A 57,671-nucleotide genomic window follows, 5' to 3' on the forward strand; every position below is an offset into this window, starting at 1 on the left:
CAGATCATGACCTCGTCTAACACCGCATCGGTAATCGTGCTGATCGTATCTGGGCTCATATCCACCCCAAGGGTGGACCCAAGATGGTGCTGAATATCGCGCACCGTCATCCCGCCGGCGTACAGCGAGACGATCATGTCATCGAGCTCTGTGAGCCGACGGGAGCCTTTGGGCACCATCTTTGGAGCAAACGTGCCGGCACGGTCCCTGGGCACGGTCACTTCCACCGCGCCGTAGCCAGAATTAACGGTCTTGGTGTACGAGCCGTTGCGGTGATTACTCTCCTGCGCGGCTTCCACCCGGGCTTTGGACTTGCGGTCGGAGTGGCTATAGCCCAAATGCGCATCCATCTCCGCCTGCAGACCAGCGTTGATCGATGCCTGCAGCAAGCCTTTGACCAGATCACTTGCATCATCAACAGAGGTCGACAGCTCGCTTATCAAGCTGGCCAGCTCAGGATTTTCCATCAGCTTCTCGCTGATCTCGTTGACCCTTGCCGGGTCGTGGCCTTTCTTCGGTGACACCGTAGTCATTATCGGTGAAACTCCTTCTAGATCAGAGCCTCACACACAAACTTCCTGACACCCTCGAAAGACAACCAAGCCCCTGTTACCACATGCTGGAGCCATTCCGGTGGATTGAGCAAGAAACGGGACTGAATAAGGTCTGGAACCCTATTTAAGCCCGTTTTATACGGTCTGACCAGCAGATAAGCTGAAATTCATACACACTTTTTGTCACTTAATCCGCCCCACGCCCGATGGTCGTGTATAGGGGGCTAAGCCTCAGATGCAAGGGAGATCCCTAGGACGCTGAGGAAGGCGATCAGAAGCGCGTCTCAGGCGGTGCGATGGAAAGAGTAATAGCCGCCCCGCTAGTCGTCCTCAGCGTTCCGTACACGGCGTTGGAAGTTTTTGGCTTCGGCCTGGAGCGTTTCGGCGAGCTGCTCCTCACCATCCGCGGCACCCGATGCTCGGGGAGGGGCGAGAATGAGGTCGGTGGAGTCGTAGCCCGCCGCCAGCTCCCGGGCACGTGCGAGCTCAGCGTCCAGCTGCAGGCCAAGAAGCAGCACGTTATTGGCCATGAAAAGGCAGAAGAAACCGCCGATGATGCCGCCGAGGGCCCCGTACATGCCGATGTGTAGGAAGTTGTTGAGATAAGTCCGGAAGCCCACCCCGATCAGCGTGAGGACAAGCAGCGCGCTCAGGGAGCCCGCCGTGAACAGCCGGAAACGCCCCTGCCTGACGTTCGGGGCGACGTGATAGAGCAGCGCGATGAGCATCTGGGAGAGCCCAAAGATCACCGGCCACCGCAGCCACGTCCACAGCGGCAGGAAGTAGTCGAGCATGAAGGTGCGCAGGCCAGCTAGCCCCAAGGGGTCGGCGATATGGGTGAAGAAGGGGGAGAGGAGCTCCTCGCGTAGGAAGAACCCCGCCGCGATCAAAACAAGCCCCGCCACCAACGCGATGGTCAAGCCCCACATCACTAGCCAGGTCCGCAGGATCGACCGACCCTCCTCGCGGCCGTAGAGCGCGTTCGCGCTGCGGGAAAAGGCACGAACATAGGCCGAGGAGGAGAAGAGCGCGAAGAGGACGGCGATGATCAGGGTGATCAGGGAACGCTGCGTGGTGCCGATGATCGCCTCGATGATATTCGACGCCTGAGCCGCGAAGTCTGCCGGGATATTGCGGTTGATGAATTCGCCTGTCACACCGAGCACCTGGTCGCGATTCTGGTCGAGAACCAGCATCACAATCGCGTAGAAGGCCATGAGGGTGGGGATCGCGGTGAAGATGGAGTAGAAGCTCAGCGTCGCGCCCTTATCGGGAAGCCCACGGTAGAAAAACTCCGCGTACAGCCGCTTGGCGATCATGCCCCATGCCCTCGGGCCAGGAAAACGATGTTCGCTGGTGACCTCTGCTGAGTAACGATCCGGAGAAATCGCCTGTCGGCCCGTGCCGCCACCGGCCGGCATCACGAGCGAGTCGGGGGTGTCATTTTCGGAAAGGGTCATTGGCATCCTTGGCGCATCGGCGGCACTACTGCTTTCATGCTAACGCGAGAACTCCCTAAAATCCGGCATTGACCAGCGGATTAGGAGAGTCGCAGCACTGGCCTGTAGGCTTTGTTCTCGATCACAGAGTTGGTCGTTGCCTCACCGGTACGCCGGTAGGGAGCTAGTTTTGTGTGTCCTATGCGCCCCGTTCGTCTAGCGGCCTAGGACGCCGCCCTCTCACGGCGGTAACACGGGTTCAAATCCCGTACGGGGTACAAAAGAAAACTCCCGTCCTCTAAGCCATTGAGAACGGGAGTTTTTGCTGTGATGTGCCTGCCTTTTTAGGCGAGGAACTTCGGCCGCAGCTCCTTGAGCCTGGCCAGCCCGGCGGCGAGCTTGCGGGGGCCCATCATCGCCTTGACCTCCGGGTGCTTATCGAAGACCTCGTCCGAGCGCACCTCCGGCGCGTTGTACTTCGGCGTGCGGAGGAAGCGGTTGGGGAGGGTGAGCTTGAGGATCGTGCGCTGCACCTCGAGGAACTGTCGGGAGAAGCTATCCGTGTTATAGGGCAGGCCAAACTCCGCGGCGATCTTCTCCACCTCCTTGCCGATCTGTGCCAGTCGGTTGCTCGGCATATCGGGGTAGAGGTGGTGCTCGATTTGGTAGTTGAGGTTGCCGGAGAGGATCGTCAGCAGTTTGCCGCCCCGGAAGTTCGCCGAGCCCAGCATTTGCCGCAGGTACCACTCCGCCTTGGATTCTTTCTCGAGGGCGCGCTTGGTGAAGGTTTCCGCGTCATCGGGGAAGTGCCCGCAGAAGATCACGGCGTAGGCCCAGAGGTTGCGGGTGAGGTTGGCGATGAGGGCCACCTGCGCGGCGCTCTTCGCGTGCTTCTTTGCCCGCTCTTTTCTCCGGTTTTTTCCGGACGCCACCGCCCACCGCCTGGCACCGAAAGCATTCTTGGTGGGCAGCAGGTAGCCCACCGCGGCCGCGAGTGCAGGAAAGGCGATGTAATCCTTGGTGGCCTGCGAGCCGATCTTGCGCAAGGTGAGCATGAGGGAGGGCTTGGTCTCCTCCCAGGTCTGCCGACCGGTGAAGAGTCGGCCGAGTTCGACGTCGTAGAAGGCCACTGCGTACTCGAACAGCGCGGCGAGCACGACATTGGTTAGCGGCTGGAGGGCGGTGGTGGGTTTCCATTTGCGGTCGCGGGTGACGCGGATGACCCCGTAGCCCACGTCATTGTCCATGCCGATGATGTTTGTGAAGGTGTGGTGGCTGTAGTTGTGGGAATGCTTCCAGCCCTCGGAGGGGCCAGTGTTGTCCCACTCCCAAGTGGCCGAGTGGATTTCCGGGTCGTTCATCCAGTCCCATTGACCGTGCATGACGTTATGGCCGATCTCGAGATTTTCGAGGATCTTCGATAGTCCCATCGTCGCCGCGGCGGGAATCCTCGCCTGGGGGAGGAAAACGGTGGCGAGGCGGGAGAGCAGATCGATGCCGCGCTGGGTTCGGATGAGGCCGCGGATGTAGGCGGCGTCTTTCTCTCCCAGGGTGTCGCGGTGGCGCTTCTCGATCTCGTCGAAGCGCCGACCGATCTCGGCGATGTCTTCTTCGCTGAGGTGGGCATAGGCGGTGATGTCTTTGATCGCCATTTTCTTCTCCTTGCTGTGGTGCGGGACGGGTGTGCGGTGACGGGCGTGCTGGGCTGTTGGGCTAAGCGTGCTGGGGAGGGACTGGTTCTGGGTGCTAACCCTGGGTGATGCGGACGTCCCCGTCGGGGATGGAGCAGCAGGTGCGAACCCGCTCGCCCTCCCGGTGGGGCTGTCCGGTGCGAGCATCGACGACGAGGCCGTCGAGAACCGTGGCCGTGCACGTGTGGCAGATCCCCATGCGGCACCCGTGGGTCAAAGCCACCCCGGCCCCTTCGGCTGCCTCGAGGATGCTCGTCGAGGAGTCGCAGGCCACTGGGGCTTGCCGATCCGAAAAATAGATGCTGCCGCCGGCTGCAGAGCCTGTGGAATCCCGGGTGGAAAAGCGTTCGACCCTCGTGCCGGGAAAGTGCTTCTTCATGTCATCCAGCAGTGGGCCGGGGCCGCAGGCGAAGCGCTCGCGTTCCGCGATGTCGGGCACGAGGTTTGCCAGCTCGCGGGGGTCGATGCGGCCCTGACTGGAGGAGTCCCAATGCTGCATTTCGTAGCCGGGCAGCTCTGTGTTCAGTGCGCGGAGCTCCGTGGCGAAAGGCTCCGGGGTCAGCGGGCCGCGTTCCGAGTGGATGTGCCGGATGCTGATGCCCTCGCCTGCGTACTCCTGTTTCAACCAGCGCAGCATGGAGATCACGGGGGTGATGCCGGATCCTGCGGTGAGGAAGAACAGCTTGTTCGGCACCGGGTGGCTGAGGTAGAACTCGCCGCCGGGCTGGCTTAAGCGGATGATGTCGCCGACGCGGGCGACGGTGGCGATGTGCGTGCTCACCGCGCCGTCCGGCACCTGCTTGATGCCTAAGGTGACGGAGCCGAGGTTCGGGCGGGGGGCGTTTGTGATGGAGAAGCACCGCCACTGCCACCGGCCGTCGATCTGCACGCCGAGGCCGATAAATTGGCCCGGGCGGAAGCTTAGCGGGGCACCGCGGGAGGGCGTGATCTTCAGGGTGGTGAGTTCCCCGTGCTGGGTGATGGCCTCGACTCGCCCGCGCAGTTCGCGCCCGGCGAGCGGGTCGAAAAGCCCTGCGATGTCCGCCGGAAGCAGGGGAGTGGTCAGTGTTTTCAGGGCGCGGTGGACGGCGCCCCGGATCGCCCTGGAGGCTCGGGGTGGTGGGGGCTGGGAGGGGTTGTCTCCGCGCGGGGCAGAGGCAGCCATGAGCGACACGCTCCTTAGGGGGTTTAGCAGGGGCTAAAAAAAGGGGGGTATAGTTCAGGAAACTAATATAGCACCCCTATCAGGCCTGCCTTCGCCTCAGCGGCGCGGGGTGAGCAAGCTCACCTTCCCCGTGGCGAGTAGCGTTTTAGCGGCGAGCGACGGTCCGGAGGCGGCCGTAGGTCAGCACGCAGAGTCCCGCGAAGGCCAGCACCCCGATCCACTGCGCCGGTCCGGCGAAGCTCTCGCCGACCACGGCCAGGGCGTCGCCGTTGGAGGTCGCGGCGATGATGCCAGCGTTGATGACACCGAAGAGGGACTCGCCGACGATCAGGCCGGTGGCCATGAGGACGCCCATGCGCTTGCTGCGTTGCGGATTGGCCTGCTTGTCAGCCCACTTGTTGTATACGTAGCCCAGGGCTGCGCCGATGGGGATAATCAGCGTGAGAGACGCCGGCAGGTACATGCCCATGCCCACCGCCAGCGGTGGCAGGGAGTAGCGGGAGGACTTGCTCAGTACCTCGTTGATAATGATCACCACGACGCCGATGGCCGCGCCCAGGCCGATGAGTCCCCAGTCCAGGGAGTCGCCGAAGATGCCCTCGGCCACGGAGCTCAGCAGTGCAGCCTGCGGTGCTGCGAGAGCGTCGGGGCCGGCCCCCGGAGCGCCAGCGAAGCCGAAGCCCTTGCGCATGAGCTCCATGATCGGCGGGATAATCGCAGAACCGAAGATAACACCGACGATGAGGGCCACCTGCTGCTTCCACGGGGTGGCACCAACCAGCTGGCCGGTCTTGAGGTCCTGGAGGTTGTCATTGGAAATCGTCGCGATGCCGAAGACCACCGACGCGGTGAACAGGGTGTAGGCGACGAGTGCCGTGGAGTCGGCCTCCCCGCCCACGACGACCTTGATCAGCAAGGCAGCGGATAGCACGACGATGATGCCGACGCCCGAGATGGGGGAGTTCGAGGAGCCGATGAGTCCGGCCATGTAACCGCAGATTGACGCGACGATGAGCCCCACCAGGAGGGTGTAGATAATCGACAGCGCGATGAGGCCGGTCATGTGGTGCGTGATGGTGGTGTCCTTCACGAAGAGCCACAGGAGCAGGCCTACTGGCAGCATCGACGCCAGCGTGACCCCGGCGACGATTGGGAACGGGATGTCCCTCTCGGTGAGGTCCACAGCCTGGCCATCGTGGCGGGCACGAGAGGAGGCGAGAGCCTCCTTGATGCCACGGATGATGGGGCCGATGATCTTCAAGAGGGTCCATACCGCGGCGATGGCCATGGTGCCGGCGCCGATGAAGCGAACTTCGGAGGAGAAGGTGGCCGTGACGATCTCGGAGATGTCACCCTCGGCCGGGATGAGCCCCGACGTGCGCAGTGGCATGAGCACGCCGTAGGAGATGATCAGGCCAACGATCATGGCGGCACCGACGGACATGCCGACGAGGTGACCGACGCCGATGAGAGCCAGCGAGAGCGAGCCACCCATCATCGTGGCGCCGGGGCCGAGGCGGAAGTAGGAGGACACCGAGGATGCTGCGAGTTTCATGGCGGTGATGATGGACATCACCGCAGACGCGATGGAGCCAAGGATGATCAGACGCAGCCCGGTCTTGTTTTCCTCAGCGGAGTCCTGGTTCTGGGTGTCGCCGACCTTGAGCACCTCGGCGGCTGCCACGCCCTCGGGGAAGGGGAGGTCTGAGCCCGTGACGAGCGCCCTGCGCAGCGGAATGGAGAAAGTCACGCCGAGGATGCCGCCGATGGCAACCACGGAGGCGGTGGTCCAGTAGGGGAAGCCCTGCCACCAGCCGACCATGATCAGGCCGGGGAGGACAAAGATGATCGCCGAGAGTGTGCCGGCTGCCGAGGCAATGGTCTGCACGATGTTGTTTTCCTGGATCGTGTGATCCTGGAAATTGCGCAGAATGGCCATGGAGATCACGGCCGCGGGGATCGAGGTGGCGAACGTCAGGCCGACGCGCAGTCCGAGGTAGACGTTGGCGGCCGTGAAGACGAGCGTGATGATGCCGCCGAGGAGGACCGCACGGAAGGTGAACTCTCGGACGGGGGAGCGGCGGGGCGCTGCGGGGTCTGTGCCTACAGCCGCACTGCCGGTGCCTGTTGAGCTGGACATGGGGCGAACTTTCTGGTCAAAACTTCATGTTCTGAGATGATCGTAGACCCCATAAGCCCTAGAGGTGAATCTCGATTTCCTTTGCCGTCTGCCGCAGCGCGTCCCCGAACTTCTCGGCGGGGGAGTCACCCATGCGGGCGACGGGTCCGGAGACGGATAGCGCAGCCACCATCGTGCCGGTCGAGTCGAAGATTGGGACGGAGGCGGAAGCCAGGCTGGCGTCGCGTTCTGCAACGGATTCGGAGATCTGGGTTTGACGCACGCGCTCTAGCTCCGCGGCGCTGTACGCGGCGGTGGGGAGCACCGCCTGCTGCAGCGAGACGGGAGCCCAGGCGACCAGGATGCGTGCAGCGGAGCCGGCGTTGAGCGTCATCCGGGTGTTGCGAGGAACGGTGTCGCGAAGGCCCGTGGCAGGTTCCGCGTTGGCCACACAGAGTCGCTCGAAGCCGGAGAGCTGGTAGACCTGGACGGATTCCTTGGTCTGCTCCACCAGCTTCGGAAGTAGGTGCTCGGCCGCTTCCTCCAGGCGCGGGCTGGTGCGCGGGGCGAGCTCGGCGAGCGCGGGGCCGGCTGTCCACTGGCCGTCGGCCTGACGCTCGATCAGCCGGTGCTTCTCCAGTGCCACGGAGATCCGGTGGGCGGTTGCCCGTGGCAGGCCGGTTTCGTCGCAGACCTCAGACAGGTTGTGCGGGCGGGCTGCGATGATGGAGAGGATGTAGACCGCGCGGTCGAGAACCTGGATGCCGCTGATTGCCGGGATTTCTGGCTTCTCGGCGCCGGCGGGGTGCGCGTACCCGGGGTTGACCCCCAACTGGGGTGGCTGCGGTGCCGAGTTGGTGTTTCGCTCAGATGTATATCCCATGATTTGATACTATACATTCCATCAAGTGGAACTGGCGAACTTTCGGATGACTCCCGAGATTCGCAAGATTCTGGAAATGAGGAGAGCGTAGTGAACACCACAACTAATACCACCCGCGGCGCAACAGAAAAGCCGCTGACGCTCGCCGAGAAGGTCTGGCGCGACCACCTCGTCGCCAGTGGATCGGACGGCGACCCGGACCTGCTGTACATCGACCTCCACCTCGTCCACGAGGTCACCTCGCCGCAGGCCTTCGACGGGCTGCGCCAGGCCGGCCGCCCCGTCCGTCGTCCTGACCTGACCATCGCAACCGAGGACCACAACGTCCCCACGACCGGCGTCGTCGGTGGAAACCTGCTGGACATCGAGGACCAGACCTCCCGCCTTCAGGTCTCGACCCTGCGTAAAAACGCCGAAGAGTTCGGCATCCGCCTGCACTCCATGGGCGACATCGACCAGGGCATCGTCCACACCGTCGGCCCACAGCTCGGCCTGACTCAGCCGGGCATGACGGTGGTGTGCGGTGACTCCCACACTTCCACCCACGGTGCCTTCGGCTCCATCGCCATGGGCATCGGCACCTCCGAGGTCGAGCACGTGCTGGCCACCCAGACCCTGCCGCTGAAGCCCTTCAAGACCATGCGCATCGAGGTCAGTGGCGAGCTGCAGCCGGGGGTCTCCGCCAAGGACCTGATTCTTGCCATCATCGCGAAGATCGGCACCGGCGGCGGCCAGGGCCACATCATTGAATACCGCGGCGAGGCCATTGAGAAGCTGTCGATGGAAGCCCGCATGACCATCTGCAACATGTCCATCGAGGCCGGCGCCCGGGCTGGCATGGTTGCTCCCGACCAGACCACCTTCGACTACCTCGAGGGCCGCCCGCACGCCCCGCAGGGCCAGGACTGGGAGGACGCCGTCGAGTACTGGAAGTCCCTGCGCACCGATGAGGGCGCGGAGTTCGACACGGTCGTCCACATCGATGGCTCCAGCCTCACCCCGTTCATCACCTGGGGAACGAACCCGGGCCAGGGCCTGCCGTTGGGCGCGACCGTGCCTGCGCCGGAGGACTTCACCAACGACACCGACCGCGCCGCCGCCGAGAGCGCCCTGGAGTACATGGACCTGACCCCGGGAACCCCGCTGCGGGACATCCCGGTGGACGTGGTCTTCCTGGGCTCCTGCACCAACGCCCGCATCGAGGACCTGCGCGCAGCCGCCGAGGTTCTGGACGGCCGGAAGGTCGCTGACAGCGTCCAGATGCTCGTCGTCCCGTCGTCCACGCGAGTCAAGCAGCAGGCAGAGGAGGAGGGCCTGGACAAGATCTTCCTCGCCGCGGGCGCTGAGTGGCGCACCGCAGGCTGCTCCATGTGCCTGGGCATGAACCCGGACCAGCTGACCCCCGGCCAGCGCTCCGCCTCGACCTCCAACCGCAACTTCGAGGGCCGCCAGGGCAAGGGTGGCCGCACCCACCTGGTCTCCCCGCAGGTCGCAGCGGCCACCGCCGTCCAGGGCACCTTCGCAAGCCCCGCCGACCTCTAAGCGAACACGTCACCCAGAAGTTCACCCACGGAACCCACGAAGGAAGCCACACCATGGAAAAGTTCCACACCCACACCGGTGTCGCAGCGCCCCTGATGCGCTCCAACGTCGACACCGACCAGATCATCCCCGCCGTGTACCTGAAGCGCGTGACCCGCACCGGCTTCGAGGACGGCCTGTTCGCTGGCTGGCGCCAGAGCCCGGACTTCGTCCTGAACCAGGATGCGTTTAAAGACGCCTCCGTGCTGGTTGCGGGGCCGGACTTCGGCACCGGCTCCTCTCGAGAGCACGCCGTCTGGGCGCTGATGGACTACGGTTTCCGCGTTGTCCTGTCCTCTCGATTCGCGGATATTTTCAAGGGCAACTCCAGCAAGGCCGGGCTGCTGGCCGCTATCGTCGAGCAGTCCGACATCGAGCTGATGTGGAAGCTCATCGAGCAGAACCCCGGCATCGAGATGACCGTGAACCTCGAGGATCGCACCGCGACCCTGGGCAGCCACACCTTCAACATCGAGGTCGATGACTACACCCGCTGGCGCCTGATGGAGGGCCTGGACGACATCGGTCTGACCCTGCGCAAGGAAGAGCAGATCGCCGAGTTCGAGTCCCAGCGCCCGAGCTTCAAGCCGAAGACGCTGCCAGCCCGCACCGCGGACTAAGCGGCAGCAAAGCCGAAAAGACCCCGCCCCGGTCGGCCACAGAGCCGATCAGGAGCGGGGTCTCGCCGTTATAGGGCGGCAGGTCACCGGCAATGGGTGCTAGGTGCCCGGCCAGTCGGGTTACTTCACCGGCAACGCGCTGGCCAGGTAGTCCGCACCCAGCAGCTGATCATCCTTGAAGTGCAGCACCCACACGCTGCCCTTCTTCACGCGCACGTCCTCGACCTCGATGCCGCTCTCGTTAAAGAGATGCTCCAGCATCGCCGGGATCGCCGCACCCTGGGAGGACACGGCGGCGACCTTGCGCTGCTCAACCGTCGCCTTCAGCGCAGCAACAGCCGCCGGGACGTCCGCCACGACCTGATCGTCGGAGAAGGTCGAGGACACTGTCAGCGGAAGGTCGAAAGCCTGGGAGAACGGGGAGACCGTGTCGAAGCAGCGGTCCGGGCGCGCCGAGAACACCGCCGACGGCCCATAGGCCCCCAGCTGGGAGATGAGCATCTCGGACTGGCGACGGCCGCGCTTGTCCAGAATGCGCTTGTCATCATCACCGCTCCACGTCCGCCGTGGCAGCGCGCGGGCATGGCGAGTCAGCAGAACCCGACGGTTTGCCCCCAGGGCCAGCAGCTCCAAAGCAGCATCCAAAACCTGCTGATCGAGCGGGTAAGTCAGCGACTTGCGTGCCTTCTTCGGCGACAACCAACGCAGCTCGTCGACCTCGTCGTCCACATCATTGTTGCCCTCGAAGTAGCCGTCCACGGCCTCCGCAGTCCAGTAATAAACCACCTTCGTGCGCTTGCGGACCGGGTAGTGGACGTAGCCCAGCAACCAGCCGAGCTCCACGCGGTAGCCGGTCTCCTCCAGGATCTCACGGAACGCGGTGCCCGCGAGGTTCTCGCCCGGGTCGACCTTGCCCTTCGGCAGCGTCCAGTCGTCGTAGCGGGGGCGGTGCTCCACCGCGATCTCCAGCTCACCCTGCTCGTTGTGCCGCCACAGCACCGCGCCGGCAGCGAACGTCGGACGCTCGAACTCTTCGGTGGGGTGGGAGCCGATGCGCGCCACGTGGCCACGCCCATTGATTGACTTGGCCAGGGATGTGGATAGGTTGCCGTCGCCGTTGTTCGTGATCACGAGGAAAATCCTCCCGTCGGGGGACTAGAATTGGGAAGCTGACTTAACAACAGTGATCCTATACGAGGCCAAACAGGATCAGATACGTAGGCATACGGGACATAAATTTTAGGCGGTGTTCGCACGATGGTGCAGGTAGCAGTGATGGGGGCTGGTTCGTGGGGGACGACCGTGGCGAAGGTTTTCGCCGACTCCGGCAACCCCGTCACCCTGTGGGCTCGCCGCGATGAGGTCGCCGCCGACGTCAACGACAATCACCGCAATAGCGCCTATCTCGGGGACGTGGATCTTCCCGAAGGACTTTCAGCGACGACGGACCCCGCCACGGCACTTCACGGTGCGGAGATCGTGGTGCTCGGCGTCCCCTCCCAGACGCTGCGCAGCAACCTGAGCAGCTGGCGGGAACACATCGAGCCGAATGCCACGATCGTCAGCCTCGCCAAGGGCATCGAGTACGAGACCGGGATGCGCATGAGCCAGGTCATCGCGGACGTCGCCGGGGTCGCCAGCGACCGGGTCGCCGTGCTCACCGGCCCGAACCTCGCCAAGGAAGTCGCCCAGGGGCAACCCGCCGCCACCCTCATCGCCTGTGAGGACGACGACCGCGCCCGCTTCGTCCAGTCCGCCGTCGCCGCGCCGTATTTCCGCCCCTACACCAGCCAGGACGTCCTGGGGGCCGAGGTTGCTGGTACCTCCAAGAACGTCATCGCGCTGGCCGCGGGCATCGCCGCAGGCTGTGGCTTTGGAGCAAACACTAATGCCACCGTCATCACCCGCGGGCTTGCCGAGACCACCAGGCTGGCCCTCCAGCTCGGTGCGGACGCGCGCACCATGGCCGGGCTCGCGGGCATGGGCGACCTGGTTGCCACGTGTACCTCGCCACTATCTCGCAACCGCAGCTTCGGCCAGCGCCTTGGCGAGGGAGCGGGTCTAGAGGCAGCTGCTGAGGCCACCAAGGGGCAGGTCGCCGAGGGAGTGGTCAGCTGCCGCTCCGTCCAGGCGCTGGCGCGCAAGGCTGGGGTGGAAATGCCCATCACCGATGCGGTGGTGCAAGTCTGCTACGAGGGCGCGACCCCGGAGCAGATCATCAACCAGCTGCTGGGGCGCACCCGCAAGCCCGAGTGACAGCCCGAGTGCCAGGGGCGCGCCGTCCCCGCGGTGGGCTACCGCGATTCGCTGCCCCAAGCGGGTAGGGTTAGCGCTGTGACTGCAGCTGAAAAACTCACCGTCGCCGTCGTTTACGGTGGCCAATCGACCGAGCACTCCGTGTCCTGTATCTCCGCAGGCGCGATCATCGACAACCTGGACTCTGATCGGTTCACGGTCGTCCCCGTTGGCATCACCAGCGGGGGAGCGTGGGTGCCGGGAACCACGGATACCGCACAGCTGCGAGCCGATGGCCGCGAGCTACCCACCGTTGCCGATCACAGTGAGCGGATCCAGCCCATGCTGGGCGCCGCCGGAAAAGCCACCGAGTTCCGTTTCGTCACCGGTGACCGTACCGGGGAGGTCTTCGCCACCGCGGACGTCATCTTCCCCGTCCTGCACGGCGCCAACGGTGAAGATGGCACTATCCAGGGTCTTTTCGACCTGCTGGGCGCCCGCTACGTCGGCAACGGCGTGCTGGCCTCCGCGGCGGGCATGGACAAGGAGTTCACCAAGAAGATCGCCCGGGAAGCCAACATCCCGACCGGCCCGGAGGTCGTTCTGCAGGGCCGCGCCGAGCTAACGGACGAGGAGCGCGAGCTGCTCGGCCTCCCGGTGTTCGTCAAGCCTGCCCGGGGTGGCTCCTCGATCGGCATCTCGAAGGTGGACAGCTGGCAGGACCTGCCCGCAGCCATCGAGGAGGCCGCCTCCCACGACCCGAAGGTCATCATCGAGGCCATGATCATCGGCCCCGAGGTTGAATGTGGCGTGCTGGAGCGCGAGGACGGCACCCTGGTCGCATCCTCCCCAGCCATGCTGCAGGGCACCGACGCCGGCGAGGAGGGCTTTTATGGCTTCGACGCCAAGTACCTTGACGACACCGTCAGTGCCACCATTCCCGCCCCGCTCGACGAGGCCACCACGCGCCGGGTGCAGCAGCTCGCGATCGAGACTTATCGAGCGCTGGGCTGCACCGGCCTGGCACGCGTGGACTTCTTCGTCACCGACACCGGCCCGATCCTCAATGAGATCAACACGATGCCCGGCTTCACCCCGATCAGCATGTACCCGCAGATGTTCCTTGCTGATGGTCTGAGCTACACCGACCTGCTGACCACCCTGGTCGCCGGGGCGCGTCGCCACTCATAGACCCTAAGACAACGGGAAACGCCCGCCACGGTCACCGTGGCGGGCGTTGGTGTGTGCGGGGGATGCCCCGGAATAGCCCGGGACGTTAACCACGCACTGGGAGGGGCTACGAGCGCTCGGCGCGCTTCGACATGCTCTCGGTAATCGCCTTCGTCACCGTGGGCAGCACATCGCCGCTGCTAAACTGCGGCATCGCGACGGCGACGACCTCCTCGTGGCCGATCGCGTACCAGTGACCGATCGTCGAACCCTGCGCGAGGGCAGGGGCGTCGAACCACGGAACGTCGTCGATCTGGGAAAGCCGCTCACCGCGCTCATAGGACTCCGGGAAGGCAACGCCACAGCGGACCACGACCGGCTCGTTGCCCTCCTTCTCGGGCTGGTAGACGACCAGAGAATCCGCCGCGGCGCGCTTCGCCTGCTCGATGAAGCCCGAGAGCTTCGGATCTCGCAGCGCGTCCTCGCCGGCCACGGCCTTGGCGTTGTTCTCCATCAGCTCGCCCAGCTCCTCGCTGCTCAGGCGACGGAAGCCGGCGATCTCCGCAGGCAGGGTCTCGTCGAAGGAACGGCAGGTCTGCTCATTACGATCCTTGGCTACCGGCTCGTCTGCCAGCGGCAGGGCAGCCGGGGTCACGGGGGAATCAGAGGACGCGACCTCGCCGAGAACGGGCGAGATCTCCGCCACCGCGTCCTTGATGAGGTCGCCGTCCGCCTCGGACGTCACCGCAACGGTCGGCTCCCCGGACACGAAGTACCAGGTGGCCAGGGTGGAACCCGGGGTGGCGTCCTGGGCGATGAACCAGCTCGCCCCCTCAGCCGCGGAGACCGGGCTGATGACTGTGTACTGATCTGGCATCGTGACGCCGCAACGGACGGTCAGTTGGGTGCCGTTGGTGTCCCGGTAAGCGACGGTGCCGTCTGGAACCGGATCTAGAATGCCCACCTTCCGGAACTTACCGGCCTTCTCCGGGGCCTTCTCCACCAGCTGAGAGCACTCCGCGGCCTTCGCATCCGGTGCATCAACGGCGCCGACCGAGACGTCCGAATACTTCTGCCGATCCGAAAGAATCTTGGCTCCCCCCAACACCGCGACGGTGAAGACGAGAGCTAGGATCAGACTGATCGTGACGAGTGAACGGGGAGCCCCTGCTCCACGGCCCTGGGCATCAGCCCCCGTAGTCGGGCCCTGCGAGGCGGCCGGGGATGCACCCCGTGGATTACGCTGTGTGCTCATAGGCACACATCTTATAAGGAGGCGGGCGGATGTTCCGATACACCGGGCCTACGGTGCGCGAGGTGGGGGAGGCGGCCACCATCCAGGCGATCCGTCGTGCAGCCCCGAGCGAACTCAACGGCGACGACGCGGCGATCCTGCGGCCCACAGCACCGAACTCGCGCCACGTCAGCTGCACCGACATCCTCGTCCTCGGGCGCCACTTCCGGCCCGAATACTCCACGGCCTACGAGGTCGGCGTGAAAGCCATCACGCAAAACTTCGCCGACATCCAGGCCATGGGAGCCAGGCCCACCGCAGCCCTGCTCGGGCTGGCGGTCCCGGGTGAGACCCCGCTGAGCTGGGTCAGCGAACTCGCCGAGGGGATTGAGGCCGCCGCCGAGCCCTGGGCTGCCGAATTGGTGGGTGGCGACATCGTGCAGGGCAAGGAACTCCTCATCTCCATCACCGCGCTCGGCGAGCTCACCGGCCCCGCGCCCGCCCTGCGGGTCAACCGCGCCGCGCCGGGGCAGCAGGTCATCGCGCACGGCAAGCTCGGGCACTCCGCGGCGGGGCTGGACGTGCTGCGCCACTACGGCAGCCGGGCAGCGGTCCCGGACGATGAGATCCTGCAGGAACTGGCCAGCTGGCACTGCGCACCCAGCCTGGTGGTGGGGCAGGGGACCGTCGCCCGGGCAGCCGGCGTGGCAAGCATGACTGATAACTCCGACGGGCTGATCTCCGACCTCAACCACATCGCGACGTCATCCGGGGTCACCATCGACGTCGAAAAGGCCGGCATCGCCCCCGACGAGATGCTCCAGCACGCGGCAGACGTCCTGCAGGAGGACCCGTGGAAGTGGGTCTTGAGCGGCGGTGAGGACCACAGCCTGCTGGCCACCACCGCAGCCCGCATCCCCACCGGCTTCCGACGTATCGGGAGCACGGGCTCGCAAACCGGTTCGGGACCGAAGGTCACCATCGATGGCGCCACCCCGGTCTACACCGCGGGCTGGTCCTCGCTCTAAGCCGCCCACGACACCCGCTAGGAGGTCCACCATGATTTACGTGCACCCCAATTGGCAGCTGCCCGGGCTGGAGGAAACCCTGCACAAAGCTCAGGCGGCCCACGCGCCGGGCCAACAGGTCCTCCCGCCGGAGGAATACATCCTGCGGGCCTTCGAGGTCGACCCGGCGGACGTGAAGTGCCTCATCGTGGGGCAAGACCCATATCCCACCCCGGGGCATGCGGTGGGGCTCGCGTTCTCCTCTGAAGGTGAGCAGATCCCGAAGTCCCTGCAGAACATCTTCACGGAATACAGCGAGGACCTGGGCCTGCCCCGGCCCACCACCGCGGACCTAAGCCCCTGGCTGGACGAGGGGGTGCTGCTGCTCAACCGGGTGCTCACGGTGCTCGCGGGACAGGCGAATAGCCACCGGGGCCTGGGGTGGGAGGCCATCACGGAGGCCGCGGTTCGCCAGGTCGCAGCCAACGAGCATTTCTGCGCGATCCTCTGGGGCAAACAGGCCCAGCAGCTGGCGGGCATCATCGGGCCCGAGCGCTGCATCATGTCCCCGCACCCATCACCGCTGTCTGCCTACCGCGGATTCTTCGGCTCCCGACCCTTCAGCCGTGCCAATGAAATCCTGCGGGCCCAGGGTGCCGATCCCGTGGATTGGAGCCTCGACCGTTAAGCTGGCAGGCATGTCCGAAACGATTTCCGCGCTTGCCGTCACCAATTGGGTGAACCGGGCAGCGACGCTGCTCGAGGAGTCTCAGGCGGAAATCAACCGCATCAACGTGTTCCCCATCGCGGACTCCGACACCGGGTCGAACATGGCCCACACCGTCCGCGCCGCCTGCGAGGAACTCCAGTCGGCGGTCGACGAGGGCACGCTGCCGGAGCCGGAGGATGCCACCGACGTGAACCTCCCGGCCATCACCGCGCTGCTGGCCACGGGCGCAGTCAAGGGGGCGCGCGGGAACTCCGGAATGGTGCTGAGCCAGGTATTCCGTGCCCTCGCGGATGCCTCCGCCCAGGGGCCGATCGATGCGGCCGCGTTGGTCCGGATGCTCCAGGACGCCGTGGGCTTTGCCGAGTCCACCATCGCCGCTCCCGTGGAGGGCACGATTCTCACCGTCCTGCGCCAGGCAGCTATCGGTGCGCGCGCAGCCCATGAGGCCGGCCAGGGGATGGGCGCGATCGTCGACGCCTCGCTCGACGCCGCCCGCGAGGCGCTATTCGATACCCCCAACCAGCTCGAGGTGCTCGCCGAGGCCGGGGTCTACGATGCCGGCGGGGCAGGGTTCATCCTCATGCTCGAAGCGCTGAAGGACGTCCTGACCGGGAAGTCCGAGGGGACAGCGATGATGGGCTCCAGCACGCGGGAGTACGAGGCGCCCGGGGGCGATAGCGCATCCGGCACGCACGCCGAATCCCACGGTGTTCCTGCCGAGCTGGAGTTGCTCTTCTTTTTCCACGGCGACGTCGACCCGCTGCGCGAGGTACTCGCCTCCCATGGTGACTCAATCGTTATCGCCCCAGTGTCCGAGGAGCAGGCGAAGGTGCACGTCCACACGCTGGAGGCCGGCGCCTTGCTCGAAAAGGCATTCGGCCTGGGGCAGGTGACCGAGTTGCGCATCGAGGTGCTGCCCAGCCAGCCCGGGACGCTGGCAACCGCGACGCGCCGGGCGTCCCGGCCCATCATCGCCCTGGTGCCCGGCCACAACGAGGACGAGAAAGGCGCTGTGGGCGATTCCGGTGAGGGCGATGAGCAAGATATTTTCGCGGCCGTGGGGGCCGTTAGCCTCGACCCGGTAGCCAGCGAAGAGCAGACCCGCACCGCACTCGGGCAGCTGCCCGACGGAGATATCGCCGTGCTCACCAATGGGGCAGACCCCGCCGCCATCCTGGAGGTAGCCCAGCGGGAGGGCAGTGGCCGCCAGCTCAACATCATCGACACCGACTCCCTGGTCGGGGGCCTGGCAGCGCTCGCGGTGTTTGACCCGACGAACGATTGGGAGGACAACACGGCGGACATGCTGGACGCCAGTGTGTCCCAGCGTTGGTGGCAGGGCCCGCCCGAACAGCTGTCGCAGACTGTTGCCGACCTGTTGGCCGATGGTGGGGAACTCGTCACCTTCATCACCTCCGAGCCCGCCGTGGCCGACGCAGTGGAAGCCTTCGTGCATCGCGCTCGCGAACAACACCCCGGCGTAGAGTTCCACGAGCATCACGCCCGAGGCTTGGGCACTGCGGTTCAGGTGGGTGTCGAGTAGATGCTCGGCTGGCAGGACACCCGCCCGCTCACCACGGCGACCACCCCCGACCGGGCGAAGAACCTGGCGGATAAGCCTGGCCTGAAGACCCTTCAGGATGTGCTGCTGACCTTCCCAACCCGCTACGCCAGGCTGGGAACGTCGGACCAGCTGGACATGCTCGTGCCTGGCGAGATGTACACCTGCGTGGCGCAGATCCTGGGAGTCGAGCAGAAGGAGAACTTTTCGGGCCGCGGGCCCCGCACTTTCATCCGCTTCCGCTTCACCGACGGCAGCGTGCAGATGGAGTCCGCGCTCTTCGGTAACCCGAAGATGCACCTGGGGGTGATCCAGCCCGGCGCGATCCTGCTGCTGCACGGCAAGCTGGATACGTTCCGCAACCAGTGGCAGCTGAAGAATCCGAGTTATGTGACGATCGACCCGGGCCCCAGCGCGCGCTTTGGGGCCTATGGCTCCCTGAAGACCATCGTCACGATCGCGGGCAGTCAGGAGGCGGCGGAGGAGCTGCTGCGCATGCCTTACCTGCCTGGCTATCCGCGCAAGCGGGGTACCTCGACCGCGGAGCTGATCGGGGTTGTGGACCAGGTCCTCCGTGGGCCGCTCGCGCCGACTCCAGGGGGCGAGACCATCCCGGAGATGCTCCCGGATCCCACCGTGGCGGGGACGAACGCGCACAGCGCCGGTGGGGAGGTCGCCGCCGGTTCGGTGCCCGCGTGGCCGACCGGTGCCGACGGTGCCCCGCTGATCCGCTTCGACGCAGCCCTGCGCGGCATTCACCAGCCGCCGGAGGAGGGGCCGGGCGCGGCGATCGAGCGGCTGAAGTTTAACGAGGCCCTCGAGCTGCAACTCATCATGGCGCTGCGGGCGGCGGACTCCACGCGGCGCACCTCGCCGCGGGTGGATGCGCTGCACTCCGAGCTGCTGGCCTCCTTCATCCACGGCCTGCCCTACCGGCTGAGCGAGGGGCAGACGAGCGCGTGGGACCGGGTCGCCGAAGCGCTGGACTCCACGGTGCCGGCGAACCTCATGCTGCAAGGAGATGTCGGTAGCGGCAAGACCCTGATCGCCGCACTGGCGATGGTGGCGGCCGCGGATGCCGGGCTGCAGTGTGCCTTCATCGCCCCGACGGAGGTGCTCGCGGTGCAGCACGCGCAGACCCTCACGCGCCTGGTCGAGGGGCTGCCGATCACCATCACGGTGCTCACCGGCAGCCAGAACTCTGAGGTACGTCGCCAAGCCCTGTTAGACATCGTCAGTGGCCAGGCTCATATCGTGGTGGGCACGCACGCGCTGATGCAGGATTCAGTGGAGTTCTTCAACCTGGGTCTCGTGGTCGTCGACGAACAGCACCGCTTCGGCGTGCGGCAGCGCGATTATCTGAAGAACAAGGCCGCGGCAGGCAAGACTCCGCACATGCTGGTCATGACGGCCACCCCGATTCCCCGCAGTGTTGCGATGACGATGTTCGGCGACCTCGAACCCATCGTCCTGCCGGGGCTGCCGAGTGGACGAGGTGAGGTGCGCACCGCCGTCGTCCAAGCCGGTCGCCGCGCGTGGGTGGATCGCATGTGGCAGCGAATCTCCGAGGACGTCGCCGCCGGGCACCAGGCTTTCGTCGTGGTGCCACGCATCGAGGGCGAGGACGGGGTGCTGGCCTGGGCGGAGAAGCTGGCGTCGGGTCCACTGGCGCACTGCACGGTGGACGTGCTGCACGGCAAAATGGCGCCCGAGGAGAAGGCCGCCGCGATGGCGGGTTTCGCAAAGGAGCGGACGGATGTGCTGGTCGCGACCACGGTAATCGAGGTCGGGGTTGACGTCCCGAACGCGACGGTGATGGTGATCATCGATGCCGAAAACTTTGGTGTTTCCCAGCTGCACCAGCTGCGCGGCCGCATCGGCCGTGGCTCGGCCGACGGCTGGTGCATGCTGCACACCACCACGCTGCCGGGGTCTGCCAGCTATGACAGACTTGAGGCGGTCGCGGCGACGACCGACGGCTTCGCGCTGGCCGAGCTGGACCTCGAGCAGCGAACCGAGGGAGATATCCTCGGCGATGATCAGTCTGGGGCCGGCTCCCGCCGAGCGAGCCTGCTGAACCTCGCAAGCGATGGTGAGATCATCATGCGGGCCAAGGATTACGCCCAGGAGCTGGTGGAGAAGCAGGAGGAGCTAGCCCGGCAGCTCGTCGCGGACATTGAGTTGGAAGACCAGGCGTATATCCAGCGCGGCTAGGTTCTACGGGGCCTCGCAACGCGAGCCTTGGGTGGGCGCCCGGTGCGTAACGGAACAGGAGCAGCAAGGACTAATGAGCCGCATCATCGCCGGACAGGCGGGAGGCCGCAGCATCAAGATCCCCAAGCAGGTCACCCGGCCGACCTCCGACCGGGCTCGTGAAGGCCTGTTCTCCTCCCTCGAGGCCCGCTTCGGGCTGGCCGGGGAGGTCGTCCTCGACCTTTACGCCGGCTCTGGGGCCTTGGGTCTCGAGGCCGCCTCCCGGGGCGCGGCGGAGGTCACGCTCGTGGAAGCGCTCGACGGAGCGGTGAGCACCATCAAGCGGAATATCGCGACGGTGGAGCATCCGAAAACCCACGTGGTTCACGCCAAGGTCAAGACTTTCCTGGCGACTGCGCCGAAGCGTCACTACACGATGGTGCTCGCCGATCCGCCCTATGAGCTGGCCGACGACGCGGTGGCGGACATGCTGGCAGCACTGATTCCGGCGCTGGCGCAGGACGCCGTCGTCGTCATCGAAAGAAACAGTAAGAGCCCGGAGACGGCGTGGCCTGAAGGATTCGAGCCGACGGGGCAGAAGGTGAAGAAGCGCACCTTCGGTATTGCGCGCTTCGATACGGCGATCTGGCGGGGCTAAAGCCGCTCGCGTCAAAGGAGAGGGGAGCGCCGGGTGCCCGGCACAGGGGCCGGCGCTACACTTGGACAGCATGCGAGTAGTCTGCCCAGGATCTTTTGACCCGGTGACAAACGGTCACCTCGATATCTTCACGCGTGCTGCGGCCCAGTGGGATGAGGTCATCGTGCTGGTGACCTATAACCCCAACAAGAATGGGCTATTCAACGAGCAGGAGCGCGTGGCGCTCATTGAGGCAGCCATCGCGGACCTGCCCGAGGAACGGCGCCCGAAGAATATCCGGATCGACACGTGGGACCGCCTGCTGGTGGACTACCTCACGGAGAACGACATCACTGCGCTGGTCAAGGGGCTGCGCAGCTCCCTGGATTACGAGTACGAGCTGCCGATGGCCCAGATGAACCAGCGCCTCTCTGGGGCGGATACCTACTTCCTGCTCACGAGCCCGGAGTATGGCTACGTGTCTTCCACGCTGTGCAAGGAGGTCGCGAAGTACGGCGGGGACGTCTCTGGGCTGCTGCCAGAACCCGTGGCTAAGGCAGTGAAGGCGAAGTTCGCCGAGTCTTAAAGCTCCGTGACCACCGGCTCCAGCGGAAGAAAAAATTGTTAATTCCTGTGACCGGTGTGTTTCTCCGCGAGTGATGCCCTGGAACATGGAATAGTGGGGGACATGTACAAAACCTTCCAAGGCATGGACGATCTCCAGCACATGGTGGAGCAGGCTTATAGCGTGCCCATGACATCCAATTGCATGGTGCCGCGCCGCGAGGTGCTCGACATCCTCGACGAGATGCGTAACGCCATTCCCATCGAGATGGACGACGCCCAGGACGTCCTCGACCACCGCGACAAGATTCTTCACGATGCTGAGGATCGCGCCGACGGCATGGTCGCTGATGCTGAGGCGGAGCGCGATCGGATTCTTGAGGAGGCTCACGCCCGTGCGGAGGCGATGGTGCGCGACGCTGAAGAGCGCGCCACCACCACGGTCGCCCAGGCCGAGGACGAGGCTGACCGCCTGGTCACCGAAGCTCGCAACGAATACGACCACGTCATCTCCCGCGCCGCCGCGGAATCCGACCGCCTCATCAAGGCCGGCAACGATTCCTACCAGCGCTCCGTGGACGAAGGCATTGCCGAGCAGCAGCGCCTCGTGTCCGAATCCGAGGTTGTCCGCAATGCGGAGGCCGAGTCCCAGCGCATCGTGCAGTCCGCCCACGCGGACTCCGACCGCCTGCGCAACGAGTGCGACCGCTACGTCGACTCGACCCTCGCGGAGTTCGAGGAGTCCCTCTCCGCAACCCTGCGCAGTGTGGGCCGCGACCGCGCCGCGCTGCGCAAGGGGGCCGGTGTCTCCGGGCTGCGCAGCGACTCCAACTACGGGGACCACAGCTACGAGGGCTAAACCCCGGGCTCAACGCGCGGGATGAAGCGAACAGGGCGTCGTCCCAAATGGCGGCGGGGAGCCTCAAGCGGGTACAAAAGGGGTATGAGCAACCCCTTCATTCTCGATGTTCAGGACATCCTCGGCCAGCAAGGTGGCCCGGAGCATGTTCACACCACCGGCGAGACCCCGCACAACCTCGGCGGGGAAATGTTCGGAATCGCCCCCGGCACCAGCGTTGATATCGACCTGATCCTCACCAACCTCGGCGAGGCCATCATGGCCCAGGGGACGGTCAGCGGCCCGGCCAGCGTCGAGTGCGGCCGCTGCCTCCGCCGCTTCACGACGGACCTCAACATCAAGGTCGACCAGGTCTTCGGCACATCTTCGGACTTCATCACCACCGAGGACGAGGACTCCGACGAGGAGGGCGACGAGCTGCCACCGCTGGTTGAGGGCGACCGCATCGACCTGACGCAGACGGTGCTCAACGAAGCCGGGCTCAACGCCCCGTTCAACCCCGTCTGTGCTGATTACGGCCTCGAGTGCGAGACCAACGTCCCAGAGCCGGACGGCATTTCGGAGGAAGAAGCGGAAGAGGAGAAGGTCGACTCGCGCTGGGCCGGCCTGTCCGCTATTAAGTCCCGCCTCGCCGGGGGTGACGATGGCTCGCAAGCGTAGGCTCACCGGCGAGGCAGCACTCCGCGCCGCATACTCCAAGCACGACCACACCCCACTGCTTCAGGCCTGGGGTATCGAGCTGTCCGACGAGATGCTGCGGCTGGCGCTCACACACCGTTCCTTCGCGCACGAGAACGACAATGTGCCGAATAACGAGCGCCTCGAGTTCCTCGGCGACGCCGTGCTCGGGCTCTCGGTCGCCGAGCAGCTGTACACGCAGTTCCCCCAGCGCAGCGAGTCCGACATTTCCAAGATGCGCGCGGGCGTGGTGAATATGTACGCGCTCGCGGGACTGGCCCGCAGCCTCGGGCTGGGGGAGTACATCCTGCTCGGCCGCGGCGAGATGAAGACCGACGGGCAGGACAAGGACTCGATCCTCGCGGACACCGTCGAGGCGATCCTCGGCGCGGTCTACCTGGAGCACGGCTTCGCGGTTGCGAAGGCGACCGTTTTGCGGCTGTTTAAGTCCATGATCGATAAGGCTCCGACCGTGGGGTTGACCATGGACTGGAAGACCACCGTGCAGGAGCGCCTGCGCGAACACGATCTGCCGATGCCGGAGTACAAGGTCACCTCCTCCGGCCCGGAGCACGACAAGGCCTTCTTCGCCACGCTCCTGCTGGATGGCAAGGAGCACACCCGCGGCCAGGGCCGCACGAAGAAGGAAGCGGAACACCAGGCGGCCCGCGCCATGGTGGAGGAACTCAGCAAGCGTGCCTGAACTGCCTGAGGTGGAGGTCGTCCGCCGCGGGTTGGAAGAACACCTCCGCGGCGGGATCATCCACGACGTCGACGTCCGCCACCCCCGCGCCGTTCGCGCCCAGCCCGGCGGGGCAGCGGAACTCGTCGCGCTTCTGGACGGCGCCCGCATCCAGTCCATCGAGCGCCGGGGCAAGTACATGTGGCTCGTGCTGGATAGTGGCCACGCGCTGTTTGTCCACCTCGGGATGAGCGGGCAGATGCTGATCCATGAAGCTGCCGATACGGCTCTGCCCACCACGCACGTCCGGATTTCCGCGCGGGTCGCTGCGGGGGAGCGGGACCTGGTGCTGAGCTTTGTGGACCAGCGCACCTTCGGCCAGTGGCAGGTCACACAGATGGTGGCCGATCCGCACGGGGGCTTCGCGGGGGTGCCGGTTCCGGTTGCGCACATCGCCCCTGACCCCTTCGAAGAGGTCTTCGACCCGGTGGCCGTGGCCCGGCGCCTCCGGGCGAAGAAGACCGACGTGAAGCGCGCGCTCCTGGACCAAACGCTGGTCTCGGGGATCGGCAACATATACGCCGATGAGGCGCTATGGGCGGCAGGTGTTGCCCCCGGTCGCCGTACCCGGGGCATGCGCCAGCGCGACGCCGTGGCCGTGCTGGAGCAGGCCGAGGCGGTGATGCGGCGCGCGCTAGCCCAGGGCGGGACCAGCTTCGACTCGCTCTACGTCAACGTCAACGGTGCCAGCGGCTATTTTTTCCGATCGCTCAATGCTTACGGCAGGGCCGGGAAGCCGTGCCCCCGCTGCGGGACGCCGATCGTTCGGGTGCAGTGGACGAACCGCTCCTCGCACTTCTGTCCGCAGTGTCAACCCAGCTAGCGTCCAGAGCGGGGTTGGGTTACGGGCAGGCTATTCCAAGAATGGGTAGTGGAATTCTACAATGCCCCTATGGAAAAACTTACTGAGCTCGTTGATGGCTCGATCAACGGTGTCATCTGGAACATCATCCCGTGGCTGTTGATCGCCGCGGGCATCTACTTCGGCTTGCGGACCCTCTTTGTCCAGGTTCGCCTGCTGCCCGCGATGCTGAAGGCGGTCGCGGAGAAGCCACCGGTCGCCCGCGACGAGCAGGGCAACGAGATCGAGGATGGCGAGCGCGTTGGCATCTCGGCGTTCAAGGCCTTCACGATCTCTGCCGCCTCCCGCGTGGGAACCGGCAACATCACCGGCGTGGCGCTGGCGATCTCCATTGGTGGGCCGGGTGCGGTCTTCTGGATGTGGATGATCGCCATCGTCGGTGGCGCTACCGCCTTCGTTGAGTCCACGCTGGCTCAGCTCTGGAAGTCCCGCGACGTCAACGGTCACTACCACGGTGGTCCGGCCTTCTACATGACCCGCGGCCTCGGCTGGAAGCCGCTCGCCGTCATCTTCGCCGTGGCGCTCTCCTTCACCTATGGCTTCGTCTACAACGCGATCCAGACGAACTCCATCGTCGACGCGGTGGGTGGGTCCCTCAACAGCGATTCCACGACCCTGAAGCTCATCGTCGCGGTTGGCGTCGCCTCCTTGACCGCGCTCGTCATCTTCGGTGGTGTCACCCGCATCGCCAGCGTGACTCAGATCATCGTGCCGCTGATGGCCGTGGCTTACATCATCGTTGGCATCATCGTCGTTCTCATGAACCTCAGCGAGGTGCCGGGCATGATTGGGCTCATCGTCGGTCATGCACTGGGGCTGAAGCAGATCGCCGGCGCGGGTGTCGGTGCCGCCTTCGGAATCGGCCTGCGCCGCGGCCTGTTCTCCAACGAGGCAGGTCAGGGCTCCGCGCCGAACGCCGCCGCAACCGCGACCGTCTCCCATCCAGTTAAGCAGGGCCTCGTCCAGACCCTCGGCGTATATTTCGACACCCTAGTTGTGTGTAGCATCACCGCTTTCGTGGTGCTGCTGGGTCCTGCGGTGACCTACGGACGCGAGGACATCCAGGGCGTGTCCTTGACTCAGACCGCGCTGGCTGACACGGTTGGCCCGTGGGGCGCGCACTTCATCACCATCATCCTCTTCTTCCTCGCCTTCTCCTCGGTCATCGGCAACTTCTACTTGGCTCAGGCCAATATCGAGTACCTCTCCGAGTCGAAGACGGTCATGACGATCTTCCGCCTTGGCGTTATCGCTTTCGTCTTCTTCGGTGCGTTCGGTTCCCTCCCGCTGGTGTGGGCTCTGGGCGACACGATGGCTGGAACCATGGCGATCATCAACATCATCGCGATCGTCCCGCTAGGCGGCATCGCCTTCAAGCTGCTGAAGAACTTCAACGAGCAGCGCAAGAAGGGTCTGGACCCGGTCTTCCACCGGGATATGCTGCCGGAGGCGAAGAACGTGGAGGTCTGGGACGGCTCCGACCCGGCGACCCGCCGCGGCTGGCTCGAGCGCCGCTCCCTGCGCGAGTTCACCTAAAGACTGTGCCCGGAATACGGCGAGCTAAGGAGAAACGGAAGTGACTGAGCAACCACAGGTCCGGCTCACCGCCTGGTGCCACGGCCGCGTTCAGGGCGTGGGCTTTCGCTGGTGGGTCGCTGGCCAAGCCAAGGCGCTGGGGCTGACCGGCTCGGCCACGAACTATCCAGATGGGCGGGTGCTCGTTGTCGCGGAGGGGGCGCGACACTTGGCCGAAGAATTGCTCGACCGGCTCCAGCCCGGTGCGTTGACGAACCCGCAACGCCCGGGTCAGGTCACCACCGTCGTGGAGCTGTGGGGCGAGCCCAAGGGCGCGGAGGGCTTCGAGCGCCGCTAGTGCGTGGGAAGCCTGCGCTTAGAGCTTGTCCGCGCGCACCGTTAAGATAACGGCATGCACTTAAAGTCGTTGACTCTCAAAGGATTCAAGTCCTTTGCATCTTCAACGACCCTGAAACTCGAGCCGGGGATCTGCGCCGTCGTCGGCCCCAATGGCTCGGGCAAGTCCAATGTCGTCGACGCCCTGGCATGGGTGATGGGGGAGCAGGGGGCGAAGACCCTGCGCGGCGGCAAGATGGAGGACGTCATCTTCGCCGGTGCCGGTGACCGCAAACCGCTGGGGCGCGCGGAGGTTACCCTCGTCATCGACAACTCCGACGGCAAGCTGCCGATCGAGTACTCCGAGGTCGCGGTCACCCGCCGCATGTTCCGCGACGGGGCCAGCGAATACGAGATCAACGGCGCCAAAGCCCGGCTCATGGATATCCAAGAGCTGCTGAGCGACTCGGGCATCGGCCGCGAAATGCACGTCATCGTCGGTCAGGGAAGGCTCTCCCAAATCCTGGAGTCCAAGCCCGAGGAGCGCCGCGCCTTCATCGAGGAGGCCGCTGGCGTGCTGAAGCACCGGCGTCGCAAGGAGAAGGCGCAGCGCAAGCTGGTCGGCATGCAGGCCAACCTGGACCGCCTCCAGGACCTCACCGATGAGCTGCACTGCCAGCTGGGGCCGCTGGCCCGGCAGGCCGACGCCGCGCAGCGGGCGTCCACCGTGCAGGCCACCATCCGGGACCGTCGCACGGTGCTGGCCGCCCACCACGTCCGCACCTTGTCGGAGAACCTCCACGAGGCCAATGCCGAGGCCGAACGGCTCATCGAGGAGCGCGAATACCTCACCGAGCAGCTCGAAGAGCACTCCGGCGAGCTCGCCGAGGTGGAAGAAGAGCTGCGCACCGCGTTGGAAGACGCGGAGTGCGCCCGCACCCTCTGGTACCGGCTCTCGGCGGTCGCGGAAAAGAACTCCGCCTCCCTGCGCATCGCGGCCGATCGCGCACAAGCCAGCGAGGAGACCGCCTGGCTGGGGCCCGACCCTGCTCACTTGCTGGAGCGCGCCGAGCGGGCCGATGCCGAGCAGGAGGAACTCGACGAGGCCGTCGAGATCGCCCAAGAAAAGCTCGAGGGCATCCGGGAGACCGTCGCCGAGGCTCAGGACGCCGCCCGGCAGGCGGAGAACGAGCACCTCGCCCAGGTCCGGGCCATCGCGGACCGGCGTGAGGGCGTGGTAAGGCTGCTCTCCCGCCAGGAGGCAGCCAGCGAGCGGTTGGCTAATGCTCAGGCCGAGGTGGAGCGCAGCGAAGAGGCCGTGAGCGAGCACACCGAGGAGCTGGACAACCTCAGCGAAGAACTCGCGGAAGCCGCCGACGCGTTGGCGGATATCGAGGGTGGGGGCGAGGAACTGCAAGCCACTGCAGAGCAGCTCGCCCGCGAGGTGCAGACCGTCGAGCAGCGCGCGGAGGAGCTGCGCAACCAGGAACGCGCGCTGGAGCGAGAAATCGCTGGCTTGGAAGCCACCATCACCGGCTGGCAGGAGCGGCTGCGCCCCACCGACGGTGCTGCCCGCGCGACTACCGCCGCCGAGGAGCAGGGGCATGCGGTGAGCACTCTGGCGGAGAACCTCACGGTCACCGGCGACTGGTCCGCCGCCGTCGCCGCCGTGTTGGGCGCCATCGCGCCCACCGGGGTGGTGACTGCATCAGACGATGCCGTCCTCAGTGCGCTCGAGGGCAGCGACGAGGGCCGCGCCCTCGTCATCGAATCCGGAGCCGAGGCCGAGGGCAAGGCCGGCTGGCGCTTGGACGCGACCCTGCCCGCGGGGCAGTGGCTGCTGGACGTCATCGAGCCCAGCCCGGAGGTAGCCGCCCCGCTAAACGCGATGCTCGTCGACGTCGTCGCCGTGGCAGACGCCGCTGAAGCTCGCCGCGTCGTGACCGCCGACACCAGGCTGCGGGCAGTGACCAAGGTCGGCAGCCTCTTCGGCCCCGGTTGGTTCGCGGCCGGCCGCGGGGGAGCCACCCCAGCGGTGGAGCTTGCTGCGAAGATTGACCAGGCCACCGCGGACGTCGCCGAAAAGAAGGAACAGCTCGCAGACCTGAAGGCGAGCCTCGACGCCGCGCTGGAAACCACTGCGGAGTGCCGCGCCGCAGCCAGCAGCGCGAAGGCCTCCGTCCAGGAACAACGGGCACGCGTCCAGGCGGCCCAGCACCGCTTCAAGGCGGCGGAGAACGCAGAGGAGTCGGCCCGCCGTAGCCTCGAGCGCGCCACCACCCAACGCAACCAGGCAGAGGAGCGGGCCCGGCAAGCTGATGAGGAACTCGCCGAGGTGCGGGATCGTCTCTCGCGCGTGCAGGAGCCCGCGGAGCAGGAGGAACCCTCCACTGCGCAGCGCGACCGCACGGCTCAAGAGCTCACCCAGGCAAAGGCCATGGAGATGGATGTGCGCCTGCAACTGCGCACGGCAGAGGAGCGCGCCGCCGCCACTCGCGGCAAGGCGGAAAACCTGCGGCGCCAGGCCCGCCAGGAGGAGGCCTCTCGCAAACAGCACGAGATCGCGAGGGCCCGTCGTGAAGCGAAGCGCCAGGCCGCGCTCATCGTGCAGGAACAGGCCGAACGCGTCGGCCAGCGCATCGCCGATGCGCTCCACCGGGCACAGGAGTCCCGCACCCTGACCGAGCAGGCGCACCGCCAATGGCAGGAACGGATGCGCCAGCAAAAGGCTGAGGTCAATAAGTACAACAGCCAGCTCGGGGCGGTTACCCAGCGGGCCCATGAGGCGGAGCTGAAGCGCAACCAGGCACAGCTCAAGCTCGAGCAGGCCGCAGAATCCGCGATGGAGCAGCTCACCATGACTCCCGAGCAGCTGCTGGCTGTTGAACTCCCGGAGGATTTCGACCAGGCCACAGCCCGTAAGGAGCTCAAGCAGGCGGAGAAGGACCTGAACTCCCTCGGCAAGGTCAACCCCTTGGCTCTGGAGGAGTACAAGGCGCTGGAGGAACGCTATTCCTTCCTCGCCAGCCAGCTGGACGACGTTCAGCGAGCCCGTGAGGACCTCAACGGGGTCATCAAGGATGTGGATAACACCATCCTCACCCTCTTCGTGGAAGCTTGGCACGACGTGGAGGAGCAGTTCCCCAAGGTCTTCGAGACCCTCTTCCCGGGTGGGTCCGGCCGACTGGTGCTCACTGACCCGGAGGACATGCTTACCACCGGCATCGAGGTGGAGGCACGCCCGCCGGGCAAGAAGGTCAAGCGGCTTAGCCTGCTCTCCGGCGGTGAGAAGTCGCTGACCGCGCTGGCCCTGCTCGTCGCCATCTTCCGTGCGCGCCCCAGCCCCTTCTACGTCATGGACGAGGTCGAGGCCGCACTGGACGACGTCAACCTGCGCCGCCTGATCGCGCTGTTCGAGGAGCTGCGTAAGGACTCCCAGCTGATCGTGATCACGCACCAGAAACCGACGATGGATGTGGCCAATGTTCTCTACGGCGTGACCATGCGCGGGGACGGCGTGACGCGCGTTATTTCGCAGCGCATGAAGCCACTGGAAGCCGGTTAGCCCAGGCCATCCCGCACACAGGGGGAGCGGGCTGGGGCGCGCGGAATCATCGCGGGGGCAAAGGCTAGGATTGGCGGACGTGACTACCAGCCCGATTACAGACCTGAATGACACGCTCCTTGCCTGGGCCTCCAGCGCCGAGGCGGAACTCGCGACGAAACTCAAGGACGTGCAGCTTTTTGTTGAGCTGGACATCAATGGTGATGAGCTCGAGCGGCTCACCCGCTTCTATGGCACCTTCCTAGGCCGCCAGATCACCGCGGGGGCAGACGATGCCGCGCTACTGCAGACCTGCCCGGCGTTGACCGCCGCGGTGCTGATCTCGCGCGCCGCGAAGCTCAACGAGGTTCCCCAGGTGGCCGCCGAATTCTGGGCCGGGCTCGGCCTGGAGGCCACCGAGGACCGGGTGGCACTCATCGAAGGCCACTTCGCGGAGATTCTGCAGGCGGCTGGGCTGGACCCGATGGACGACCTCGCCGGCGGTCCGGACGGTGAGATGGGGCGGCTCTTCGGGCACGTGGGCATCGCCAGCGACTGGACGCCGGAGCTCATTGAGCTCATCGACACTCGTCGCAAGTCGGGAGAGGCTGCCGAGGACCTCAGCGAGGAAGCGGCCGCGGTCGTCGCAGAGCTGGCCACACAGCGCCTGCAGCTAGGGCCGCTGTGCGCGACCTCCCCGGAACTGGCCCAAAAGCTGACCGAGCCGGTCGTCCGGGTGGTGCACCAGGGGGCCGAGGAAGGGCAGTGGCACCGGGCACTGCAGAAGAACTCCGTCTTCCCGCTGGTCGCCGAGGAGATCGCGGCGGAGCTGCGGGAGCGCCCCATCGGCACCGTGGATCGCCGCTACACGGTGGGCGTGGCCCACGCGGAGGATCGGCCGCGCCTGCGCCTCGATGTGCTGCGCCGCAGGGTGCTGTTGCGCCTGCCGGAGCAGGAGCTGGCAGATAGCCACTTCACCAACCCCGATGAGGTGCGGTGGCGACTGGACTTCGACGGCAGCCCGTCCGCATTCATCACCAGTAAGGCGGACCGCCCGGGCGCGAAGACCAGCGAGATTTTCGACATTCCGGTGCGCCGGCCCCTGCGTGAGATTTGGGTGCGCAACGTTGCCTCCCGAGAGCAGTGGCAGGTCTCCATGGTCAGCACGGATGATCCCAGCCTGATCTTCACCGAGCGCGGCGGCGACCTGACGGAGATGGCCACCCTGCACCACGCCACGGTGTGGGTGGTCTGCCCCACCGACGCCCGCGCGGTGGACCCGGTGAGCGACCAGGAGATCCCGGTACTCGAGGAGCATGAGGTCAAGGCCTGGGAAGGCTGGACGATCCGCCTGCTGGATCTCTCCGAAGCTCTCTCGTTGCATATCGAGCGCCCGGGGGAGCGCCGCCCGTCGATCGGGAGCGTGCGCGCCGTCGACCCGCGGCAGCGTGTGCGGTTTGTTGAGCCGGGTCAGCACGTCCCGGGGCTGCGCACCCAGTCTGGTCGCCCGATTCTCTCCGAGTCCCTGCTCGTGGAGTTCCCGCCGACCCAGTCGGGAGCGGTCGAGACCTGGTTCTTGACGATCGGCGCCTACGCAGGCCCGGGCGAGTACGGCGACACGGTCGCCGATGAGGAACCCCTGGAGGTTCCGCCAGAGGGCGGGTCCTTCGAGGTCTTCGACCCGGAGGCTTATGACAGCCCATGGGCGGGCGAGTACCTGGTGCGCTTGCGCGGGCCACGCAACGAGTCCTTCCGGCACGAGTACGCCCTGGTTGAGGGGCTCAGCACGGAGGTCGAGATCGATGGCCCCTCCGCACTAACCCGGCTGCCGCAGGCCGGAGGCCTCAGCCCAACCACGGTGAAGCTGCTCGCCGGTGATAAGCCCTTCTCCCGCCGGGTGAAGGCCACCGTCGGGCCTGATCAGAAGTACGTCACCACGGTTGTGGAAACCGATGCCGGCGACGCGCTGCCGGTCGTCGTGCACCCACCACGGCTGCGCTACCAGCTCACGCTGCGTGGCGAGGAGCCGATGTGGCGCACGGAAGCCGTGCGCACCAGCTCCTCCTGGCTGGACCAGGACACCAAGTTCCGCGTCCGCCCCGGCAGCCCCCTGGACCAGCCGCTCGAACGCCCTAGCCTCGTCATCCGCGACCGCCACGGCGCCCCGGTGCGCACGCTGAAGCTGGAGACCGAGGACAACATCACCTGGTCTGCGGAGCTTTCCGCCGCAGCGTCCTCCCTCGCCGTGATGTCGCAGGGCAGCTTCGAGCTGGAGTTCATCGACTCGGTGGCCCGCCGCCGCGTCTCCGTCCGACTGGCGAACATCATCCCGGCACCGACCTGGAATGTGTCCTACGCCGACGGTTCGCTCGTCTTCGACACGGGCGCGGATGCCGACGCCCCCGACCTCGGCTGCTGGAGCGCGTGGGTCTGGCCCGTCACGGCACCGTGGCAGCCCGCCCGCACCGTCACCATCGGCGCGACGGGTGAGCCTGTCGAGCTTCCCGCCGAGCTGCAGGACGCCGGACCGCTCGCCGTTCAGCTGTTCGCGCCGGATCGTTTCTCCTTCCTCCGTCCGCCCTCCGGCCCGGGCGAGCGCGCGCAGACCGTCGAGGCCGAAGGCTACTTCGGGCGAGGGGAGGACACCCCGTGGTCGCACCTGTCCGCCTTCCTCGTCGGGGAGGCCGAGCAGGCCCCGTCCGACCCAGAAATCCTGCCGACCCTGTGGGACGTGCAGGCCGGTTGGCTGCAGAAGCGCGCCCAGGTGCCGCCTGCGCTCTCTCAGCGGGTGCGCGAGGCGCTGACCCACGATGCGCGCGCGTCGGTGCACGCGATGGGACGCTCGCTGGTCGCCACCGCGGATCGGCCGGCGCAGTTCATCGCCTCCGGCCTGGTGCATTCCTCCTTCGACGTCACCCAGGAGGAGCTGATGAGCCCCGCGGAGCAGAAGCGGGACGAGATCGGCACCCCGTGGATCCATGCCCTGGATATCCTGGGCGCGATCGCTCGACTGGATGAGGATGACGCCGAGCAGCTGCCGAGTATCAAGGCGCTGAAGAAGCAGCTGGCAGCCACCGCCGGTGAGGGGGCCGTCAAGACCCTGGAGATGGGGCACGACCGCTCCCTGGAGAACTCCTGCATCGACGCCACCACCGTCCAGATCGCGCACATGAACGAAGATCAGCAGAAGGCGGTGCTCGCCATGTTCTTCGGCGACGCCGGTCTGGTCCCGGGTGCGATTTCGGATGAGAACAGCCGACTCATCGCCGTGTTCGATACCTTCACCCACCGTGTGGCGCTCTCCGAGCTTCTCGGGGACCCGACGTTGATGACGACGGCGGTGGCGGTGCTGCGCCGGATCAAGTCCGCGAACCGTCAGCTGTACCTGTCCGCGCGGGTGCGTTTCGAACGCCTCGACGGGGTGGATACCGATGATCCGCAGAACCGCTGGGCACTGGCGCCGGTGATCTCCATGGTCTTCGCGCTGGCCACGCGCATGTACGCGCACGGCCACCTGCCGACCCTGGGCAAGCTGCCGCAGGCCTATGAGGGCTGGGCGAAGATGGCCCAGCTGGTTCCCGACCTCGTGACCGGCGATGTGGTCCTCGCCGATGCGATGGTTCTCGGTGTGTTCGGGCCAAATCTGAAAGACTAGGGATTATGAACGTTTTCATCTGGGTACTCATTGGCCTGGTGGTGCTGGCCGCCATCGTGGCGATCGTCATCGTGGCGGGCCTGCGCCGCAAAAAGTCCAAGCAGATCTCCTTCGAGAAGAGTCCGGAGATCGAGAAGAAACCGTCTTCGGGCGACTACCAGGCCAAGGGTGGGTTTAACTTCACCTCTGGCGGGGAATCCCCCGCGCCGACCTCGGAGGATGCAGGCCGCCCGACGATGGATATCGGCGGGGTGAGCGTCCCGGCTCCCTTCGAGAAGGAGAAGAAGGCTCAGCCGCGAGGGGAGGCTCCTGCGGAGTCTTCTGAGAAGCCGCCACCGGCGAAGGCTGAGCCAGAGCAGCCTGCGGCTGAGAAGGGCGAAGCGGAAAAGGTCGAGGCGGAAGAGCCGGCATCCGTCGCATCCGAGGAAAAGAAGCCGGTTCCACCAGCAGCGCCCGCTGCCCCGGCAGCCCCTGCCACCGAGCAGGAGAAGCCGGCCGCGGAGAAGGCAGCCGACGAGCCGCAGGGGGAGCAAGCTGGAAGCGAGAAGCCGGTCACGGCCGAGCCTGCCCCGAAACAGGAGACCACCGCGTCGGCTGATGTCCCGGCTGCGCCGGCCGCGACCCCGGGAGCGCCTGCCGCGGAGAAGGAGACCGGACAAGACGACGGGACCGCCGCTGCGGCAACGGCTGAGGACGAGCCCGTAGACGCGGTTGAGGACGCCGCCACCCCGGCAGAGAAGCAGGAGGCCGCCCGCACCCAGGAGATCGCGCCAGTTGAGGGGCGCCTGGGCAAGCTGCGTGGCCGCATGGCGAAGTCCCAGAACGTCATCGGTCGCGGCGTGCTCGGCATTCTCAGCGCAGGCGATCTGGATGAGGATGCCTGGGAGGAAATCGAGGACACGCTGCTCATGGCGGACCTCGGTGCCGACACCACGATGAAGGTCGTGGACTCCCTGCGCGAGCGCATCGCCTCCCAAGGTGTGGAGAGCGAGGAGCAGGCGCGCGCGATGCTGCGCGAGGTGCTCATCGAGGCCGGCAAGCCGGAGCTGGACCGCTCCATCAAGGCGATGCCTTATGAGGGTAAGCCGGGCGTGATCATGGTTGTCGGCGTGAACGGTACAGGCAAGACCACCACCACCGGCAAGCTCTCCCGCGTGCTCGTCGGCATGGGCAAGCACGTAGTGCTGGGCGCTGCCGATACCTTCCGCGCGGCCGCTGCCGACCAGCTGGAGACCTGGGGCAACCGGGTGGGCGCCCGCACCGTCCGCGGCAAGGAGGGCGCGGATCCGGCGTCCGTGGCCTTCGACTCGGTGAGCCAGGGCATGGACGAGCAGGCGGACGTCGTCCTCGTGGATACCGCAGGTCGACTGCACACCTCCGTGGGCCTGATGGATCAGCTCGGCAAGGTCAAGCGCGTCGTGGAGAAGCGCGCCCGCGTGGACGAGGTGCTGCTCGTGTTGGATGCCACGGTGGGGCAGAACGGGCTGATGCAGGCCCGCGTATTCCGCGATGTCGTGGACATCACCGGCGTGGTACTGACCAAGCTGGACGGCACGGCCAAGGGCGGCATCGTCTTCCAGGTCCAGGAGGAGCTCGGCGTGCCGGTCAAGCTGGTCGGCCTCGGCGAGGGAGCGGACGACCTCGCGCCCTTTGAGGTGGAGAGCTTCGTGGACGCGCTCCTGGGCTAAAAAGAGCTTTTCAGCCAGGATTTTCTGGCTCGAGCGGCGGAACCTAGCAACGGGTTCTGCCGCTTTTTCGTTAATTTTTCCTGTTCTAGAGCTCCGCGATAATGATAAATTTATTTTTCGTAATCACGCTCAACTGATTACAAGAACACTTTCCAACTGGTTTGTCGATTGAAAGAAATGGACGCCTGATCGTATCGACTGTTAAGGATTCCCAACCATGGCTTCTCAAGAAATGGCCACCTCACCAGGCAATATAGCCTGGATGCTCATCAGTGCGGCCCTCGTGCTGCTGATGACCCCGGCACTCGCGATGTTCTACGGCGGCATGTCCCGCCAGAAGTCCGCGATCAACATGATGATGATGTCCTTCGGGGCAATGGCCGTCGCAGGCGTGATGTTCGTGATCTGCGGCTGGTCCATGGCCTACGGCACCCACTCCATCGCCGGAATCTTCGCTAACCCGACCGAGTTCTTCGGTCTCGCCCACAGCATCCTCGACGCCTCCGGGAATCCTCTCATCGACGCCCACGGCATGCCGAACGCCGTCAACGTCCTGTTTCAGATGACCTTTGCCATGATCGCCACCGCGATCATCTCCGGCTCGCTGGCCAACCGGGTGAAGATCCACACCTGGCTGATCTTCACCGCAGTATGGGTCGTCCTGGTGTATGCGCCGATGGCCCACATGGTCTGGGGTGGCGGACTCCTCGGCGAGGGTGCCAACAGCCTGTCCGCGTGGCTCTTCGGAACCCACCAGGAAGGCGCCGAGACTGTCGCGAACATTGTCCCCATCGACTTCGCGGGAGGCACGGTCATTCACATCAACGCCGGTGTGGCCGGTCTCGTGCTAGCGCTCATCATCGGCAAGTCCCAGAGCTTCATGAAGGAGCCCGATACTCCGCACAACCTGCCACTGGTGATGCTCGGCGCAGCGCTGCTCTGGTTCGGCTGGTTCGGCTTTAACGGCGGCTCCGCCATGGCTGCCGACGGCAGTGCCGCCCTGGCCTGCCTGAATACCTGTGTTGCGGTTTGTGCCGCGATGCTGGGATGGATGGTCAGCGAGCGGATCCGCACCGGCTACGTCACCTCCCTGGGCACGGCCTCCGGCGTGGTCGCCGGTCTGGTCGTCATCACCCCGGGGGCGGGGGATATGTCCCCACTGACCTCGATGCTCGCCGGTCTCGTCGGCGGCGTGCTGGCTTCCTACAGCATCTCGCTGAAGTACCGCCTCGGCTTCGACGACTCCCTGGACGTCGTTGGTCTGCACCTGGTCGCAGGGCTATGGGGCACCATCGCCCCGGGACTGTTCGCCACCGACCGCGGCCTGCTCACCGGTGGCGGCGCGGATGGCGCCAAGCTGCTCGCTGTTCAGGTGCTCATCGCCATCATCGCCGCTGCCTTTGGTGCCGTGGTCACCGCGGTGATCGCGCTGATCCTCAAGCGGACCCTCGGCTGGCGCATCAGCGCCGAGGAGGAGACCACGGGCATCGACGTCACGCACCACCGTGAGCGCGCCTACCACACCGTCGTCGATGCGGAGGCTGCTCCGCGGGAATAGTTCCCACAACTGGCTCTCACACGCCCGGCCGTTCCCGGACAACGCCCCCGCCGCGCTAAGGTGGCAGGGATAACTACTTAACGTTGTTCGCCCCGGCCGGGCGTTGAGACGTTTTCAGCGATCGTATTAAGGGAGACACGAGAACGTGTTTGAGTCACTTTCAGACCGGCTATCAGGTGCCCTCAAGGGGCTGCGTGGCAAGGGCCGCCTCACTGAGCAGGACATCAACACCACCGCGCGCGAAATTCGCCTCGCACTGCTCGAGGCGGACGTCTCCCTGCCGGTCGTGCGGGCCTTCATCAAGCGCATCAAGGAGCGCGCCAACGGCGTCATCGTCTCCGAGGCCCTGAACCCAGCCCAGCAGGTCATCAAGATCGTCGACGAGGAGCTCAAGGAGATCCTTGGTGGCGAGACCCGCCGCCTGACTCTGGCCAAGCATCCGCCGACCGTCATCATGCTCGCCGGTTTGCAGGGTGCAGGTAAGACCACCCTGGCCGGTAAGCTCGCCCGCTACCTCTCCAAGCAGGGGCACACCCCGATGCTGGTGGCCTGTGACCTCCAGCGTCCGGGCGCGGTGCAGCAGCTGCAGATCGTTGGTGAGCGTGCCGGTGTGACCACTTTCGCCCCGGATCCGGGCACCAGCCTGGAGTCCCACGACCATGAGATGGGCACCTCCACGGGTGACCCGGTCGAGGTCGCCGAGAAGGGTATTGAGGAGGCCTACCGCACCCAGCACGACATCGTCATCATCGATACGGCGGGTCGCCTCGGTATCGACGAGACGCTGATGACGCAGGCGCGTAACATCCGCGACGCCGTCGAACCCGACGAGGTGCTCTTCGTCATCGATGCCATGACCGGTCAGGACGCCGTGACGACCGCCGAGGCCTTCCGCGACGGCGTCGACTTCACCGGCGTGGTCCTGACCAAGCTGGACGGCGACGCCCGTGGTGGTGCGGCCCTGTCCATTCGTGAGGTCACTGGTAAGCCGATTCTGTTCGCCTCCACGGGTGAGAAGCTCGAGGACTTCGATGTCTTCCACCCGGACCGTATGGCCTCCCGCATCCTGGGCATGGGTGACGTCCTCACCCTGATCGAGCAGGCCGAGCAGGTCGTGGACCAGGAGAAGGCCATGAGCTCCGCCGAGCGCATGGCGTCCGGCGAGCTGACGCTGGAGGACTTCCTCGAGCAGATGATGATGATCCGCAAGATGGGTCCGCTCGGCAATATCCTGAAGATGCTGCCTGGCGGCTCCCAGATGTCCCAGCTCGCGGACATGGTCGACGAGAAGCAGCTGGACCGTATCCAGGCCATCATCCGAGGTATGACCCCGGCGGAGCGCAATGACCCGAAGATCCTGAACGCTTCCCGCCGCAAGCGCATCGCGGCCGGTTCCGGCGTGCAGGTCTCCGAGGTCAACCAGCTGGTCGAGCGCTTCTTCGAGGCGAAGAAGATGATGGGCCGTATGGCCGGCCAGTTCGGCATGCCCGGTGGGCGTTCTGCGACGAAGAAGCAGAAGAACCACCGCAAGGGCAAGGGGAAGAAGGGCCGCAACAAGAACCGTCGTTCCCCGAAGCGCATGAACCGTCAGGGCATGCCGGGAATGCCAGGCATGGGTGGCGGCATGCCGTCGATGAAGGAGCTCAAGGCGTTGCAGGATCAGCTGCCACCGGGCATGGAGGGCATCGATGTGGAGAAGATGTTCGGCGGAGGAAAGAAATAACCTCCACCCGCTCCGTGTCACGGCTCCGCGGCTGTGCCGTGCCGCCAGTGTTTCCTCCTGGCGGCTAGGTGCCGCACACGGTTCGGAAACCCGATGGGGAGGGGGTGGGCTTCTCCCAGCGCTCCAGGCCCACGCGGCGGGCGAAGGGGGCACGCAGGGCGTCCCACAGCTGCTTGAAGGGGGCGTGGTCGCCGCCGAGGGCCGCTGCCAGCGCCTCCTCGACGTGGGCGTTGCGGGGGTAATACACCGGGTTGGTGCGGGCCATGAGCTCTCTATCGGGCTGTGCACCCGACCACTGTTCGCACCAGCGCGAGAGATCGCGCAGTGCAGCGCTGTTATCGCCCAGCGCGCCGTTGGCTGACCACGTGTCGTGCGACGCTTGGCTGCCGAGCCCTGCCGGGTTGGCATCGGTGTCGGTGAGCTGGCGCAGGACCTGCGCCACATCGAGCTGATGCTCCTCGGCCAACACCTGGAACTCGCTCAGCACGTGCTGGTGGGAAGGCTGCTGCGCGTCGAGGCCGAGCGCGTCGGCGAACTCCGCATCCAGCGCGAGCCGGTAGGTCGCCGAATACTCATCCAGCACCTCTTGCGCTGTGGCTACCGCGCTGCGATTCGCTTCGGCCGAGTTCACGCCCGGCGTTGGGGTGAGCAGCGGCAGCATCGCCTCGGCCAGGCGCGCCAGGTTCCAGCCGCCGATCGCAGGCTGGTTGCCGAAGGCGTAGCGGCCGTGGGTGTCGATCGAGCTGAAAACTGCCTGCGGGTCGAAGCGATCCACGAAGGCCGCGGGGCCGTAGTCCAGCGTGAAGCCGCCGATGGCGGTGTTATCTGTATTCATCACCCCGTGGATGAATCCGAGTCGCATCCACTGCGCGATCAGCCGGGCCTGTGCTGTCGCGACATGCCGGTACAGCTCCAGGTAGCGCTCCGGGGCGGTGAGCTCGGCGAGGGCAGGGAAGTGGCGCTGAATGGCCATGTCTGCCACCCGACCCATAAGACCCGAGGCGCTCTCCGGGTCCCGCATACGCGCTGCCTGAAAGGTCCCGACCCGTAGGTGGCTGGTGGCGACCCGGACGATGGCCGCTGCTGGCTCGGTGCGGTGCCGACGCACCTCCTCGCCGGTGCTGAGCACCGCCAGGCTGCGAGCGGTAGGGACACCTGCGGCATGCATAAACTCACTGAGTAGGAACTCGCGCAAGGCTGCCGTAAGTGGGGTCTTGCCGTCGGAGCCGAGACGCGAGTACGCGGTGGTGCCCGCCCCCTTGACGTGCAGGTCCAGCAGTTCGTCGGTGTCGGGGGTGCGACGCTCGCCCAGCAGGACGGCGCGACCGTCGCCCATCAGCGGATTGAAGCTGCCGAACTGGTGGCCGGCGTAGAACTGGGCGACCGGGCGGGCGTCGGAATCAGTTCCGCGGCCGAGCAGAAACCGCACGCCAGCGGGGGAGCGAAGCCAGTCCACATCCAGCCCAAGCTCGGCTGCCAGGGGCTCATTCAGCACCAAAAGCCGTGCCCCAGGCAGTGGCGCGTCAGGCTCGTATGCGGCCGTGAGCTCCGGAAGCTGGCGGGCGAAGTTGTATTCGAGCGTCGGCGCCCCCGCGGCGTCCTTTTGGGGAGGCTGCGAGCCGAACACCTCGGACTGGCTGGAGTTTCGGAAACACATAGTGTCCACGGTATCGGCTTATGATGTCCGGGTGATTCGTGAAACGTTAAAGATCGCCTTCGCCTTCGTCGGTGTGATCGTGGGCGCCGGCTTCGCCTCTGGTCAGGAGGTCATGCAGTACTTCGTGGGCTTCGGTCTCGACGGCCTGTGGGGCGTGGGGCTATCCGCCCTGGTGGTCTGCTCGATGGCGCTGATCATCCTGCAGCTGGCCTCCTACTTCCAGGCCAAGGAGCACGGGGAGGTCTTCGACCGCGTCTCCCACCCGGTGCTCGCGAGGGTGCTCGACATCGGCGTGAGCCTGACCCTGTTTGCCACCGGCTTCATCATGTTCGCCGGGGCCGGGTCCAACCTGAACCAGCAGTGGGGCCTGCAAACCTGGATCGGCGGGGTCCTCATGGTGCTGCTGATCCTCGGCGCAGGCCGGTTGGACGTCGACCGGGTGACCACAATGATCGGGGCTGCAACTCCCTTCATCTTCGGTTTCATCGGCCTGGCCAGCCTTTACGTCATCTTCTTCGTCGACCATCCGCCGCTCGCGGAGCTGGACGCTGAGGCGCTGGCTATCGGCTCGCCGCTGCCGCACTGGTCTATCGCTGCGGTGAACTACGTGGGCTTCAACCTGATGGTCGCGGTGTCCATGGCGGTCGTGATCGGCGGGCAGATGTTCAATCCAAGGCTCGCGGGCCGAGGTGGCTTCTTGGGCGGGGTGATCCTTTCGCTGATGATGGCGATCAGCACCATCACGCTGTTCCTCGCGGTCCGCGAGGTGGGGCACGACGACCTGCCGATGCTGAGCCTCATCGTGCATATCCACCCGGTCCTGGGGCACATCATGGCGGTCGTCATCTACGCGATGATTTTCAATACGGCGCTGGGAATGTTTTATGCGTTGGCCCGCAGGTTGAGCGCTTCGAAGCCGGAGTATTTCTATCGCTATTACGTGGGAACCGTGGCGGTGGGGTTCGTGCTCTCCTTCGCGGGGTTTAAGAACCTGATCGGCTGGATTTACCCGCTGCTGGGGTACATGGGTCTGCTGCTTATCGCGGTGATGACCTTTGCCTGGGTGCGCCGCTATAAGCGGATCGCCGAGGAATCTGACCGCCGTCTGCGTCTGGTGGACCTGTGGCGCGTCGGCCGGGAGGGGGAACCCCTCGATGATGCGCAGTAGCGCTGCAGCTTAAGTGATAGCAGTGCTGGGTTTGGGTTTCCCGGCGCTGATGGCTATGCTGGTTAAGGTTATGGCTACGGCGGTTGTGCCGTGGTCATGCCATGCGAACGCTCTGCGGTATACCGATCCCGACCACGGCCGGCCGGTAGTCACCCGCAGGATAAACATCAAGGGTTGAACCGGTTTCCCAATCAAGGGGAAGCGACAAGAACTGCCCAGTGACCAGAAAAGGAGCCACATCATGGCTGTCAAGATCAAGCTTCAGCGCGTTGGTAAGATCCGCACCCCGCAGTACCGCGTGGTCGTCCAGGACGCTCGTGCCCGCCGCGGCGGTGCCGTCATCGAGAACCTGGGTATCTACCAGCCGGCAAACCAGCCTTCCGTCATCGACATCAACTCCGAGCGTGCTCAGTACTGGATCGGCGTTGGCGCTCAGCCGACCGACACCGCACTGGCACTGCTGAAGCTGACCGGTGACTGGCAGAAGGCTAAGGGCCTCGAGGGTGGCGAGAACACCGTGAAGCCGCAGCCGGAAAAGAAGTCCAAGCTAGACATCTTCAACGAGGCGCTGGCTGAGGCTGCCGAGGGCCCGACCGCTGAGGCAATCACCGAGAAGCGTCGCAAGGCGAAGGAAGAGGCCGAGGCTAAGGCCGCTGCTGAGGCAGAGGCCGCCGAGAAGGCAGAGGCTGAGGCTGCAGAGGAGTCCGAGGAGGCTTCCGCCGAGTAAACACTACCCCATTTGGGTGTGATTATCCAGATAACGGGGAGTCGCTGCGCACAAGCGTGGTGGCTCCCCGTTGTTCTTTATCTGATCGTTGGCCGGCGGGGGCACCCGAGGTGAGGGGTGCCCCCAGCGGGGTGGTTCCGCGTTCCGATTGACGAAAAAGGCGTCCCGAGTGGTGTAATCAAGATCTCACAAAACCTTGGGCAATTAAATAATTATTGTTCAACAAGTTCTTGTGGGATCGGGTGCATCGTGACCAGCGTTGTTTAGCTCCGCCCCAGTGCTCGGGCTGACCACGCAGTGGAATATGATGTACATCACGTGAGATTTAGCATCCGTAGAGGAGAAACCGGTGGACGTTGATAAGACCGTCAATCAGTACTACGAACAGATCCTGAAGCGAAATGCAGGCGAACCGGAGTTCCATCAGGCCGTCGCAGAAGTTCTGCAGTCGCTGAAGTGTGTTCTGCAAAAGGACGAGCACTACGCGCAGGATGGGCTCATCGAGCGCATGTGCGAGCCAGAGCGCCAGATCATCTTCCGCGTGCCCTGGATCGACGACAACGGCAAGGTGCAGGTCAACCGCGGCTTCCGCGTGCAGTTCAACTCGGTGCTGGGCCCTTACAAGGGCGGTCTGCGTTTCCACCCTTCCGTGAACCTGGGCATCATCAAGTTCCTCGGTTTCGAGCAGATCTTTAAGAACTCCCTAACCGGCCTGCCAATCGGTGGCGGCAAGGGCGGCTCCGACTTCGATCCGAAGGGGCGCTCCGATCACGAGATCATGCGCTTCTGCCAGTCCTTCATGACCGAGCTGCACCGCCACATCGGTAAGGACACGGACGTCCCAGCCGGCGACATCGGCGTCGGTGGCCGTGAGATCGGTTACCTCTTCGGCCAGTTCCGCCGCATGAATAACCGCCACGAGTCCGGCGTGCTGACCGGCAAGGGCCTGAACTGGGGTGGTTCCCTGGTCCGCACGGAGGCGACTGGCTACGGTGCGGTCTACTTCGTGCAGGAAATGATGATGGCCGAGAAGGAACGCCTCAACGGCGCCCGCGTCATCGTCTCCGGCTCCGGCAACGTCGCGATCTACGCGATGGAGAAGGCCCAGGAGCTCGGCGCTACCGTCGTGGCGTTCTCCGACTCCTCCGGCTACGTCTCCACCCCGGACGGCGTGGACCTCGAGCTGCTGCACCAGATCAAGGAGGTCGAGCGCGGCCGCGTGTCCGACTACGCCAAGCGCATCGACGGCGTGACCTTTCACGAGAAGGGCAACATCTGGGAGGTCGAGGCCGACGTCGCTCTGCCTTGTGCCACCCAGAACGAGCTCGACGGCGACTCTGCAGTCATCCTGGCCGATAACGGTTGCCGCTACGTTGCAGAGGGCGCGAACATGCCGAGTACCCCGGAGGCAATCACCGTCTTCCGCAAGCGCGGCATCCACTTCGGCCCGGGCAAGGCCGCCAATGCCGGTGGTGTGGCGACCTCCGCCCTGGAGATGCAGCAGAACGCCTCCCGTGACTCCTGGTCCTTCGAGTACACGGACAAGCGCCTCCGCGACATCATGCACCGCATCTTCCGCACCGCTCAGCGTGCTGCTGCCGAGTTCGACAAGGAGGGCGATTACGTCATCGGAGCGAACATTGCGGGCTTCCGCAAGGTGGCAGATGCAATGCTGGCGCAGGGAGTGATTTAATAGCCTGCATGCCAGATTTGCAGATTGGTCGAGTCATCAAGCCCCACGGCGTGAAGGGGGAGGTCGTGGTGGATCCGTCGACCGACCACGTGACGGAGCGCTTCGCCATCGGCGAGGCGCTTCGCGCAGTTCAAACGGGTAAAGAACGCCAGCTCACGGTCGCCGGCCTGCGTCGCCACCAGAACCGTCTTCTCCTCACTTTCGATGAGGTTCGGGACCGCGACGAGGCCGAGTCCCTGCGCGGGGCGCGGTTTATGGCCGCGCCGCTGCAGGATGATTCTGACGACGGCTACTACGACCACGAGCTCATCGGTCTGCGGGTACTCAACGTCGGGGCCGTGGACGCCGATACGGCTCACCGCCGTTCCTACGAGGGGGAGCAGCCCGAGCCCGTGGACATCGGCGAGGTCACCGGGGTCAGCCACGGCCCGGCCGGAGCGACCCTCGAGGTCGCCGTCGACGAAGATGCGGACCTGCCCACCGCGGGCTCCACGATCCTCATTCCCTTCAAGCTGGCGATCGTGCCCATCGTGGATCTCGACAACGAGGCTCTCGTCGTTACCCCACCGGAAGGGCTGCTGGAGCTGGCATGAGACTCGACGTCCTGACGATCTTCCCCGAGTACCTCGACCCGCTGCGCCACGCGCTGCTGGGTAAGGCCATCGAATCCGGGCGCCTCCAGGTTGGTGTTCACGACCTGCGGCAGTGGGCCACCGATCGCCACAAGTCCGTCGACGACACCCCCTATGGCGGCGGGCCTGGCATGGTGATGAAGCCCAGCGTATGGGGACCCGCCCTGGACGACGTCATCGCGGGCACCGGTCCCGCAGCCACCGCACGCGACCTCGAGACCTCCCTGGCCCACAAGAAGCTCGCACCCCTCGATGACCCTGATTCGGCAGGCGGGGGAGAAGGAGCGAACGACGGCGACGGAGACGGTACCACCGCACCGCGTGGCCCCGTGGTCGTCGTCCCCACGCCCGCGGGCAAACCCTTCACTCAGGAGATGGCGGCCCGGTGGTCCAAGGAGGAGCACCTCGTCTTCGCCTGTGGCCGCTATGAGGGCATCGACCAGCGAGTTGTCGACGACGCCGCCCGCAACTACCGCGTCGAGGAGGTCAGCATCGGCGACTATGTGCTCATCGGCGGCGAGGTCGCCGTCCTCGTCATGGCAGAGGCCGTCGTCCGGTTGATCCCCGGGGTTCTGGGCAATCAGGCTAGCCATGAGGAGGACAGCTTCCAGGACGGGCTGCTCGAAGGCCCCAGCTACACGAAGCCGCGGCAGTGGCGGGGGCTGGACGTCCCGGAGGTCCTCTTCAGCGGCAACCACGGCCTCGTCGACCGCTGGCGCCGCGAGCAGGCCTTGCGGCGGACACAACAACGCCGCCCGGAGCTCATTGAGAAGCTCCGAGCGGCGGGTGGGCTGAGCGCGGCGGACGAGCAAGTGCTCGACGCTCACCGCGAAGCCTAAGCGGCTGTTCACCGCGGGGCACCGGGCGGGCGGTTGGCCGCGCCCGGTGGTGGTATTTACCAGTCCGCGCCGTCGATGGCCTTGGTGTGATCACGGACCTGCTCACCCTCAGCGTAGAGCGGCATGTCCTTCTTCGCCTGGTAGAACGGAACGTTGATCGGTGCCTCCGGCTTACGACCACGGATCAGGTCCGCAGCCTTCTCGGCCAGCATCAGGACCGGGGAGTAGATGTTGCCGTTGGTGACGATCGGCATGGCCGAAGCGTCGACGACGTACAGGCCCTCCACGCCGTGGACCTGCATGCTCTCCGGGTCCACGACGGCCATCTCATCGTCCGCGGAGCCCATCTTGGCGGTGCAGGACGGGTGCAGCGCGGTCTCAGCGTCGTTGCGGACCCACTCCAGGATCTCCTCGTCGGTCTGCACAGCAGCACCCGGGGAGATCTCGCCGTCGGTGAACTCGCGCATCGCGTCGGTATCCAGCAGCTCGCGGGACACCTTGATGGCCTCGACCCACTCGCGGCGATCCTGCTCGGTCTTCAGGTAGTTGAAGAGGATCTCCGGCTTCTCGTGCGGGTCGGTGCTCTTGATCTTCACGTGGCCGGAGGTATCGGAGTACATCGGGCCGACGTGGAACTGAAAGCCATGCTCGCCCTCCGGCTGGCTACCGTCGTAGCGGATGGCCATCGGGAGGAAGTGGAACATGAGGTTCGGGTAGTCCTCGTTCTCATTGGAGCGAGCGAAGCCGCCGGCCTCGAAGTGGGAGCTAGCAACCGGGCCACGGCGGGTCAGCAGCCACTGCAGACCGATGATCGGGCGCATCCACATCTTGTAGTACGGCTGGGAGCTGACCGGCTGGGTGCAGTTGTACTGGACATAAACCTCCAGGTGGTCCTGCAGATTCTGGCCCACGCCCGGCAGGTGCTTGCGCACGTCAATGCCCAGGGAGCTCAGGTGCTCCTTATCGCCGATTCCGGAGAGCTGCAGCAGCTGCGGGGTGTTGAAGGCACCGCCACACAGGATCACCTTGTCCGCGTACACGCGACGGGTCTTGCCCTTCCAGGTGTACTCCGCGCCGATGGCCTTCGGTGCGGAGCCGTCGGCCGGCGCATCCTCGAAGAGAACCTTGGTCGTGAACGCCCGGGTGCGGATGTCCAGGTTCTTCCGGTTCATGATCGGGTGCAGGTACGCGCGAGCTGCAGAGTGGCGCTTACCGTGGAAGATGGTGCGGTCGAAGGGAGCGAAGCCCTCCTGGCGGTAACCGTTGACGTCGTTGGTCAGGTTGTAGCCTGCCTCCTGCACGGAGCGGAAGAAGGCCTGGAACAACGGGCTGGTGGCCGGGCCGCGGGTCAGCTTCAGCGGGCCGTCGTGGCCACGGCGTGGGTCGTTCGGGTCGGCCGCCAGCGCGGTCTCCAGCTTGTTGAAGTAGGGGAGGACGTGGGCGTAGTCCCAGTTCTCCATGCCTGGCAGCTTGCCCCACTTCTCGTAGTCCATCGGGTTACCGCGCTGGTAGATCATGCCGTTGACAGAGCCGGAACCGCCCAGCACCTTGCCACGGGCGTGGTAGATGCGGCGGCCGTTCATCTCCGGCTCTGGCTCGGACTCGTAGGCCCAGTCGTAGAACTTATTGCCGATGGGGAAGGCGAAGGCGGCAGGCATGTGGATGAACAGGTCCCAGAAGGAGTCCATGCGGCCGGCCTCCAGCACCATGACCTTCGTGTCCTTGTCCTCGGTCAGGCGGTTGGCCAGGACGGAACCCGCCGAGCCACCACCGACGATGACGACGTCGCGGTGCGAGTCCTCGATGACCTCGCCTGCGGTGTCGTTTTTCGCGAAGGGTGCCCGAATTTTATTCCAGAGCGACAAGAGAGAAACCTCACCTTTCCTAAGGCATAACCGGGGTGTCGTTGCGGGCTGCGCCCCAAGGGGGAAACGAGCCTCCCGGACATTGATTTGACCCCGAAAATGCAACTAAAAAACATTGAGCACGATCCAGTATGCCAGCGGATTAAAGGCCAATGCCACCCGGGAAATCGCTATCCCAAGGGGAACATGGCATAAATCACAGATTTAGCTGCTGTGTCTAAAAGTCTGTGAGATGACTGAAATATGCAGTTAGAGCGCACCGTGATGTGGCTGAGGCTTTCAGGGAATTGCCAGGCTCAGGTGCGGGAATGGCAAAAGGTTTGCTATGCATGAGTAGTTGGCTCGCTTTATAAAAAGCAGCCAAAGCTATTGCAGAATTAACGTAGGAGGGTCGAAACGCCGTGAGTGATGGTCCGCCAAAAGATACCGGAAATGAGATAAAGAACACAGATTTAGCGAAAGGGAACGAGGCGTCGGCAGGCGCGTCGAGCACCCCTGGTGCCGTCGACACGACCGAAAAGGGCACCGGTGCGACCGCTGAACCGCAGATCGTTCCCGAGGTTGTCGTAGGCCACGGCGACGAGCGGGAATCCGAGCCGTACACCCCAGGCGAAATCGTGGAACCGAAGGCCAACTGGCCGGTGTTCCTTCTCTCGGCGTTGGGGATCGCGATCATCGTGGCCTGGGCGACCATCGCGCCCGATAACGCATACGACACCCTGGGCTCCACCACTGGGTGGATCGCCAATAACCTCGGCTGGTTCTACATCCTCACAGCCACGATCTGCGTCGTCTTCGTGCTGGGTGTCGCGCTCTCGCGGGCAGGGGCGATCCGCCTCGGCCCGGACCACGCCCGTCCCGAATATCGTTTGTTCTCCTGGTCCGCGATGCTCTTCGCCGCCGGCATTGGCGTGGACCTCATGTTCTTCGCTGTTGCCGAGCCGGTGACGCAGTACTACGCCCCACCAGTTGGGGCAGGGGAGACGCGCGAGGCTGCGGAGAACGCCGTCGTCTACGCGCTCTTCCACTACGGCGTGACCGGCTGGGCCATGTATGCCCTGATGGGCATGGCCTTCGGCTACTACGCCTACCGCCTCAACATGCCGCTGGCGATCCGCAGCGCTCTCTACCCGCTGATCGGTAAGCGCATCCACGGCCCCGTCGGCAATGCGGTGGATATCGCCGCGATGCTAGGCACCGTCTTCGGCATCGCGACCTCCCTGGGCATCGGCGTGGTTCAGCTGAATTACGGCCTCAAGCTGCTCTTCGGCTGGGAGGAAGGCCCGACCGTGCAGATGGCTCTTGTTATCGCCGCCGTCGGAGTGGCCACACTGTCAGCTGTCTCCGGCGTGGATAAGGGCATCAAGCGCCTCTCCGAGTTCAACGTCATCCTCGCCATCGCGCTGGCTGCCTACATCGTGATCTCCGGGCAGACTTCCTTCCTCTTCGACGCGCTCATCATGAACGTCGGCGACTACGTCACTCAGCTGCCGAGCATGTCCATGGACACCTACGCCTTCAGTGAAACTCCTGAGGAGACCAAGGAATGGCTGGGCGCCTGGACCCTGTTCTTCTGGGCATGGTGGGTGGCCTGGGCGCCGTTCGTCGGCCTGTTCCTGGCTCGCATTTCCCGCGGCCGCACCCTGCGTCAGTTCGTGTTCGGTGTCCTGACCGTGCCGTTCCTGTTCATCCTTGGCTGGATGAGCTTCTTCGGAAACACCGCACTCAGCCGCGTCATCGGTGGCGACTCCGCCTTTGGTGAGGCAGCAGTCGCCGAGCCACAGCGCGGCTTCTACGACCTGCTGGCATCCTCCCCGGGGGGGACCTTCCTGATTGGCCTGTCCACGATGGTTGGTCTGCTGCTGTACATCACCTCGGCGGACTCCGGTGCGCTCGTGATGTCCAACTTCACTTCCAAGGTGACCGACTCCCGCCAGGACGGACCCATTTGGTCCCGCATCTTCTGGGCCGTGCTGGTCGGCGTTCTGACCATCGTTCTCTTGCAGATCAATGGCGTGGAGACCGTCCAGAATGCCACGGTGGTCATGGGTCTGCCCTTCGCCATCGTCATGTACTTCATCATGCTGGGCCTCATCCGCTCCCTGAAGCTGGAAACGATCCACAACGAGGCCCGGAGCGTGTCCATTCACGCAGCCATGTCCGGCCGCAGCTCCGGGGAGAAGGAGAAGGGCAACTGGCTGCGTCGCCTCTCCCGCGCGTCCACGTGGCCGGCGGCGAAGGACGCCCAGAAATTCATGTCCGAGACCGCACGCCCTGCTCTGCAGGAAGTCGCCGAGCAATTCAACAGTCGCGGTCTCAACGCCACCCTCGTCTCTGCGAAGGTGCCGGGTATCGACGTCAAGCAGCTGGATCTCACCGTCACCTTCGACGAAGAGCAGAGCTTCCGCTACCAGATCTACCCAGTCGAGCTTCCGGTCCCGACGTTCACCCGCTCCACCAGCGACGGCAATGTCTACTACCGCCTCGAAGTCTTCGACCTGATGGGATCCATGGGATTCGATGTCTACGGCTATACGCAGGAACAGATCAAGGACAACATCATGGATCTGTACGAGCGTCACCTGGAATTCATCCACATCCAGCGCAACCTGCCGGGTACCTCTGACCACTCCGACGGCGCTGAGCCTGTGCGAGCATGGACTGACGACCCGGGCCTGGCAGTAGAAGCAGAAGAGAAATAAGTCGATCACCACCCACGTGATCCAAGAAAGGAAACGTCATGAGCACTGAGAAGCTGTTCGACCCAGCCGCCTCGCCCCTGCTGAAGGGCGTCCACAACAACGACGATGCTGTGGCGTCGCTGTTCATCGATGGCCAGTGGCAGTCTGCCGCCGACGGCGAGACCCGCACCATTATCAACCCGGCGGACGGCTCGGAGGTCGGTATCGTCTCCGAGGCGAGCGAGAAGGACACGGTCCGCGCGATCGAGGTCGCCCGCCGCACCTTCGACGCCGGTGAGTGGCGCGCCGTTCCAGCCGTGGAGCGGGGCAAGATCCTGGTCAAGGTCGCTGGCTTGATCCGCGAGAATAAGGACGAGTTCGCCCGCGCTGAGGCCGCCGACACCGGTAAGCGCCTCCCCGAGGCCGAGGCCGATATGGACGACATCGCGGCCTCCTTCGACTACTTCGGCACCCTCGCCGGCCACGCCGCCGGACGCGTGGTCGACGCCGGTGATCCGGGCGTCCGCTCGCGCATCGACGCCGAGCCTGTCGGTGTGTGTGGCCTGATCACCCCGTGGAACTACCCGCTGCTGCAGGTGGCCTGGAAGGTCGCCCCGGCGCTCGCCGCGGGCAACACCTTCGTCCTCAAGCAGGCAGAGCTCACTCCGCACACCGCGATGATGCTCATGACCGTGCTGACCGAGGCTGGCGTGCCGGCCGGCGTGGCGAACCTCATCACCGGCGCTGGTGCTACTGCCGGCAACCCGCTGTCCACCCACCCGGACGTGGACATGGTCTCCTTCACCGGTGGCCTCGTGACCGGAAAGCTCGTCGCCAAGCAGGCGGCGGAGACCGTCAAGCGTGTGGCCCTCGAGCTGGGCGGCAAGAACCCGAACGTCATCTTCGCCGACGCAGACTTCGACGCCGCGGTGGACAACGCCCTTAACGGTGGCTTCGTCCACTCCGGGCAGGTCTGCTCCGCGGGCGCCCGCATCATCGTCGAGGAATCTATCCACGAGAAGTTCGTCGACGAGCTCGTGCGCCGTACGGAGGCCATCAAGCTGGGCGGGCCACTCGACGAGGCCGCTGAGACCGGCGCCCTCATCTCTGCCGAGCACCGCGACAAGGTGGCAGCCTACGTCGATCGCGCCCGTGAGCAGGGCGCGGATATCCGCACCGGCGGCAAGATCGCCGATGAGGCGGATAACGACGGACCGCACGGCACCGGTAACACCGACCTGTCGAAGGGCTACTTCTACCTGCCGACCGTCATCGACGGCGCCACCCGGGAGATGGACTGCGTGTACGACGAGGCCTTCGGTCCGGTCGTCACGGTGGAAACCTTCCGCACCGAGGATGAAGCGGTCGAGATCGCCAATGACACGGAGTATGGCCTCGCCGGCGCCGTGTGGACCAGCGACGCCGGTAAGGCAGAGCGAGTCACCGCGCGCCTGCGCCACGGCACAATCTGGATCAACGACTTCCACCCATACCTGCCGCAGGCAGAGTGGGGCGGCATGAAGCAGTCGGGTAATGGCCGCGAGCTGGGACCGACCGGCCTTGCTGAGTACCAGGAGCAGAAGCACGTTTACCACAACATCGCGCCTGCGGTGACCGGCTGGTTCCAGGGCTAAGGCTCTGCTCAGAACCTCAAAGACTCCTGCGGAAAACCTGAGACTCCACTACGGTGGAGGAGTGGTATAGCGCACATTTGCGCGGACCTAAGGATTTCTCCAAGGAGTCAGGAATGGCAGATTCTGCACGCACAGCGGCGGGGAGCGAGTCTTCAGCCAAGCAAACGGGTGCCTCGCGTATCCGAACTTTGCTGGGTAAGCCCACCCCTGCCGCGGCAAAAATGAAGAAAGATGACCAGGCCAACTGGCCCGTCATCATCATCACCCTGGTGGTCACGGTCGCCGTCGCAATCTGGGCGGCCGCCGGGGCCGAGAGCTTCGACAAGATCGTCGGCGGCACGGCCAGCTGGCTGACCGGAAACCTCGGGTGGTTGTACGTCGCCGTCGTGGCGATCACCCTGATCTTCATGATCTGGCTTGCCGCCTCCAAGGCCGGCAACATCCGTCTGGGGCCCGATCACTCGCGCCCGCAATACTCCCTCTTCTCCTGGTCCGCGATGCTCTTTGCCGCGGGTATCGGCATCGGAATCCTGTTCTACTCCGTCGCCGAGCCGCTGGCCCAGTACGCCAACCCGCCGGTCGGCCCGGGCGAGACCGAGGAGGCCATGAAGGAGGCCGTGCTGTGGACCCTATTCCACTACGGCATCTCCGGCTGGGGGCTCTACGCCCTGATGGGACTGGCCTTCGGCTACTACGCCTACCGCCTCAACATGCCGCTGGCGATCCGCAGCGCCCTGTACCCGCTGATCGGGAAGCGAATCCACGGGCCCATCGGCGATGCGGTCGATATCGCCGCCCTGCTGGGCACCGTCTTCGGCGTCGCCGCCTCGCTGGGTATCGGCGTGGTGCAGCTGAACTTCGGCCTGAACCTCGTCTTCGACCTGCCCGAGGGCAAGGCCATGCAAATCGCGCTGGTGGTGCTGGCCGTCGCCGCGGCCACCCTTTCCGCCGTGTCGGGCGTGGATAAGGGCATTAAGCGCCTCTCGGAGTGGAACGTCTACCTCGCCGTCGCGCTGCTCGTCATCGTCGTCGCTGGTGGCCGCACCGGCTGGCTCTTCGACTCCCTCGTGAAGAACATGGGTGACTACCTGACCACCCTGCCGCGCTGGACCTTCGAGACCTTCTCCTACACGACCACCCCGGCCTCCACCCAGGAGTGGATGGCCAACTGGACCCTGTTCTTCTGGGCCTGGTGGGTTGCCTGGGCTCCGTTCGTTGGCCTGTTCCTGGCCCGCATTTCCCGCGGCCGCACCTTCCGCCAGTTCATCGTCGGCACCCTGCTGGTCCCATTCCTGTTCCTGGCGCTGTGGGCGTCCTTCCTGGGCAATATGGCCCTCGACCGCGTCGTCAACAACGGCGACCGCGACCTGCTGGAACAGACCGTCAACTCGCCTGAGCGTGGCTTCTACATGGTGCTGCAAGGCCTGCCGTGGCCGACGCTGGCGCTGGTGCTGGCGATGATTGTCGGCCTGCTGTTCTTCGTTACTTCCGCGGACTCCGGTGCGCTGGTTATGGCGAAATTCTCCTCCCGATCCACCGACCCGGCGGCCGACGGCGCGGTGTGGCTCCGTGTGCTGTGGTCTGTTGCCGTTGCTGTGCTGACTGTCGCGATGCTGCAGGTCGACGGCATCGGCACCCTGCAGATGGCAACCCTGATCATGGGCTTGCCGTTCATGATCGTGGTCTTCCTCATCATGGCTGGGTTGGTGCTCTCAGTCAGACAAGAGGTCCTGCAGATGGACTCCCGTGCAGTCGCCCTCCACGGCGCGATCTCCGGGCGCACGGATAGCCAGCATGGCGATTGGCGTACCCGCGTGGAACGCGTCGGTACTTGGCCGACCGCTGAGCAGTCGCAGTCCTTCATCATGGAGGTCGCCAAGCCGGCTCTGAAGGACGTCACCGAGGAGCTGATGAACAATGGCCACGAGGCAACGCTGACCACGGTGGCCGACGAGCACACCGGCATCAACCAGCTCGACCTGTTCGTCACCTTCAAGGGCGACCCGGACTTCCGCTACCAGCTCTACCCAATCGAGGAGCGCCTGCCGAAGTTCGCCCGGCGCGGCAGCCACGGCGCGAATTACTACCGCGTCGAGGTTTTCGGGATCAACGGCTCCCTGGGCTATGACGTCTTCGGCTACACCCGCGAGCAGATCATCGCGAACGTGCTGGACCTGTTCGAACGCCACATGGAGTACCTGCACATGCAGCGGAACCAGCCAGGCGAGACCGACCTCTCGGCCTACAACACTGAGATCCCGGAGTGGCAGGAGGACTTCGGCGAGAACCACGCCGACTAAAAAGCGCCTCGCACCAGTCCCGGCTCGATCCGGGTGATCCTGGTGCAAGCCGGTACAGCCCGGCACCTACAATGGCTTAAATGATCGCAGAGATTCTAGCCGAGGAACTAGGTGCCGGGCTGTCGCACGTCCAGGCCACCATCGCCCTGCTCGACGAGGGCAACACGGTTCCCTTCATCGCCCGCTACCGCAAAGAGATCACCGGCGGGATGGATGATTCCCAGATCCGCCAGCTGGAAACCCGCCTCAACTACCTGCGGGAGCTGGGGGAGCGCAAGGAGACCATCCTCAAGGCCATCAAGGAGCAGGGCAAACTCACCGAAGAGCTCGCCGCCGAGATCCGCGCCGTGCAGACGAAGTCCCGCCTCGAGGACCTGTACCTGCCATATAAGAAGACCCGCAAGACCAAGGCCACCATCGCTCGGGATGCTGGGCTGGAGCCACTCGCAGATACGCTGCTGGCGCCCGGGGTCGCCGAGGACCCGGCGAGCATCGCCGAGAGCTACCTCTGCGAGGGATTCGAAGACACCAAAGCAGCACTGGCCGGGGCACGCGCCATCGTCGTCGAGCGAATCGCCACGGATGCGGACCTGGTTGGCGAAGTCCGCGAGGAGTTCTTCAACCGAGGCGTCGCCGAGGTCGGCGTCGTCGATGGGAAGGAAGCGGAAGGGGCGAAGTACCGGGACTACTTCGACTTCTCCGAGCCACTCGACAAGCTCCCCAGCCACCGGATCCTCGCCATCCTGCGCGGCGAGAGCGAGGGTGTGCTACGCGTGAACCTCACGGGAGGGGAGGAGGACGAGTTCTACCAGGGGATCATCGCCGACCGGCTGGACCTTGAGCCACAGGGGGATGCGGCCGATAAGTTCCGCGCCGAGTGCGTCCGCTTCGGCTGGCGCACCAAGCTCGCCGTCAGCTCCGCCGTGGACGCCCGGGTGAAGCTCAAGGAGAGGGCCGACGCCTCCGCCGTGGACGTCTTCGCGAAGAACCTGCGCGACCTCCTGCTCGCCGCACCCGCCGGCCAGCGAGCCACCCTGGGCCTGGACCCCGGATACCGCAACGGCGTGAAGTGCGCGGTGGTGGATGCCACCGGCAAGGTCGTGGACACCATCATCGTCTACCCGCACTCCGGGGCCGCGAAGTGGGAGCAGGCCCGCACCCAACTTGCGGGTCTGGTCGCCGAGCACGGCGTCGAACTGCTCGCGGTGGGTAACGGGACGGCCAGCCGCGAGACCGAGAAGCTCGCCCGCGAGATTGCCGATCTCATCGCCGAGGCCGGCGGGAAGCGCCCGACCTCGGTCATCGTCAGCGAGGCAGGGGCCTCCGTCTACTCGGCCTCCGAAGTCGCGTCGCGGGAGTTCCCGGACATGGACGTCTCCCTGCGCGGCGCGGTCTCGATCGCCCGGCGCCTGCAGGATCCGCTGGCCGAGCTGGTGAAGATCGACCCGAAGTCCATCGGGGTGGGGCAGTACCAGCACGACGTCAACCAGAGCTGGCTGACCCACTCCCTGGACTCTGTGGTCGAGGATGCCGTGAACTCGGTGGGTGTGGACGTTAACTCCGCCAGTGCCGAGCTACTCGAGCGGGTCGCGGGGATCACCAAGACGGTGGCGGAGAACATCGTCACGCACAGGCACGACAACGGCGCCTTCCGCTCCCGCAAGGAGCTGCTGACGGTGCCGCGCCTGGGCCCACGCGCCTTCGAGCAGTCCGCGGGCTTCCTCCGCATCCACGACGGGGAGGATCCGTTGGACGCCTCCGCGGTTCACCCGGAGGCCTACAGCCTGGTGCGCTCCATCACGGAGGACACCGGTGTGGCGGTGCCGCAGCTGATCGGCAACTCCGCGGTGCTGACGAAGCTGCGTCCGGCGGATTACGCGAACGAGACTTTCGGTGTGCCGACGGTGCGCGATGTGCTGGCAGAGCTGGATAAGCCAGGCCGCGACCCACGCCCGAGCTTCAAGACCGCGAGCCTGGCCGAGGGCGTGGAGAAGGTCTCCGACGTGCGCCCCGGCATGGTGCTGGAGGGCACGGTGACTAATGTGGCCGCCTTCGGCGCCTTCGTCGACATCGGCGTGCACCAGGACGGCCTCGTCCACGTCTCCGCGATGGCCGACCGATTCGTCAAGGACCCCCACGAGGTGGTCCACTCCGGTCAGGTGGTCAAGGTGAAGGTGATGGACGTCGACGTCGACCGGCAGCGCATCGGCCTGAGCCTGCGCCTGAACGACGAGCCAGGTGGCGAGCAGGGCCCCGGGTCCGGTCGCGCAGGTCGCCGCGAGGAGGCAGGAGAGAGGGGTGCCCGCGACGGTCGGGGCCGCAAGCGCGGCGGACAGCGCGGCGACAATCGCGGTGGCCAGCGTGGCAAGCGGGGCGGCCAGCGCGGTGGCGGATCGCCCTCCGGTGGCGCGATGGCCGCTGCTCTCAAGCAGGCCGGCTTCTAGCTGGTTTGGTTTCTGCCGAATCGGCTGGCATACTATCCGAGTTAACTATGTTCCGGGTACGAACCCGTAGGCGCGATGAGCATCGAAAAGCCGCGAGGATCCTCTATCCAGGCAAGCAAAGGATTAATCCATGCATATTCTTGACAAGGTCGATGCAGCACAGCTGCGCGACGATATCCCAGAGTTCCGCGCAGGTGACACCGTCGACGTGCACCTGAAGGTCATCGAGGGCAGCAAGTCCCGCGTGCAGGTCTTCCGTGGCGTCGTGATCAAGCGCCAGGGCTCCGGCATCCGCGAGACCTTCACCGTCCGCAAGGTCTCCTTCGGCATCGGCGTGGAGCGCACCATCCCAGTGCACTCCCCGAACATCGACAAGCTCGAGGTTCTGTCCCGCGGTAAGGTCCGTCGCGCGAAGCTGTACTACCTGCGCGATCGCCACGGCAAGGCAGCCAAGATCAAGGAGAAGCGCTAATCTGCGCCAGCGCACGATGTGCGCGTGAGAGGGGAACGGAAGTCACTTCCGTTCCCCTTTTTCTTGCCCGGATGAGGCGGTGACCCCGGGAAGGGAACGTCCCAGTGTCGCAGGTGGCCGCCTGGTAGTCTGAACCCTTGTGACTACCGATCCCAAGAAGCACCAGCCCAACCCCGACGCAGCAGCCCCGCATGCAGGCGGCGCTGCACCTCAGCAGGCGGCAGGTCAAACCGCTGCGCAGCCGGGGGATGGGACAGCACGTGCGGGGAAGGGCACGGCAACCGAGAATCACAAGGCCACCGGCAAGTCGCAAGATAAGGCCAAGGAGAAGAAGACCTACCCGTGGTGGGTGGAGATGCCCATCATCCTGGTTGCCACCATGCTGATTCTTGGCATGTTCAATATCTTCGTCGGCAGGCTCTACCTGATCCCGTCCGAATCCATGGAGCCCACCCTGCACGGCTGCGAGGGGTGCACGAATGACCGGATCTTCGTCAATAAGCTCGCCTACATCGGCGGAAAAGAGCCGAAGCCGGGTGACGTCGTCGTCTTCGTCGGTGAGGACTCCTGGAACACGACCTACGTCTCCCAGCGTTCGGACAATGGGCTGATCAAGGGCCTGCAGAACGCCGGCAGCATGATCGGGATCATCGCCCCGGATGAAAACGCCCTGGTCAAGCGAGTCATCGCCACCGGTGGGCAGACTGTCCAGTGCCGCCCCGGCGACCCCGGTGTAATGGTCGACGGCAAGAAGGTGGACGATTCCTACACGATGAGCCCGTTGGTGAACGCGGTGGACCCGGCAACCGGCTCCGATGCCTGCCAGGGCGAGTACTTCGGCCCCATCACCGTGCCGGATGACCACCTGTGGCTGATGGGCGACAACCGCACCAACTCGCTGGACTCCCGCGGCCACGTGGGCGACGAGCACCAGGGCACCATCCCGGTGGAGAACGTGGTGGGTAAGGTCTCCGCGCGCGTGCTGCCGATCGATCGCATCGGCGGGGTCGCGCACC

Annotated in this window: 42 protein-coding genes and 1 tRNA gene (1 of these 43 running past the window's edge); 33 read left to right on the forward strand and 10 right to left on the reverse strand. The window is 65.3% G+C overall.

All coding sequences use genetic code 11. From position 1 onward, the window contains the following. Positions 1-533: transposase (locus tag Q1V78_RS01460; RefSeq protein ID WP_300610846.1), on the reverse strand; the 533-nt coding region annotated here is incomplete at its 3' end. Positions 534-874: 341 nt separating this feature from the next. Beyond that, a complete protein-coding gene (locus Q1V78_RS01465; RefSeq protein WP_300610848.1) occupies positions 875-2,014 on the reverse strand; it encodes a YihY/virulence factor BrkB family protein in 1,140 nt (379 codons plus the stop codon). Positions 2,015-2,198: 184 nt separating this feature from the next. Here Q1V78_RS01465 and Q1V78_RS01470 point away from each other — a divergent pair. Further along, a tRNA-Glu gene (locus tag Q1V78_RS01470) sits at positions 2,199-2,271 on the forward strand. Positions 2,272-2,337: 66 nt separating this feature from the next. Here Q1V78_RS01470 and Q1V78_RS01475 read toward each other — a convergent pair. From Q1V78_RS01475 to Q1V78_RS01490, 4 genes are all read right to left on the reverse strand, one after another. Then, positions 2,338-3,645: an acyl-CoA desaturase gene (locus Q1V78_RS01475; RefSeq protein WP_300610850.1), complete on the reverse strand. Its 1,308-nt coding sequence runs from the start codon at positions 3,643-3,645 to the stop codon at positions 2,338-2,340. A gap of 94 nt (positions 3,646-3,739) precedes the next feature. Then, a complete protein-coding gene (locus Q1V78_RS01480; RefSeq protein ID WP_300610852.1) occupies positions 3,740-4,849 on the reverse strand; it encodes an iron-sulfur cluster-binding domain-containing protein in 1,110 nt (369 codons plus the stop codon). A gap of 145 nt (positions 4,850-4,994) precedes the next feature. Further along, the gene (locus Q1V78_RS01485; protein ID WP_300610854.1) at positions 4,995-6,989 is read right to left on the reverse strand and encodes an OPT family oligopeptide transporter; all 1,995 of its coding nucleotides are present in this window, start codon (positions 6,987-6,989) and stop codon (positions 4,995-4,997) included. Positions 6,990-7,047: 58 nt separating this feature from the next. Next, the gene (locus Q1V78_RS01490) at positions 7,048-7,851 is read right to left on the reverse strand and encodes an IclR family transcriptional regulator (RefSeq protein ID WP_300610856.1); all 804 of its coding nucleotides are present in this window, start codon (positions 7,849-7,851) and stop codon (positions 7,048-7,050) included. 90 nt (positions 7,852-7,941) lie between these two features. On the opposite strand from Q1V78_RS01490, the gene leuC reads away from it, so the two are divergent. Beyond that, positions 7,942-9,393 (forward strand): 3-isopropylmalate dehydratase large subunit, encoded by a 1,452-nt coding sequence (leuC, locus tag Q1V78_RS01495; protein ID WP_300610858.1) that lies wholly within the window; start codon positions 7,942-7,944, stop codon positions 9,391-9,393. Positions 9,394-9,446: 53 nt separating this feature from the next. Next, positions 9,447-10,052, forward strand: coding sequence for a 3-isopropylmalate dehydratase small subunit (leuD, locus tag Q1V78_RS01500; RefSeq protein ID WP_300610860.1), 606 nt, complete (start codon positions 9,447-9,449; stop codon positions 10,050-10,052). A 120-nt stretch (positions 10,053-10,172) separates the two neighbouring features. On the opposite strand, the gene Q1V78_RS01505 is transcribed toward leuD, so the two are convergent. Next, positions 10,173-11,183 (reverse strand): NUDIX hydrolase, encoded by a 1,011-nt coding sequence (locus Q1V78_RS01505; RefSeq protein ID WP_300610862.1) that lies wholly within the window; start codon positions 11,181-11,183, stop codon positions 10,173-10,175. Between the two features lie 126 nt (positions 11,184-11,309). Between Q1V78_RS01505 and Q1V78_RS01510 the strand changes: the two genes are divergently transcribed. Both Q1V78_RS01510 and Q1V78_RS01515 read left to right on the forward strand, forming a co-directional pair. Then, positions 11,310-12,308: an NAD(P)H-dependent glycerol-3-phosphate dehydrogenase gene (locus tag Q1V78_RS01510; protein WP_300610864.1), complete on the forward strand. Its 999-nt coding sequence runs from the start codon at positions 11,310-11,312 to the stop codon at positions 12,306-12,308. A gap of 78 nt (positions 12,309-12,386) precedes the next feature. After that, positions 12,387-13,478: a D-alanine--D-alanine ligase family protein gene (locus Q1V78_RS01515; RefSeq protein ID WP_300610866.1), complete on the forward strand. Its 1,092-nt coding sequence runs from the start codon at positions 12,387-12,389 to the stop codon at positions 13,476-13,478. 106 nt (positions 13,479-13,584) lie between these two features. Here the strand turns inward: Q1V78_RS01515 and Q1V78_RS01520 are convergent, their stop codons facing one another. Next, positions 13,585-14,712: a DUF3515 domain-containing protein gene (locus Q1V78_RS01520; RefSeq protein WP_300610868.1), complete on the reverse strand. Its 1,128-nt coding sequence runs from the start codon at positions 14,710-14,712 to the stop codon at positions 13,585-13,587. A 29-nt stretch (positions 14,713-14,741) separates the two neighbouring features. On the opposite strand from Q1V78_RS01520, the gene Q1V78_RS01525 reads away from it, so the two are divergent. The 17 genes from Q1V78_RS01525 (at position 14,742) to ffh (ending at position 38,543) form a co-directional block, all read left to right on the forward strand. After that, a complete protein-coding gene (locus Q1V78_RS01525; protein WP_300610870.1) occupies positions 14,742-15,719 on the forward strand; it encodes a thiamine-phosphate kinase in 978 nt (325 codons plus the stop codon). Between the two features lie 31 nt (positions 15,720-15,750). Next, positions 15,751-16,386, forward strand: a complete 636-nt coding sequence (locus Q1V78_RS01530; protein WP_284845999.1) for a uracil-DNA glycosylase — start codon at positions 15,751-15,753, stop codon at positions 16,384-16,386. A 10-nt stretch (positions 16,387-16,396) separates the two neighbouring features. Then, complete coding sequence (locus Q1V78_RS01535; RefSeq protein WP_300610874.1) at positions 16,397-17,971, forward strand: DAK2 domain-containing protein; 1,575 nt, start codon at positions 16,397-16,399, stop codon at positions 17,969-17,971. After that, entirely contained in the window at positions 17,972-20,203 is a 2,232-nt protein-coding gene (locus tag Q1V78_RS01540) for an ATP-dependent DNA helicase RecG (protein ID WP_300610876.1), read from the forward strand. A 73-nt stretch (positions 20,204-20,276) separates the two neighbouring features. After that, positions 20,277-20,840 (forward strand): RsmD family RNA methyltransferase, encoded by a 564-nt coding sequence (locus tag Q1V78_RS01545; protein WP_300610878.1) that lies wholly within the window; start codon positions 20,277-20,279, stop codon positions 20,838-20,840. Between the two features lie 70 nt (positions 20,841-20,910). Further along, positions 20,911-21,405 (forward strand): pantetheine-phosphate adenylyltransferase, encoded by a 495-nt coding sequence (gene coaD / locus Q1V78_RS01550; protein WP_300610881.1) that lies wholly within the window; start codon positions 20,911-20,913, stop codon positions 21,403-21,405. 102 nt (positions 21,406-21,507) lie between these two features. Further along, the gene (locus Q1V78_RS01555; RefSeq protein WP_300610884.1) at positions 21,508-22,242 is read left to right on the forward strand and encodes an ATP synthase F0 subunit B; all 735 of its coding nucleotides are present in this window, start codon (positions 21,508-21,510) and stop codon (positions 22,240-22,242) included. Positions 22,243-22,326: 84 nt separating this feature from the next. Continuing rightward, positions 22,327-22,902: a DUF177 domain-containing protein gene (locus Q1V78_RS01560; RefSeq protein ID WP_300610886.1), complete on the forward strand. Its 576-nt coding sequence runs from the start codon at positions 22,327-22,329 to the stop codon at positions 22,900-22,902. Continuing rightward, positions 22,886-23,623, forward strand: a complete 738-nt coding sequence (rnc, locus tag Q1V78_RS01565) for a ribonuclease III (RefSeq protein ID WP_300610888.1) — start codon at positions 22,886-22,888, stop codon at positions 23,621-23,623. Before Q1V78_RS01560 ends, rnc begins: the two co-directional genes overlap by 17 nt. Then, a complete protein-coding gene (mutM, locus tag Q1V78_RS01570) occupies positions 23,616-24,485 on the forward strand; it encodes a bifunctional DNA-formamidopyrimidine glycosylase/DNA-(apurinic or apyrimidinic site) lyase (protein ID WP_300610890.1) in 870 nt (289 codons plus the stop codon). Before rnc ends, mutM begins: the two co-directional genes overlap by 8 nt. 69 nt (positions 24,486-24,554) lie before the next feature. Then, the gene (locus tag Q1V78_RS01575) at positions 24,555-26,060 is read left to right on the forward strand and encodes a sodium:alanine symporter family protein (RefSeq protein ID WP_300610892.1); all 1,506 of its coding nucleotides are present in this window, start codon (positions 24,555-24,557) and stop codon (positions 26,058-26,060) included. Between the two features lie 40 nt (positions 26,061-26,100). Then, entirely contained in the window at positions 26,101-26,397 is a 297-nt protein-coding gene (locus tag Q1V78_RS01580; RefSeq protein ID WP_300610894.1) for an acylphosphatase, read from the forward strand. A gap of 54 nt (positions 26,398-26,451) precedes the next feature. Beyond that, positions 26,452-29,940, forward strand: coding sequence for a chromosome segregation protein SMC (smc, locus tag Q1V78_RS01585; protein WP_300610896.1), 3,489 nt, complete (start codon positions 26,452-26,454; stop codon positions 29,938-29,940). Positions 29,941-30,019: 79 nt separating this feature from the next. Then, positions 30,020-33,574, forward strand: a complete 3,555-nt coding sequence (locus Q1V78_RS01590) for a hypothetical protein (RefSeq protein ID WP_300610899.1) — start codon at positions 30,020-30,022, stop codon at positions 33,572-33,574. 5 nt (positions 33,575-33,579) lie between these two features. Then, positions 33,580-35,262 (forward strand): signal recognition particle-docking protein FtsY, encoded by a 1,683-nt coding sequence (ftsY, locus tag Q1V78_RS01595; protein WP_300610901.1) that lies wholly within the window; start codon positions 33,580-33,582, stop codon positions 35,260-35,262. A gap of 217 nt (positions 35,263-35,479) precedes the next feature. Continuing rightward, the gene (locus tag Q1V78_RS01600; protein WP_300610903.1) at positions 35,480-36,820 is read left to right on the forward strand and encodes an ammonium transporter; all 1,341 of its coding nucleotides are present in this window, start codon (positions 35,480-35,482) and stop codon (positions 36,818-36,820) included. A 145-nt stretch (positions 36,821-36,965) separates the two neighbouring features. Then, positions 36,966-38,543 carry a signal recognition particle protein gene (gene ffh, locus Q1V78_RS01605; RefSeq protein ID WP_300610905.1) on the forward strand — a complete coding sequence of 526 codons (1,578 nt, stop codon included), beginning with the start codon at positions 36,966-36,968 and terminating at the stop codon, positions 38,541-38,543. Between the two features lie 64 nt (positions 38,544-38,607). On the opposite strand, the gene Q1V78_RS01610 is transcribed toward ffh, so the two are convergent. Continuing rightward, the gene (locus Q1V78_RS01610) at positions 38,608-40,200 is read right to left on the reverse strand and encodes a protein adenylyltransferase SelO family protein (RefSeq protein WP_300610907.1); all 1,593 of its coding nucleotides are present in this window, start codon (positions 40,198-40,200) and stop codon (positions 38,608-38,610) included. A 31-nt stretch (positions 40,201-40,231) separates the two neighbouring features. Between Q1V78_RS01610 and Q1V78_RS01615 the strand changes: the two genes are divergently transcribed. The 5 genes from Q1V78_RS01615 (at position 40,232) to trmD (ending at position 45,259) form a co-directional block, all read left to right on the forward strand. Beyond that, entirely contained in the window at positions 40,232-41,368 is a 1,137-nt protein-coding gene (locus Q1V78_RS01615; RefSeq protein WP_300610909.1) for a hypothetical protein, read from the forward strand. A 241-nt stretch (positions 41,369-41,609) separates the two neighbouring features. Further along, the gene (rpsP, locus tag Q1V78_RS01620; protein WP_300610911.1) at positions 41,610-42,095 is read left to right on the forward strand and encodes a 30S ribosomal protein S16; all 486 of its coding nucleotides are present in this window, start codon (positions 41,610-41,612) and stop codon (positions 42,093-42,095) included. Between the two features lie 349 nt (positions 42,096-42,444). After that, on the forward strand, positions 42,445-43,788 hold the full coding sequence (gene gdhA, locus Q1V78_RS01625; protein WP_300610913.1) for an NADP-specific glutamate dehydrogenase: 1,344 nt from the start codon (positions 42,445-42,447) through the stop codon (positions 43,786-43,788). 8 nt (positions 43,789-43,796) lie between these two features. Further along, positions 43,797-44,381 (forward strand): ribosome maturation factor RimM, encoded by a 585-nt coding sequence (gene rimM, locus Q1V78_RS01630; protein ID WP_300610915.1) that lies wholly within the window; start codon positions 43,797-43,799, stop codon positions 44,379-44,381. Then, the gene (gene trmD / locus Q1V78_RS01635) at positions 44,378-45,259 is read left to right on the forward strand and encodes a tRNA (guanosine(37)-N1)-methyltransferase TrmD (RefSeq protein ID WP_300610917.1); all 882 of its coding nucleotides are present in this window, start codon (positions 44,378-44,380) and stop codon (positions 45,257-45,259) included. The genes rimM and trmD overlap by 4 nt, the downstream gene beginning before the upstream one ends. A 56-nt stretch (positions 45,260-45,315) precedes the next feature. On the opposite strand, the gene betA is transcribed toward trmD, so the two are convergent. Further along, positions 45,316-47,124 (reverse strand): choline dehydrogenase, encoded by a 1,809-nt coding sequence (betA, locus tag Q1V78_RS01640; RefSeq protein WP_284757677.1) that lies wholly within the window; start codon positions 47,122-47,124, stop codon positions 45,316-45,318. A 401-nt stretch (positions 47,125-47,525) separates the two neighbouring features. Here betA and betT (Q1V78_RS01645) point away from each other — a divergent pair, with 401 nt between their 5' ends. From betT (Q1V78_RS01645) to lepB, 6 genes are all read left to right on the forward strand, one after another. Further along, on the forward strand, positions 47,526-49,826 hold the full coding sequence (betT, locus tag Q1V78_RS01645; protein WP_300610922.1) for a choline BCCT transporter BetT: 2,301 nt from the start codon (positions 47,526-47,528) through the stop codon (positions 49,824-49,826). A 38-nt stretch (positions 49,827-49,864) separates the two neighbouring features. Continuing rightward, positions 49,865-51,439, forward strand: a complete 1,575-nt coding sequence (locus Q1V78_RS01650) for an aldehyde dehydrogenase family protein (RefSeq protein WP_300610924.1) — start codon at positions 49,865-49,867, stop codon at positions 51,437-51,439. 113 nt (positions 51,440-51,552) lie between these two features. Beyond that, entirely contained in the window at positions 51,553-53,739 is a 2,187-nt protein-coding gene (gene betT / locus Q1V78_RS01655) for a choline BCCT transporter BetT (protein WP_300610926.1), read from the forward strand. A gap of 80 nt (positions 53,740-53,819) precedes the next feature. Further along, the gene (locus Q1V78_RS01660; protein WP_300610929.1) at positions 53,820-56,183 is read left to right on the forward strand and encodes a Tex family protein; all 2,364 of its coding nucleotides are present in this window, start codon (positions 53,820-53,822) and stop codon (positions 56,181-56,183) included. A gap of 130 nt (positions 56,184-56,313) precedes the next feature. Further along, positions 56,314-56,655, forward strand: coding sequence for a 50S ribosomal protein L19 (gene rplS / locus Q1V78_RS01665; protein ID WP_012360058.1), 342 nt, complete (start codon positions 56,314-56,316; stop codon positions 56,653-56,655). A 139-nt stretch (positions 56,656-56,794) separates the two neighbouring features. After that, on the forward strand, positions 56,795-57,671 hold the 5' portion of the coding sequence (gene lepB / locus Q1V78_RS01670) for a signal peptidase I (protein WP_300610934.1). It continues 17 nt past the right edge of the window; 877 of the gene's 894 nt are visible here — the first part of the coding sequence; its start codon is at positions 56,795-56,797; the stop codon falls past the right edge of the window.

This window comes from Corynebacterium sp. (assembly GCF_030152825.1).
GTDB lineage: Bacteria > Actinomycetota > Actinomycetes > Mycobacteriales > Mycobacteriaceae > Corynebacterium.

Coding starts and splice junctions, on each gene's coding strand:
- Q1V78_RS01465 (WP_300610848.1), bottom strand. CDS start 2,014: ATGACCCTTTCCGAAAATGACACCCCCGACTCGCTCGTGATGCCGGCC.
- Q1V78_RS01475 (WP_300610850.1), bottom strand. CDS start 3,645: ATGGCGATCAAAGACATCACCGCCTATGCCCACCTCAGCGAAGAAGAC.
- Q1V78_RS01480 (WP_300610852.1), bottom strand. CDS start 4,849: ATGGCTGCCTCTGCCCCGCGCGGAGACAACCCCTCCCAGCCCCCACCA.
- Q1V78_RS01485 (WP_300610854.1), bottom strand. CDS start 6,989: ATGTCCAGCTCAACAGGCACCGGCAGTGCGGCTGTAGGCACAGACCCC.
- Q1V78_RS01490 (WP_300610856.1), bottom strand. CDS start 7,851: ATGGGATATACATCTGAGCGAAACACCAACTCGGCACCGCAGCCACCC.
- leuD (WP_300610860.1), top strand. CDS start 9,447: ATGGAAAAGTTCCACACCCACACCGGTGTCGCAGCGCCCCTGATGCGC.
- Q1V78_RS01510 (WP_300610864.1), top strand. CDS start 11,310: ATGGTGCAGGTAGCAGTGATGGGGGCTGGTTCGTGGGGGACGACCGTG.
- Q1V78_RS01520 (WP_300610868.1), bottom strand. CDS start 14,712: ATGAGCACACAGCGTAATCCACGGGGTGCATCCCCGGCCGCCTCGCAG.
- Q1V78_RS01525 (WP_300610870.1), top strand. CDS start 14,742: ATGTTCCGATACACCGGGCCTACGGTGCGCGAGGTGGGGGAGGCGGCC.
- Q1V78_RS01530 (WP_284845999.1), top strand. CDS start 15,751: ATGATTTACGTGCACCCCAATTGGCAGCTGCCCGGGCTGGAGGAAACC.
- Q1V78_RS01535 (WP_300610874.1), top strand. CDS start 16,397: ATGTCCGAAACGATTTCCGCGCTTGCCGTCACCAATTGGGTGAACCGG.
- Q1V78_RS01540 (WP_300610876.1), top strand. CDS start 17,972: ATGCTCGGCTGGCAGGACACCCGCCCGCTCACCACGGCGACCACCCCC.
- Q1V78_RS01545 (WP_300610878.1), top strand. CDS start 20,277: ATGAGCCGCATCATCGCCGGACAGGCGGGAGGCCGCAGCATCAAGATC.
- coaD (WP_300610881.1), top strand. CDS start 20,911: ATGCGAGTAGTCTGCCCAGGATCTTTTGACCCGGTGACAAACGGTCAC.
- Q1V78_RS01555 (WP_300610884.1), top strand. CDS start 21,508: ATGTACAAAACCTTCCAAGGCATGGACGATCTCCAGCACATGGTGGAG.
- Q1V78_RS01560 (WP_300610886.1), top strand. CDS start 22,327: ATGAGCAACCCCTTCATTCTCGATGTTCAGGACATCCTCGGCCAGCAA.
- rnc (WP_300610888.1), top strand. CDS start 22,886: ATGGCTCGCAAGCGTAGGCTCACCGGCGAGGCAGCACTCCGCGCCGCA.
- Q1V78_RS01575 (WP_300610892.1), top strand. CDS start 24,555: ATGGAAAAACTTACTGAGCTCGTTGATGGCTCGATCAACGGTGTCATC.
- smc (WP_300610896.1), top strand. CDS start 26,452: ATGCACTTAAAGTCGTTGACTCTCAAAGGATTCAAGTCCTTTGCATCT.
- ftsY (WP_300610901.1), top strand. CDS start 33,580: ATGAACGTTTTCATCTGGGTACTCATTGGCCTGGTGGTGCTGGCCGCC.
- Q1V78_RS01600 (WP_300610903.1), top strand. CDS start 35,480: ATGGCTTCTCAAGAAATGGCCACCTCACCAGGCAATATAGCCTGGATG.
- Q1V78_RS01610 (WP_300610907.1), bottom strand. CDS start 40,200: ATGTGTTTCCGAAACTCCAGCCAGTCCGAGGTGTTCGGCTCGCAGCCT.
- rpsP (WP_300610911.1), top strand. CDS start 41,610: ATGGCTGTCAAGATCAAGCTTCAGCGCGTTGGTAAGATCCGCACCCCG.
- rimM (WP_300610915.1), top strand. CDS start 43,797: ATGCCAGATTTGCAGATTGGTCGAGTCATCAAGCCCCACGGCGTGAAG.
- trmD (WP_300610917.1), top strand. CDS start 44,378: ATGAGACTCGACGTCCTGACGATCTTCCCCGAGTACCTCGACCCGCTG.
- Q1V78_RS01650 (WP_300610924.1), top strand. CDS start 49,865: ATGAGCACTGAGAAGCTGTTCGACCCAGCCGCCTCGCCCCTGCTGAAG.
- betT (WP_300610926.1), top strand. CDS start 51,553: ATGGCAGATTCTGCACGCACAGCGGCGGGGAGCGAGTCTTCAGCCAAG.
- Q1V78_RS01660 (WP_300610929.1), top strand. CDS start 53,820: ATGATCGCAGAGATTCTAGCCGAGGAACTAGGTGCCGGGCTGTCGCAC.
- rplS (WP_012360058.1), top strand. CDS start 56,314: ATGCATATTCTTGACAAGGTCGATGCAGCACAGCTGCGCGACGATATC.